Here is a 45,290-nt window from a genome sequence, read left to right on the forward strand (position 1 = left end):
GGTAGTTCGAACCATCGTTTGCGTTATGACAGGTCAGTCAATCCATCGGCTGCTGATTACGCGGATCGCGCGCATCCTCGCCGATCGGATGGATAAACGCTTTGTGCTGATCATGACAAACATTGCAGACCTGATGCCCCTGCTTGAGCATTACCACATCGTTACTGCCATGCAACTGGTGGCAGTCGGTACAAGTTTCCCAGTTGCCATGTTTATGCAGACTCTTTTCCTGGCGGGCAAAGGTATCAGCGTGACAGTCACGACAGGCGGTACCGACATTGTTCGGCAGCAGCCCCGATCGATCACCAACATGCGGATCGTGACAGGAGACACAGGGATTCCCTTCCCCTTGAATGCCAAGATGGTTGTGCGCATAGTTAAAGCTAGCAAGAGCAGAAGCATGGCATTGCAGGCAGGTGTCGATCCCCTGTGCTTCGGCATGGCAGACCTGACAGTTTTGCTCACTGAAAGGAGCATGGCTGACCACACGAAGCAAGCTCGGCTTCTCCCCGCCATGCGGGTTGTGACAGGACAGGCAATCCACAGTGGTCAACTCGCGATCCAAGTGCTTACCGCGTAATCGCGAATTATCTTCGTGGCAGTCCAGACAGAGTCCGCTGCCGGCATCTTTCAGCAATCGATGGTCATCACCGCCGTGCGCCGCATGACAACTGCTGCACTGCCCTTCCGCAAAAGGCGCATGGCTCGCCGGATACTCTTTACGGCTCTCCTGGTGACATTCAAAGCAGAGTTCTCCCCCAACTCGCTGCAAGAGATACTTCTGCTCAGCGGCATGCGGTTTGTGGCAACTGGAACAGCGACCGTCACGAAGCGGCGCATGGAGCACCTTTTTGCCTGCAATAGCGGCAGCAAGCTTTTCGTGGCAAGTGAAGCAAAGTTCCTGCTCCCGCTGTAGCAGCAGCTTTTCATGCCGTGAAACATGCGGCGCATGGCAGGCCAGACAGTTTTTCACTGCGATCGGTTCGTGAACCACTTGCCCCTGAAAGGCGGCCGGATCATGACAGGTGTAGCAATCGGCCGCCAATCCTGCAGTTGCCCCGAAAAGAATGATCACCAGCCCGAAAAGGGGAATTTTCAACCGTGAAAAGAACATCATCGATCTCCTCCCTGGTGGCAGGAGCGGCAATCACCGTCAGCGAACGGAGCATGCTTTACCGGCAAGGTCAATGACGCATCCGGCCCGCCATGCGGGTCATGGCAACTTAAGCAGCTGTTACTACCGGGTGCTATTCCATTGTGGCTCGCGGCTAAACGTTGCGCATCTACGACATGGCATGTACCGCAGAGATCGACCTCAGATTGCCGCTGCCGACTCAACTGTGGTGCATGCGGATCATGGCAAGCACCGCAATTCCCCTCCATGGCCGGCGCATGGCCGAAGCCATTGCCCCAAAAGCGATTTACGTCGTGACAGCCGAGGCACAGATCGGGCTGCGGTTTCAGCAGGTAGCTGTCCTCGTCGTTGCCATGCGAATAATGACAAACCGTGCAGTTCTGATGCCCGCCAGGGGTTTCATCAAGCGGTTTTTGCGCGGCATGGCAATCGACACACAAAGATTTCGACTCCCGCGCCAACAGGAACGGTTGCAAGCTACCATGGGATTGATGGCACAGTTCGCAGCGCCCCTCCTTAAAGGGTTGATGCCGCGCCGTCTGCCGCTCGGTTTCGATGGTCCCGTGACACTGACTGCAACCTTCAGCGCCACTGCTGAGCAGAAGGGTCTGCGTATCGTTACCATGCGGATTATGGCAAGCGGAACAGTTCCCCGCGACAAAAGGACGATGCAGGCTGGGCAACCCAAGGTCCTCACCGACCACCTGATGACATTCGCCACACAGGGGGCGCTGCTGTTTGACCAGCACACGAGGCTGTTCGCTCTCATGCGGACGATGGCAGAGAACACAATTGCCATCAGCAACCGGCGAATGCGGGACACTCTGCTTCTTCGCCTTATCGGCATGGCAATCGCGGCAGAGGCTGTCGGCATCCTTGCGTAACAGGGTGGTTTGGCCATTTCCCGGCAGATGCGGCGCATGACAGGAAAGGCACTCCCCTTCTCCTGCCGGAGTGTGTACAGAACCGTCGTTCCCCGACGGGCTACCCGGTCCGAAGTATTTAAAGCTATGGCAGGCAAAACAGAGTGTTTGCGGATCGGCCTTGACTATCCCGAAGAAATCGCTGGCGTGCGGGCTGTGGCAGGCAAAGCAATCGCCGTCCATCACCGGCGCGTGAACCTTGTCCGCCTGGAATGCCGCCTGCTGCTGAGTATGGCAGCGGTAGCAAAGTGCTGCCGAGGTATCGGCAACGGCAAACGGCTGCGCGCTTTCGGCAGCGCCATGGCAGGAGGAGCAGTTTTGCTGCGCGACCGGTTGATGGGCGAAGTTCTTCAACAGGGTCGGCCAGTCGGATGAATGGACGCTATGACAATCGGAGCAGCCCTGTTCGACCGGATATCCGCCATGCTTCTGAACGAAATCCTTTTTGCCGACGGCATGACAATCCCGGCACAGAGCGGTCTCTTCCTTGATCAGCAACTTCGCCACTTTGGAACCATGGGTTTCATGACAGGTCCGGCAACCTTCTTTTAGTGGCGCATGGATATACTGACGCTGGAATCCCTTCTGGTCATGACAGGTAAAACAAAGCTGCTCCTCCGGCTGCTTGAGCAAATTGGCATTCGGCCCGTTATGTGGCAGGTGGCAGGCATCGCAGCGCCCCTCACCGACCGGTGCGTGATGGCGGGAGTTTTCCGTCAACTGCTTTGCCAAAGGCTGATGACAGGGGAAACAGAGGCGCGCATCCTCCTGTTTGAGGTAGGCACCACCGATCAACCCGTGACTTCGGTGGCAACCGGCACAATCGCCCGTTTTCACCGGCTTGTGAACGACATTCTGGCTATAGAGCTGCTGGTACTCGCTGTGGCAATCGAGACAGGACTTGCCACCTTTTTTCGGAGCCGCCCCGGGGGTGCAAGCTTGAAGCAAGGCGACCAGCAAGAGCCACAGAATGACACCCTGCCCTTTTAGCACGACTCTCTGGTTCATGTTGCGCTCTCCTCCAGGAGTTGCTTGCGTAACGATTTCCAGTTTTGATCATTAACCTTGATCGAAGAGCGCTCCCGCAGCAGCCGCACGAGGTTCGCACGGATATCATTGAAAAACTGCTGCTCAAGTGATTTGATTATCATCTCACGGACCTGTTCTAAAGGCATCAATTTTGTCTCTGCTGCGCGGACCACTTTAATGAAGTAGGTATTGGGGCCATCAACGACAGTCGTAATCTGACCGGAAGAAAGCTTTTTTACCGCTTCCTGTATGACGGGCTTCAAACGGGCCAACGGCTCTTTCTTGATCGGCACACCGGATGGCGAGATCGGCTCCATAACACTGAAGAACTCCGCGCCATTTTTCATTTTCATGGAGATCCGTTCGGCCAACTCGCGCTCATTGGTCGTGACCTGGGCATATTCAAGCAACCCCGCCTGCGAAAACTGCTCGCTGTTTTCCCGGTAAAAGGCTTCGATATCGGCATCGGTCACTTTGACCTGGGGACGGATCACCGTATCTTCGAACTCCTTGATCAAACGATACTTCCGGTAAAAATCGTAGGTATATTTCAGTGGCGGAATCTGTTCATAATGTCGATCCAACGACGCCTTCTCCGTCAGCACCTGGACGAGAATATCGTTGACCACCCGATTTTTCGAATTTTCTAAAGCTTCCGCTTCGCGCTGGGCATGACCTCTGCTTTTCTGGGTCTTCTTTATTGAAGCGAACACGAAGCTCGCCGGGATCTTCAGGTCGCCGATCGTAATGGCTATTTTTTCCGCATCTTCCTTCCCCGGGCCCTCAGGACCGATACCATCAATCAACGCCTGATCGACGCTGACCTGATATTCACTTTTCAGCCGATCAAGCAATTCCTGGGTCAACTCGTTCTCCTGCTGCTTCAGGCTAGAACGGATCAGGTTCTGCTTCAAGCTTTCGAAATCCTCATCACTGCCATCCTGCCGTTGTTTCACCTTGAGAAAATACCAGGCATGCCCGTAACGAACCGGCCCGCCTGCTTCCCCCGGTTTGAGCTGCAAGGCAACCGCACGTAGTTCTTCAGGAATTCGCGTGTAACGCATCGGCCCGGTCGAATCCAGCTGCTCTGCTATATCGGCCAGTCCGGCAGCATCCGCCAACTGATCAAAGGCCTCCCCCTGCGCCATGAACTTTTCAATGGCGGTTGCCTGCTCCTGCTCCTGAACAGCAATCATCTGCATATCGAGGATCGGGGTATATTCCTGCAGATAAGCTTGCCAGAGCTCTTCGCGCGACGGGATCACCTTGTGCGCGTCAACCTCCTCGGCTTTCAACTGCATCAACGCGCGGACCTTGAGAAAGACATCCAGTTTTTTCTTGTAGCGCGGATTCTCGAACAGCTGCATATCGCTCGCCTCTTGGGCCAGCAATATAAAATCGATAAAAGGGTCTACCGATTCGTGAACCGCCATCCCCGGATCTTGCCATTCCTGCCACCAGTGGCGATAATCCTGTTCAGTAAATTCTTGCCCGTTGATCTGAACCAGATATTCGCCCCCCCAGAAGGCCGTTGCATCGGCAACCGGAAGGCCAAGCAACAAAATGCTCAATAAAGCAAGGTAACTTTTAATACAACTCAGCGACATGTAACTCCCTTACTGAACCAATCGTTGATAATTTCCCGTGACATTTTTTCGATTAGCCCACTGTTGGTCGTCACCACCCCGAAGTGCATCACCTTGCGATACTCATCGCCGCGGCGTTGATGGACACTGTTCAGCAGCAATTTACCACTGCGGGCATCATACATATCGATGTAGAGCGAAAGCAGAGGGATCCTACGCCCACCTCGCTGGCTGTACGACCCGGCCTCAACGATACGCCCCTGGATAACGGCGTCAATGTCGAGCTGATTTTCCAGTGCCGCGTAATGTTCCTTGTACAACAAATTGCCGGGCAACAACCGCTGCCGCAACAGAAACATGCCAACATCCCCTTCCTGCACGGTATTGAACGCTTTACTCTGAATCAACTGGGAAGCGAACATTCGACCGGCCAGCAACGTCAGTTCGCTCTTTTGCGTCCAGTTTTCAAATGGCAACACTGCCACATTGCAGATGTTGGTATCGGCATCGGACATCAGTCGAGTCTGCAGCCGCTGATTTCCGGCGCAACCGACCAAGAGCAGGAGCACGCCAGCCCAAAGGATATGCAATCGAGTCATCTTCAACATCAGAAGTCCGGCACCCAGGATTTCACCTTCTGCTCCTCGACCTGCTCATCAACTTCGACCAGACGGATTTTCTGCCGCGTGATCCGCAACCGGTTACCGAGCAGATCCTCGCCACTTACGCTCAGGTAGGCTTCAATCTCACCAGCAATCGGCGTAAATTCAAGTTGCGCCGGCAGCTGTTTCCCTTCCCCCCGGGTCAGCAATTGCCCTTTCATCGAGCGCAGATCGGCCTGCCAAGAGGTCAACGGGAACTCAAACAGCCCGCCAGCTGCCAGATTCAGGTGCGCCTTCCCGCCGGAATAGGTAATGCGTCCCTTGACTTTCGGAGTCGAACTCTGCAGCACCACGCGCTGGCTATCAGACGAGCGGTTGCCGGCTAAATCCCAAACCTCTAAAGTAAGATCGTAAACCCCGTTCGCCAGCTTGGCTCCGTCAGATCCGCGTCCTTCCCAGACCATCCGCTCCGGCAGATCCCCTTCGTGCTCTTCATAGACCTCGGGTTCACCGTCTGCTCTTTTGATTTCGAGCGCCCAGCCGGCCATTGGCCGCAGGTTATCGAGCCGCGGCAGAATCAGCAGGTGATCGCGAAACGCTAAGCGCTGACCGATTTTGACCCCCTTCTTGATCTCCATGGTCAAGCCGGGCGGACGATTAATGACCTCGAAGCTGGCGACCGACGTTATCCGCTCGACGGTCCGTTCCCGCCCCCACTCGAAGCGCAGGTCAACCTTGTAGGTCCCATTTTCCCGCGGAGCAAACCATTCGCCGACATAACTATCGGTCTGCCGGTCATATTGCAGGTAGCTTTTGCCCGCCTCGCTTTCGGCGGCAATCAGGGTCGGCCGCTGTCCGAGGAACTTCACCTTCAGATTTGCCCCGACCACCTGCCCGCCCTGCACATAGCCGGGCGACAAATGGAAGCCGAGTAGCTGATAATCACGGCTTTCCGAAGCCTCGGCCTGATACGCCAACTTCACCAATGGCTGCAAGGTTTCCTTCAACAACGGCCGGACCAGCTCAATGACCGTCTTCGGCTCACCGATGCCGAGCATGCGGACCTGTTCCTGGGCGCTGGTCGCGACCGAAGCGGCCCAGACCGGCGCGCCATCTGTGGTATCCAATGCGGTAAAGGTGATACCGATCGTCGGTTCCTCTTCCTGCAGTTCGGCGATGGTGCCGATGACAACCAGCGGCACTTCGAACTCGGCACCAATTTTCTTGACCAGATAGCTATCGAGATAACGATAGGTCCGTACCTTGTTGCGGGCCATGAACAATTTCACGTCACTACGCGAAACCAGCTCGACCCCCAACTGTTTAAGACTGGTCTCAACCGCCTTGGTGAAGCCGAGGTTGATACCGTTCTCCCCCTTGCTGAGGTCAGCCATAGGCATCAAAACGATTTTCTGCGCTGCTGCATTGCCTACGACAAACAGCAGAAAAAGCAGACAGCCAAAACCAATCGCGGCCGATTTATTCAGGATCCGACACGGAAGCAAACCATTATTCTCCAGACAGGGTCGCCAACAGTTTCTTCGCCAGTTTGAAGCTGACCTGGTTTACATCTTCACTGGCGAAACCGAACAGCCGATCGACAGTGCGATAGCCGGTCTCGCTACCGGTCGCCTGCCAAATGATCTGCCCGGTCTTCACATCGATCAGCCGCAAGGTCACGGCAATCACCGGGTAAGAATAACTGCCATTCTGCTCCTCGCTGAAATCTTCAATCGCCCCGGCAAGATAGGCCTGAACATTCAACTCCTGTCCGAGCCGCATGGCGGTGGCCTGGTCGAGCGTATCCTGCTCTTTCTGAATCAACTCTTCGCGCAGGAAACGTTGCGCCTCCCCTTTTTCCACCACTTCGAACAATCCCCGGCTGAGGATTTCCGTGGTCACCACATCGGAAAAACGCATTTCAGCATATTTGGTATCGGTATGATTGGCAAACGGCAGCACCACAACCCGTTTGACATAACCGAGCCCGAGACTTTCGGCGGCGTAGTAATTCGGCGGCGAAGCACAGCCACTCAACAGGCCAACACAGAGAGTCAGAACCACCAATCCGTATTTCAGCACGATAAACCTTCCCCTTTGTTCGTTTCCGGCAAGCCGGAAAAAGCCTCTGACAAGCGTCAGAAAATCATATTAAAAGATGCGTTGATGTTCCAGCCGTTTCCCTCGTCCGCAACCATGTAATTCGCGGAAGACTGCATCGACAGGCTGCGACTGATCAGCCAGCTAAGCAGCCCATTGTACTGCTGGCTGGTGTCATCGCCAAAATCAAACGAAAAACCGAACTGCGATTGCAGCTTGCGACTCCAGATCCAGTTCGAGCTGCCTGACAGCGAAGAGGTGTCCTCCTCCAGATCGCCATCGAAGCTCAGATTGAACAACAGCATGTCGGACGGCCGATAACCAAACGTGACACCGTAGGTTTCCGAACGGGACGTTTCCCCGTCACTTGAATCGGATTCTGTGTAGCTGAGACTGGTATTCAAATCGGTTTTCGGTGATAGATAGGCCGTGGTGTTAAAGGTCGCACCAAAATTGTTGGTCTCGCTCCCGGCCAGATTATCTTCACTCTGCGACCAGTTGGTCGACAGGCTGGCGGTCAGATCGGGATAAATTGCCGCGTTCAGGGTTGAATGAACGGCATCGGTAGTTTTATCCCGCCCATCATCGGAGCTGTTATCCGAATGCGTGTAGCCAAGGGAGAAGTTCACCGAGGATAAAGGCTGGGTGGCCATCGCCACCGAATAGGAACGATTGGTCTGATCTGCCGAATTGTCCGAGGAGTCAGTATTTTCAGAAACCCCGAAAGAAAAACCGACCTTTTCGTTTAACCGGTAACTGCTGATCAGCGACTGGTTCAGCTGCACCGTATCGCCCGAGTCGAGTTGGGTCTCAGCCCGGCGCAAGCTGTAACTGACCGTCCAATTGTCGGAGAGGCGGACAGAGCCGTTGAATTGCGTCTGCAGCGTGGTGGTATCGCGGCTCCGGCCCGGCTCGAAAGTACTCGCCTCGATCTCGGTCACATGAGCCGCCGCCGGGAAAGTCGAGTTGGTTTTGACCGCGACCATCAAATATTTCTGCTTGGCTCCGGTCGGGAGTTCAAACCGGACCAGCTGACGGTCATTAATATCGAGCGGAAACGTCGGGCTATTGGACAGATAGGACCAGTTCTCGCCATCATCACTTTGAAAGACCTTGAAGGTCAATTGTGTGTTGTCGCCATTCAGCTCCCGGTCGAGATAAAGCTCCAACCGCCGGATATCCTCCCGATCGACCTGAATTGCAATCTTCCTGACTTCGAAACGGTTATCAAAAACATCGACACCGGCCGAATTGCTTTTGTCCCCATCGATCAATGCCAGGTTTGTCGCCAGCAGGCCATCGACATCCGTCGTGTTCGTCAAAGCCCCGAACTCTGCCTGAGTACCGAACAGGCCGGATGTTGACGGATAAACGATGTAAATCGGCGCCACCGAGCTGACTTCATTTTCAGTTGTCTGATACTGCTGAGAGGCCGCAATGGTCACCCGCCCCTGCCAGAAGGTCTGTGCGTAGCTGACCTGCGCGGTCTGGTCAAGATTTTCGGTCTCGCTGTTCTGGATGTCATCCGTCGTCAGGGAGTGCCGCACATCGTAAAGGAAATCGAAGACGCTGTAACCGTACTCGATGCTGGCACCGCTGGTTTGCGTGTTGTTATCGATCTGCTTCGGTTGGCTGTCGTCGGTCGAGAAACTCTGATTGAAATAGAAGCGCACGCTCGGCCACCGCTCCATTTGACTACTGAGATTCACCCCCCAGGCATCGGTGACTCGTTCTGGGGTCCCTTCCTGCTCCGATCTGCTCTCGGACGCGTTCAAATTCAACGAGAACAGATCACTACGGGCATCAAACGAGAGACTCGGGTTCAAACTGCGGGTTTCGGTCCCCTCCGAGGGGAGGGTCTCGCTGTAGCGCACCGACCCGGAAAAGGCCATCGCCGCGCTCAGATCTTTCATGTAGGTCAAGCTGTAACTGTGGTTCAGTTGACTGGTGCTATCGACGGCATCGCCACCATTTTCGCGGTAATTCCAATTGCCGATAAAACCGAACGGATCGCCCGCATAACCCACGCCACCGCTGCCGAGCAGCAAACACAGCAGGCTACTCAGCAAGATCAGAGATTTTATGTATCGGTTAGCGGGCAACATAAATTCCAGTACATCACAAATCAGTTGATCAGCAGATGCGGCCCGCCGTGACAGGACACGCATTTCGGAAATTTCTCATGCATCCCGAGATCATGTGGCTTAAAGTGACAGGTCTCACAAGCTGGCACCCTTTTATGCTGACTTTTGTGGCAATAAACACAACGCAGCAAACCATGCTTGGTGGTCGTTTGCGCCAGACGTTCCGCGGGACTGGGATGACAGGCAGAACATTGCTCCGAACCCAGGTTGTTCAGGTAAACGACCTTAAGTGGCGAATGGGGCCGATGGCACTGTCGACAATCAGCATACGTCTGCCCCGCCAAATGCGCTGCATGGCACTCCAGACAGTTCAGGAACTGTCCGTGTTCCAGGTGACAGTCTTTACAGTCGAGAACGCTGTGATTACTCGGGTAAGCCAGCAATTCCCCCCCCTGCTTGGGGTGGCAACCGCTGCAGGCCGGCGCAACCCGCGCGGCGTGACTGAAATCGATTTGCTTCGGCCGGTGCGGATTGTGACACCCCAGACAGCCGCCGGCCTTGAAATGCTCATTTTCCGCCGGATCGTGACACAGCGAACAGGCCGGAATGGCATTGGCGCCACGCGGCGGATGTTCCCGATGACATTCGATGCAGGTCACCGCATCCCGGTGCTTGCCGCCAAACTCCTGCACCACCGCGATTACATCGGCATGGCACATCTGGCAGTCATCCGCCTCAAGTAGCGGGGCCTCCAGAGCTAGGGCCGAAACAACCCCGAACAACAGTAGGACCAGGATCAGCAAGCTGGTGATCGTTTTTTGCATCTCCATGACTTACCCCGCCGACCGTTCGCGGTTCCGCTGATCATCCGTTTCTCCCGGAACTTCTATATCGAGCGGCTCGCCACGCGTCTTCAGCATGGCAGGCAACAGCTCCTCTTTACGCAAGCGCTCGGCAACTTGATAAGCGTCCAGCGGGTCGCGGTAGGGACCAACCAACACCTGGAACCATTCACCGCTCTTCGCCCGTTCCACGCCACGAGTCATGGCCGGATAATCTTTCCGCAGCAGCTGCAACGCCAACAGATCCGTCTCTTGTCGATCTTTGGTCATGGCTGTCAGGATGACGAACTCGTCAGCGCTATCCAGAGCGATGGGATCTTTTAACTTCCTGATCCGCAAAAGGTTTTTCGGCGGAGCCGTCTCAGTGACGCTTTTAACCGGCACCTCCGGCTCGACCTCAGTCTGGCCTGCCGGCTGCTCCTCCCCGCCAAACCCTCTCCGACTGACAAATTCAAACACCTGCAGTCGGTGGTTGAAGGTATCGGCAACAACCACCCGTCCGTTCCCGTCAACGACGATATCGCTCGGATAATAAAACCAACCGCGCCCACCGCCGAGGCCGCCGACCTCAAAAAGATATTCTCCGGTTTGCGCGTAAATCGACAGGGTGTGCCGCTGGTAATCGACCAGATAAACCCGTTGCCGAAAATCATCGACGGCAATGCCGCGGGGCCGCGACAATTTTCCCGGTTCGCCACCTTTTTCGCCAAACTTGTAAAGGTAACGTTCGCGCTGGTCATAAACATAGACCCGCCCCATCGCCTCACTGAGCAGGTAGAGATTGCCATCGATGCCACGGTCGATCGCCAGAATCGGCGCTTTTTCATCGATCCCCAGGATCTCGTCGTGCGGTTCGATCCAGCGTAGGAATTCCCCCTCAGGACTGAGCACCATAACCCCGGTACCGTTGATACCGACGGCATAAATGGTTCCATCATCCGCGACAACCAGATCGAGGGGAGAAAAAAACTTATGATCGGGAAAATAAATTTCCCGCACCGGTAAAAAAGCCATATCGTAGATAGCGATATGCGGTCTCGGTTCTTCGGTGCTTGCCCCGACGCAGGCATAGAGAAGCCCGTTTTTGATATAGGTTTTGCTGATGCTACGGAGCCCGCGACCGGAACCGATCGACAGATAAGGGAAGTAGTCCGGAGTCAGGACCACCAGTTTGTTCTTCTGCGGGCTGGTGACATAAAGCTCATCCCCTTCCCGATCATAGCTGACTCCGGAAGGGAAGCGTAGCGGAGCGCCGCTTTCGTCTACCGCCAGAACCTCGACAGAGCGCATCGCCTGAATCGTTTCTGCGGCCCGAACGAACTGCGGTGCACATAGAATCACACCACAGATCAGCACCAGCCAAACAGCGACTGTTTTATATGTGTTCTCCCCGGTATACAACAAAAGCTCCACCAAATTACAATTTCCGACGGCTTCAGCAAATCAACCAACGCTCCATGGCGATCTGCCGAAAAACAACTAACCGGCGGCCTGTTTCCGTCCAGCCGCCCCAGAAACTCATGAAAATCCCAACAAAAGGAACATTTTTTAGATATGACCGATGATAATATCGGCAATAAACATTACATCCAGAACTTAGCGATGCTCCCAATTTATCCAGTTGAGCCTTCTTAATCGGCCAGATCGATAGCCAGGGCGTACTCATCGCAATCCGGAAATTTAACACATTTCAAACATGCGCCCCAGATCTTCTGCGGCAATTCTGATTTTTCAATATCAGAAAAACCGAGTTTCTTAAAAAAATCAGGTTGATAAGTCAACGCAAAAACCCGTTTCAAGCCCAGCTCCAAAGCTTCCTTCAAACAGGTGTCGACGATCTTACGGCCGATCCCTTTGCCACTTTGCCCTTTGGCCACCGCCAAAGACCGGATTTCTGCCAGATCCTCCCAGCAGATGACCAGTGCTCCGACCCCGAGCACCATGCCGCCCTCTTCGTAGACGTAGAACTCGCGAATATTCTCATAGATATCTGCCAGTGAACGCCCCAACAGCTGGCCAGTATTGGCATATTCAAGCAACAGCTGGTGAATGGCGCGAGCATCCTGAATTCGTGCGGGTCGCAGCATAAAAAGCTCCTGTCAGGCAATCCCCTTCGAACGCCCGATCAATTCGCGGGCATGCTCCAGGGTACGTTCTCCAATATGGGCACCGCCGAGCATCCGAGCCATCTCCTCGACCTGGGCCTCATCATCGAGCAGCTGCAGCCGGGTGCTGGTACGCCCACCTGCTTCACTTTTCGCCACCTGATAGTGCCGATCAGCAAATGCCGCCACCTGCGGCAGATGGGTGACGCAGAGTACCTGCAACTGCTCGCCGAGTCGACTGATCTTCTCACCAACCGCGGTCGCGGCCTCGCCGCCGATACCTGCATCAACCTCGTCGAAAATCAGCGTCCGTACTCCATCCCCTTCCGGAGCGCTGCGCTTGAGCGCCAGCATGATCCGTGACAGCTCGCCACCGGAGGCGATTTTCGCCAGCGGCTGGGCAGGCTCCCCTGGGTTGGCGGCCAGATAAAATTCGCCATGCTCCAGCCCGTCGGCAGCCGGTTCCGGCAAGTCAAACAGACGCATCTTAAAACGAGCTTTCGGCATCGCCAGATCGGCCAGCTCGGTTTCGACCGCAGCCGCCAACTGCTCGGCGGCTTGCCGGCGCTGCGCGCTTAGCTCCCGCCCAAATGCCAGCACCCTGCCGAGCGCCTTCTCAAGTTGTTTCTGCAGCAGATCACGATGCCCTTCTACGTCGCTTAGCGTTTCCAGCTCGGCTTCTATCTTCTCCTGATAGGCGACCAGCTCTTCCAGGGTTGGCGCGTATTTACGCTTCAGACCTGTGAGCAGCGAGAGCCGTTCTTCAACCTGTGCCTGCCGCTGCGGTTCGAAATCGAGCTTGTCGGCATAACCACGTAACTCTGCGGCAACATCCTCAATATTGAACAGGCTGCTGCGCAATGTCTCTGCCAAGGGAGCCAGCTGCGGGTCGATCGACTGCAACCTTTCCAGCTGCTCCGCGACACTCGACAGCTGGGCGCAGACCGCCTGCTGCCCGCCGTACAGGATGTCGTAGCCGCCCGAGGTGGCGGCAGTCAGCTTCTCAGCATGCTGGAGCAGGGACCGCTCCTGCTCCAGCTCGGCATCCTCGCCGACAATCAGCTTGGCACCGGCCAGCTCCTGCTGCTGAAAGCTGAGCATATCGAGCCGCTGCTGGCGTTCCCGCTCGGCCAAATTCAAATCGTCCAGCTGCTTGCGCAACCCCTGACAGGCCTGAAAAGCTTGCCGATAGTCGTTGAGGGGTTGCTGTAGACCGGCATAATCATCAAGTAGCATCAGGTGGGTTTCTGTGCGCTGCAGGTTCTGATGCTCATGCTGCCCGTAAATATTGACCAAGCGGCTGGTCAGGTTGCGCAACTGCCCGAGCGGCACCGCCGAGCCGTTGACAAACACTCGGTTTTTCCCAGATCGCGCGACGATCCGACGCACCAGCAGTTCATCGTCGTTCTCCAGCCCCTGTTCGGTCAACAGCTGGCGAACCGCCGTCTCGCCGCTCAGGTCAAAAACCGCTTCGACACTCGCCTCATCGCAACCAGCCCGAATCGCCTCACCCCGCGCCCGACCACCTAGCAGCAGGTTGACCGCGTCGATGATGATCGACTTGCCGGCCCCGGTCTCGCCAGTCAGGACGTTGAAGCCATGCCCGAACTGCACATGCAGATTTTCGATGATGGCGAAGTTCTTAACGATAAGGTCGGTAATCATGACATCCGCAGCAACGGGAATTTAGCGCTCGCCCCAACTCAGCTTGGTGCGCAGAATTTCAAAGTAATCCTTGCTCGGGCTGTTCACCAGACGGGTTCGGGCTTCAGAACGCCGCACTTCAACCACATCCCCCGGCAACAGCTTGCGCCCGACTTGGCCATCGGCGGTGAAAAACACCACGTCATCCTCGAAGTTGACCTTGATCTCAATCACTGAGTTACGCCAGACCACGATCGGCCGATTGGTCAGCATATGGGGACAGATCGGCGAGACAACCAGACAGTTGATCTCAGGGAAAACAATCGGCCCGCCGGCGGCCAGACTGTAACCGGTGGAACCGGTAGGCGTGGAAACGATCAACCCATCCGCCTTGAAGGAGCTCAAGTGCCGACCATCGACGCTGGTCTCCATATCGATAATCCGGGCCAGCGCCCCTTTGTTGATCACTACATCATTGAGCACCGTATATTTGCCGACCACCTCACCATTGCGATGAATCAGCGCATCGAGCATCATCCGATCGGAAACATTGAAATTGCCCTCAATCAGCAGATCAAGCATCGCCGGCAGCTCATCACGGGTCACCTCAGTGAGAAAGCCGAGACGCCCCAAGTTGACACCGAGGATCGGCACATTCCGTTCCCCAACCTGCCGCGCCACCGAAATCAGGGTACCGTCCCCGCCCAACACGATTACCAGATCAACCTGCGCCGGAATATCTTCTTCAGCAAAACCGACAATTTGCCCGACCTGCTCGGCCAGGCTGTCCTCAAGCAGGACCTCGATATTTTCGCGCTTGAACCGCTCGCAGATCATTAGCGCAAGCTGTTCGGCATCCGGATGATTTTTCTTGGCGTAAACCCCGACTTTTTTCAGCATGACAGTCATCCCGAAGAGAAATATGTCGTCGCCTCGCGGCCACAATCGTCCATCTAATGAAACCTCAGACAGATACCATATACGACCCTTTAAGTCTATCAGATTCAAAGACTTAGAGAGTTGTTATGATTGCCCGCTGCATGCTACATTGAGCCACCCTACTGACAACGGAAACGATAATGGACCTGTTTGAACAATCAGCACAAACAATCAGCAACACCCCACTAGCAGAGAGAATGCGTCCGCACTCCCTCGACGAGGTGGTCGGCCAGCAGCACCTGCTCGGTAAAGGCAAGCTGCTGCGCCGCCTGATCGACAACGACCAGCTCTCTTCGGTGATTTTCTGGGGACCACCCGGCACCGGCAAAACCACGCTGGGACAGGTAATCGCCGGTACTACCAAGAGCCGCTTTGTTTTCTTTTCCGCGGTACTTGGCAGTATAAAGGAGGTCCGCGAGATAGTCGCCGAAGCGAAACAGCAGCGCGCCTACCACGGCCACAAGACGATCCTGTTCGTTGATGAAATCCACCGCTTCAACAAGGCCCAGCAGGACGCCTTTCTCCCCTCGGTGGAAAAGGGTGAAGTGACGCTGATCGGCGCCACCACAGAAAATCCCAGCTTCGAGGTCAACTCGGCGCTGCTCTCCCGGTCGCGGGTGTTCGTCCTCGAACCGCTCTCCAGTGACGACCTGAAGACCCTGTTGCAGCGTGCCCTGACCGACCAGCGGGGGCTCGGCGAACGCAATCTCACGCTTGATGAAGACGCCCTCGAGTTTCTCGTTCAGCAGGCCGACGGCGACGCCCGCATCGCCCTCGGCGGTCTGGAGGTCGCTGCCTCGGCGACCAAGGAGCGGATCACGCTGGAAACGGTCCAAGAAGCGGTGCAGAAAAAAGCGCTGCTCTACGACAAGGGAGCCGAAGAACACTATAATGTCATCTCCGCCTTCATCAAAAGCATGCGCGGCTCGGACCCGGACGCCGCCCTCTATTGGCTGGCACGGATGCTGGAGGCGGGCGAAGACCCGCTGTTCATCGTCCGCCGGATGGTGATCTTCGCCTCCGAGGATGTCGGCAACGCCGATCCGCGCGCGCTGCAGATCGCCCTAGCGGTGCAGCAAGCAGTCCACTTCGTCGGTCTGCCGGAAGCGCGCATCAACCTGGCCCAGGGTGTCACCTACCTGACCACCGCGCCGAAGAGCAACGCCAGCTACGTCGGCCTCAACGAGGCGCAGTCCGAAGTGCGCAAGTCGGGTGCCCTGCCGGTACCGAAACATATCCGCAATGCGCCGACCAAATTGATGAAGGAACTTGATTACGGCAAGGGCTACAAGTACGCCCACGATTTTAAAGGGGGCGTCGCCGACCAACAACACCTACCAGAGCAACTCCTCGGCCGCAAGTTCTACCGCCCGACCGAACGTGGCTACGAAAAGATGATCGGTGAACGAATGGAGTATCTGGAAAGTTTAAAAAAGCCGCTTGAGGAAAAGGGCTGATGAAGCAGTTGCTGGCAGCGATTCTTATGCTGTTGCTTGCGAGCGGTGAGATGCTTGCCGACGATTGGGGGCCGTGGGAGATGCCGGCGCAATCAAAGAAACCGCAGGTAGCTAACCAAGGTCCTCTTCAGTTGGCAGTGAAATTTTTCCAGAGCCACCTCTCGCCCGTCGACGGGCCACGCTGCCCGATGTACCCGACCTGCTCGGCTTACGCGCTGCAGGCACTCCGCAAACACGGTCCGCTGTTTGGCACTTTCCAGACCGTCGACCGCCTTTACCGCGAAGGGGACGTCGAACACGAGCACACCCAACCGATTAACAAGTGGGGTTACGTCAGATTTCATGATCCGCTGCAGAACAACGATTTCTGGCTAAGATAGCTGTCAACCGTTCCCCCACAGACTGCTCCGGCGAAAAAAAGTCCCCCCCATACTCAGACCTCTCAAAGGGGATGAGCAAAGGTCAAGCCTTCCAGAAAATAAATTCGTCGGTCACAAACTGGCCATTGGTAGCAGCTTCAACTTCCAGCCGGTATTGCCCAGCCGGCAGGTTGCTAGTCGGAATTAAATAGCCCCCGACAAAAGGCCATGCTCTGGTCATGAGCTGCCTCCCGTTAGGCAAAACCAGCGTTGTAACTACCTGAGCATCCTTGATGACTTTCCCCCGAGAATCGCAGACAAACAGCATCTGTTGGTTTGGCACATGCTGAGACTGTCTTCGGCTTAACTCCCCTAAATCCATCTCCAACAAAGTAACCTGATAATCCTCACTCGACCTCACTTCCAGGCTTTCCTCTACATTGAGGTCGGTCGGATCTTCACTTGGAACGACCAAAGCATCAGCGGGGCAATAAATCGAGGTGGCAAAAAGCAATGAACATAAGAGCTGAATAATTTTTTTCATGACATCCTCTTCTCAGTTATGACTCATGTTTGTTGCCTTGAGCGACAACTCTGTGAATTTTATTGATGCAGTGAATTCTCTCCGAACATTCTTAACCTAACCTTAAGATGCTAAAATTTTCCGGCCAAAATTTAAGATAACGTTAAGTTTACAGGCAGAAACTGTTCTCATACCAGCTTGCGGCTAATTTAGGCGAATCCCCAGCAAAGCGGTTGACTCTATCACCGCTAAAATTATGTGGAAGGTATCTGACGCTGTTGAGAATAAAACAGCCGCCGGGAGAATCGGGGTTAAACATGATAGAATCAGCAGTAACAAAGAGGACGCAAACGATGAGAATTCTCCTGGTTGAAGATGACAGGATGATCGGTTCGGCCGTGCAACGAGGCTTGTCCATCGATGGTTATAGTGTCGATTGGGCCCAAAACGCCACCGATGCCGAACTGGCGCTCGGAACAACCAGCTATGACGCCGTCCTGCTTGACCTGGGACTGCCGGACAAGTCTGGGTTGGAGGTTCTCTCCGACCTGCGCCGCCAGGGCAGCCAGGCGACCGTGATCATCCTGACGGCACGGGATGCCGTAGCGGACAGGATTTCCGGACTTGATGGCGGTGCGGACGACTATCTGGTTAAACCCTTTGATCTGGACGAGTTGAGCGCCCGCCTGCGGGCAGTACAGCGGCGCCGGTTGGGCCGCGCCGAGCCGCTGCTAGTGCAGGGTGAGTTGGAGTTGAACCCGGCCTCTCACTGCTGCCGCTGGAAAGGCCAGAGTATCCCGCTTTCAGCTAGGGAATTCAGTCTGTTGCAGACTTTGGCGGAACAGCCCACATTGGTTTTTTCACGATCCCAGCTGGAGGACTCGCTTTACAGTTGGGACGGAGAAATCGAAAGCAACGCCGTCGAAGTTTATATTCATAACCTGCGCAAAAAACTCTCCGCCGAGCTGATCAGAACGATCCGAGGCGTCGGCTATACCTTAGGTTCGGTGCAATGACCTCGATCCGTCGCCAACTGCTGCGCTGGCTGCTGATCGGTCAGCTGGTCGCCGTTATTCTGTCTTCAGCGCTGACCTATTATTACGTTCGAGGTGAATTGGCCGGCCTGTTCGATGACCGACTCCGACAGCTCGCCTACAGCGTACCGATACTGGGAAGCTATCAGCTGCCGCCGATATCGAACAGCCTGAAAGACAGTGATGCCGATTTCGTCATTCAGGTTTGGCTAGCCGATGGGGAACAAATCTTATATCTCAACCGGAAAGAAGGTGCCCCGGTCAGAGCGACGGAAGGGTTCAGCACTCACTTTTCCGGAGGCATGCTGTGGCGAAGTTTCGGCCTGCAGCGCAATGACCGCTTTGTACAGACCAGCCAACCCTATTCCGACCGGGTCGAGATGACCACAGAGGTTGCGTTGGGAGCGATCACCCCGGTGCTGTTACTAATAATTGTTCTTGGCGTGCTGGTGTGGATCAGTATCGGCCGCGGGCTTAAACCGTTACACAAGATAACGGAAGCGATTCATCAGCGGCAGCCGAACGCTCTCGAGCCATTGCCGGAAGCAAGTATACCGGTTGAAATCTTCCCCCTGATCCATGCTCTCAACCAGTTACTTGGCCGGCTGGATGAGGCCTTGGGGAAACAACGCAAGTTCATTGCCGACGCGGCCCATGAACTGCGTACGCCATTGACGGCGATCCAATTACAGGCTCAACTGCTGGAGCGAACCCCCAATGGGCCAGAGCGGGAAAAGGTTCTCGACCAGATCAAGGCAGGGATCAAACGTGCTGGACGCCTGGTGCAGCAGCTTTTGACCCTAGCCCGCCTCGACCCAGAAGACCGGCAGCGCCCCTTTTCAGAAGTCAACCTGAGCGAGTTGAGCAAAAGCGTCATTCGCGATCTGACTCCGGCAGCGTTGCGCAAACGGATCGACCTCGGCTTCTGCGAAAAAAAGCCATTGAGCATCTGGGGCGATGCGGAAACCCTGCGGACCCTGTTGACCAACCTAATCGACAACGCGATCCGCTATACCCCGGCAAATGGGCAGGTCGATGTCAGCCTGATACATGCTGGAAACAGGGCCAAGATCGAAGTAAAAGATACCGGCCCCGGTATCCCCCCCGCGGAGCGGGATCGGGCCTTCTCCCGCTTCCACCGGCTGTCGACCAACGGAGAATTTGGCAGCGGCCTGGGGCTGGCGATCGCCAAAGAGATCGTCGAACAGCATCAGGGGCAGATTGCTTTGGATACCGGCAATGATGAGCGAGGACTGCGTATTGTGATTGAGCTACCAACACGGGATCAGCAACGATGAACTGGGCGCACCTATGGAGCGAAATTGTCGGCTGGGTCGGGTTGCACCCAATTGCCGCCTACCTGATGATCTTTCTGATTTCCCTGTCGGAGTCGTTGGCATTGGTCGGCCTTCTGGTACCGGGTACCGCCATGATGATCGGCATCGGCGCCCTCGCCGGTAGCGGTGCCTTGTCACTGTCGATCACGCTACTTGCGGCGATGGCTGGCGCGATCGCCGGCGACGGAATCAGCTACTGGCTAGGACGGCACTATCATCAGGAGATTAAAACTCTCTGGCCGTTTCGAACCCACCCCCAACTGATCTTTCGCGGGGAGGAGTTCTTTAACCGGCACGGGGGGAAAAGTATTTTTCTGGGCCGCTTTGTCGGGCCGGTACGACCGGTGATTCCCGTGATTGCCGGGATGCTCGACATGCCGGCGCGGCACTTTCTCGGTGTTAATGTCCTCTCCGCCGTCGGCTGGTCGTTCGCCTACCTGCTGCCGGGGGCGCTGCTCGGCGGCTCGCTCACGCTGGTCAACGCCGTCAGCGCCAGGCTCAGCCTGCTCCTTTTGCTACTGTTACTGCTTGGCTGGCTGACCTTCTGGCTCAGCAAAAAACTTTTCAACCTGCTTTCCCGGTTGGAACCCAAACGGGAGCAGCGGTTACTGCTCCTTTTTTCCCTTTTGTTTTTTCTGGCCGGGGGACTGTTTCTCGGGGTGCTGGAAGATGTCCTGACCCTCGACCCGCTGGTCCGGGCCGATCAGTCAATCTATCAGTTCCTCCAGTCGTTGCGGACTCCGTGGGGAAATCAGCTGCTGGTTGCCGTCACCGAACTGGGCGACAGCGTGATGAACCTGTTTATCCTTCTCGCTGTCCTGGCGGCGCTTCTGTTGCGCCGTCTTTTCCGTCCGGCAGCTTACTGGCTGCTCGCAGCCATCGGGGGTGGCGCGCTGGTCCAGATATTCAAGTGGCTGGTGCACAAACCCAGACCGATAGTGATCTATCAAGGGGTTTCCGGTTGGGGTTTCCCCAGCGGACATACCACCATGAGCGTAATCTTGTTCGGCTTCTTCGCCATTTTGCTACTGCGGGAGGCTCCCCAACGCTGGCGTTGGTTTCCTTTCGCGGTGGCAATCGGCAGCTCCCTGCTGATCGCTTTCTCGCGTCTTTACCTCGGCGCTCACTGGTTGTCCGACGTGCTCGGCGGACTCTCTTTGGGCTGGGCCTGGGTGGCGTTGCTCGGTATCTTTTACCTGCGGCAGGAAAATCGCCCGTTCCGCCCCCGATTGCTCCTCATCCCCTTGCTGCTGACGCTATTGCTCGCCGGTAGCTGGCACATTGGCCAGCGACACGAGCGCGACATGGCGCGTTACCAGCCCCGGCGTGAGCTACAGATCATCGGCTTTCAAAGTTGGCAAGATGGAGGCTGGCAGAAACTTCCAGCTTGGCGGATCGACCTAGCCGGAGAGCAGGAGCAGCCCCTGACCCTGCAATTTGCGGGTGATCCTCAGCAGTTGGCGATGTTTCTGCAAAAGCAGGGCTGGGAACGGGTTACCGCCATGCCCGCCAAAACCTTATTGAACGCGCTACTTCCTCAGCCAGATGTCCGACACCTTCCCCTGTTGCCACAATTGGCAGATGGGCAACGCGAACAGTTGCTGTTGGTACTAAATCAACGGATGCAAAGACTGATTCTGCGGCTCTGGCCAAGCGGCTTTCAATTGCAGGGAGGAACACCGTTGTGGCTCGGCAGCATAGAAACCCAGCAGGCAGTGGCAACCGCAGGATTGCTGACCCTGCCGCGCGGCCAAAAAGACTTCAACCGTGCACGAGGGCTGCTGCAGGATTCCCTCGCTGCTTGGTTCAACCTGCAAAGAGTAGTTCGTTTCCCAGAGCAGGATAGCCCTTACAATCATTGGGATGGTCAGATCCTACTGGTTTGGAATAGTGCGATTCAGTGAACTCTTCTGTGGATATTATCTGTTACAGTCAGCTCTGCGGATATTAAACGTTCACATCAAACACAGGATGTCTCGCTAGAACATGAACCGCCGCATGCTGACATTCATCAGCAGCCCGATACCAACCATCGTCGTCACCATACTGGTACCACCGTAGGAGAAAAGCGGCAGCGGCACCCCGACCACCGGCAGCAGACCGTTGACCATGCCAAGGTTGACGACGATGTGCCAGAAAATCATCGCCGTAACGCCGATAGCGAGAAACATCCCGAAGCGATCGGCGGCGTGGCGGGCAATATAGATCCCCCAAACAACCAGAAACAGGTACCCGAGCAGCAACAGGCTGCAGCCGACAAACCCCCATTCTTCGGCGAACACCGAAAATGCGAAATCCGTATGTCGCTCCGGCAAAAAGGAAAGCTGCGATTGCGTTCCCTGTAAAAAACCTTTACCGAAAAAACCGCCACTGCCAACCGCAATTTTCGATTGAATGATATGGTAGCCACTGCCAAGCGGGTCGGCTTCCGGATTAAGAAAGGTCTGGATACGCTCCCGCTGGTAATCGTGCAGTCCGAACCAGCCGAGAACAACCGCCACTCCTCCAAGAATGAAGAGTCCTAGCAGAGTTTTATTCTGCACCCCGGCAAATAGCAACATCGACATGGAGATAAAAATCAGCATCAAAGCAGTGCCCAAATCAGGCTGTTTCAAGATCAACCCGACCGGCAAAAGCAGCAACAGGGCAGGCCTCCAGAGATCAGCCATACTATATCCTTCCGGCAGCGCGGTGCGGCCGAAAGTTCTTGCCAACAGTAGGATCATAACGATTTTTATCACTTCACTCGGCTGCAGGTTGAAAAAGCCGAGATTCAACCAACGGGTTGCCCCCATCGAGGTTTTGCCTAACAAAAGAACAGACGACAGCATGCCGATGGTGATGATATAGGCAAGGATGGAAAAATGCTCCAAATGACGGTAATCGAAGCAGCAGATCAAAAGCACCAGTGCCAGACCGCCTCCAAGCCAGATCAGCTGCTTCATATAAATGGGAGTGGAGGCAAACTGCCAGTTGGCAGTTGCACTGTACAGGTTGAGAATGCCGATACCGGCTAGTGAGCATACCGTCAACAACAGAATCCAGTCGAAATTAACCACCAATCTTCGGTCAAACATCAATTGTTCTCCACCCGCTGCTGTTGCAGCGAAAAATACTTTTCCAGAATACTTCTCGCCACTGGCCCGGCAGCGCTACCACCATGCTGGCCATGTTCAACAACAACGGCTACTGCCACTTTAGGGTCATCCGCCGGGGCAAAAGCAATAAACAGGGCATGCGGACGGAACCGATAAGGGCTATCTCCCCCTTCATCCGACTCTTCTTCTTCATCCGTCTTCCGCCGCACCACCTGCGAGGTTCCGGTTTTGCCGGCAACAACCACCTGATCAAGCTGGGCAACCCGCCCGGTGCCCCGGGGCTCGTTGACCACCGCCACCATGCCACCTTTTATCGCTTGCCAGGCGGCTGCCGAGTAATCGACCTGACGCACGACCTCGACTTCTGGCTGCAGAAGAATATTCCCCTGCCAATCCTCGATCCGCTCAATCAGTTGTGGTGTCAAAACCTTGCCGCCATTGGCCATGGCAGCGGTCATCACCGCCAGCTGAATCGGCGTCGCAAGTACAAACCCCTGCCCGATCGACGCATTGACCGTCTCCCCGGCATACCAGGGAAGATTAAAACGTGCCCGTTTCCACTCACGCGTTGGGATGACCCCTCTTTTTTCACCAGGCAGTGGATATCCCACCGGCTCGCCGAGGCCAAATTCTTTCGCCGCAGCTGACAACTTATCAATCCCCAACTCCAATCCGACCTGATAAAACCAGACATCACAGCTTTCTCGAAGTGCTTTTTTCAGATCGGTTTTGCCATGTCCGGCTTTTTTCCAACAACGAAACCGCATCCCACCTATGACGAAATCCCCTTTGCAGTCTATTTCACGGAATCGGCTGGCAACCCCCTCGCGCATGGCCGCTAAAGCGACTACCATTTTAAAGGTCGATCCGGGTGGATACTGGCCAGCGATCACCTTGTTCTGAAGCGGATGGCGGGAATCTTTGAGCAGCGAGGCCCATTCTTCACTGGCTATCCCGCGCGCGAAAAGGGCTGGATCGAAGGTCGGCCGACTGACCATCGCCAGAATGTCACCGGATTTTATATCCAAGGCGATAGCGGCACCCGACTGGTCGCCAAAAGCAACATCGGCAGCCCGCTGCAGTTCTCGATCCAAGGTCAGATACACTTTATTGCCCGGCCGGGCGGCTTCGGTCTGCAACTGCCTAAGCAGCTTCCCTTTGACATCAACCTCAACCAGTCGTCGCCCCTTTTCACCGTGCAAGTAGGCTTCAAAGGTTTTTTCCAACGCGATTTTGCCGACGAAATCCCCAGCCTGATAACCTTCGTACTTTTCATCGACCAGTTCGTTCTCGGTAATTTCCCCCAGATAGCCAACCAGATGGGCAGCGGAGCCTTTTTCCAGGTAATCGCGAACTGGGCGGACCTCTGTCAGGACTCCGGGAAGTTCAACACCATGCTCCTGTACCCGTTCCATCACGTCCCGAGGGACATCAGTCGCCAGCGGCACGGGGCGATAGATCGGAAACCGCCGCCCATCTTTCCAGCGTTCTTCAAGAACTGGCAGTTCTATTTTCAGCAGTTCCGAAAGGTGCTGCAACAGCAACTGCTGATCCTCAACATCCTGGCGCATCACCGAAATCTGGAATGAGGGGCGATTGTCAACCAGCAACTGCCCGTAGCGGTCGTAAATCGGACCACGTGGAGCATCAAGCGACAACACGCGGGTGCGATTGCGCACCGACCGCTCCTGATATTCTCCATAACTGATCACCTGAAGGTACCAGAGCCGTAAACCAAGCAACAAGAACACAATCGCTGCAGCAGCGGAAAAGAACAGGAAGCGACGTTGTACAGACGGCAGTTCCGTCCATTTGGCATCAAATCCCATGTCGTTTACTCTGATAACCCAATCTGGCCAGTCCGGCCCGATTGCCAAACAGGAACTGAATTTTCAAAACCAGAAACAACAACAGGCTGGCAGAGATCAGGTTCGCCAGCATCTGCTCAGCCAGCGACGGCAGCAGGATCTGCACCACCGGCCCGGCATCGGCAAAAATCGTCAGGCAGCAAACCAGCAGAAAATTTTGCACGAAGGTTCCGCCAATCATCAGCAAAACCAACAGCGGCGGGCTCTCAAGGTTCAGCTGCTCAGACAGCAAACGCACCAGCAGCAATATAGCCAGATAGACGAAGATATAGAGGCCGAGAGTGGTGCTGCTGAAACTGTCCTGCATCCCCCCAAGCAGTAAGGTCACCAGCACGGCACGAAGCATATTTTCGCTGAGTCCGAGGTAGATTACCAAAACCAGCAACAGATCAGGGCAAAAACCGGGGGGAAGAAAAAGCGGGAAGACGCTGGTGCGCAACAGAAGCGCTAACAGACCGAACAACAGGTATCCAACAAAACCTTTCACTGGTCCTCTCCAACAATGACAAGAACCTCTTCAAGATGGGAAAAGTCAACCGCCGGGGAGACCTCGACCCACTGAAACAGGCCATACTGATCCCGTTCAACCCCTGAGACTTTGCCAAGCGGCAGCCCTTTGGGGAAAACGCCTCCCATCCCGGAGGAGACCAGCAGGTCATCTCGCTCGATATCAGCGCCGCGCAATGCGTAATCGAGCGACATCTTTGCCCCGAGTCCACGCACAACCCCCCGGGTCCGGGTTCGTTGTACCATCGCGGCGATCGCCGACGAAGCATCGGTAACCAGCAGCACGCGCGAACTGTTCGGCGCCGCCTTGATAATCCGACCGACCACGCCCTCGGCGGCAACCACTGGCAGACCAGCCCTTAATCCGGCCCGCGAGCCCTTATCAATGGTTACCGTTCGCGCCCAGCTACTGACATCTTCACCGATAACCTGTGCCGGCAGGGCGGGCCGGTCAAGATCATCGACAAATGCCAGCAATTTCCGCAGGCGCTCGTTCTGCAGACGGAATTCTTCCACCTGCTGCAAAGCAGAGTGAAGCTGACTATTTTCCTGTTCCAGTTGGTCGTTACGCTTTTCCGTATCGACTAGCCACAGATAATGCTGCCACCCGTCGGAGATTCCATCGGTAATATTATCGATAACTGACTGGAAGGGAGACGCCAAGGTCAACACCGCTCGTTCGAAAAAGGTGGTGGCATCTTTTTGGCGTAGATTGTAGGAATAGAGCAATAGAGTGGCTATCAGCAGGGCAGCGGCCAGCAGAAGATTACGATAGCGTTTGATCAGATCACGCATGCCCTACCTCTGACGGTATCGCCGACACCGATACCTGATGATTTAACTTTACAATTAAATAGGGAGGATCGTTTTAAGACCCTCCCTATGGTAGCAAACATTTATCCGGAGCGTGCAGAAATCAAGAAGCAACAGCAACCTGTCGCAGCAGGTCGAGCTGATCGAGCACCGCACCGGAGCCCAAAACGACACAGGAAAGCGGATCTTCGGCTGCAACCACCGGTAGACCGGTTTCCTGCCGGAGTAGAATATCGAGATTTTTCAGATAAGCTCCACCACCGGCCAGAACAATTCCCTTGTCGACGATATCTGCGGCCAACTCAGGTGGAGTCCGCTCCAAGGCGATCCGCACTGCCTCGACGATGGTATTGACCGGCTCCGACATCGCCTCCCGGATCTCGTCCGAATTGATCTCCAGGGTTTTCGGAATCCCGCTGACCAGGTCGCGACCTTTTACTTCCATCTTTTTTTGTTCGTCGTTGACAACGAAAACATTGCCGATACCTATCTTGACCGCCTCCGCGGTCCGCTCGCCGATCAACAGGTTGTACTTTCGCTTCATGTACTGGACGATCGCCTCGTCCAACTTATCGCCACCGATCCGAACGCTCTGCGAATAGACGATTCCGGCCAAGGAAATCACCGCCACCTCGGTGGTGCCACCACCGATGTCGACGATCATATTGCCGGAAGCTTCGGTGATCGGTAGACCGGCACCGATAGCTGCCGCCATCGGTTCTTCGATCAGGTAAACCTCACGCGCGCCAGCCGACTCGGCCGATTCGCGCACCGCACGTTTTTCCACCTGGGTGATCCCGGACGGAACACAGATGACAATCCGGGGTCGTACCAGATTCTTGCGATTGTGTACCTTGCGGATGAAATAGCGCAACATCTCCTCAGTGTAGTCGAAATCTGCGATCACACCGTCTTTCATCGGGCGGATCGCCACAATGCTCCCCGGAGTCCGTCCGAGCATCTCCTTGGCGTCCTTACCGACCGCCAGCACTTTGCGCTGGCCAGCTGCGCCGGTTTTGACAGCGACCACCGAGGGTTCGCTGACGACAATACCTTTCCCCTTCATATAGACAAGGGTATTGGCCGTTCCCAAGTCGATCGCCAAATCGTTGGAAAACATGCCCCAGATCGCGTTAAAGATATTGACCATATTCTATCCTGTCAAAATGTCGCCAAACGGCTTAAACATGTGGTTTTAATAAGCATGAGAAAAACTTGCACACTCTAGCAAACCGACCATCATTAAGCAAGGGCTTATCAGGGAAAAAATGATTGCTTTTGAGCGGATTGCTGGTCTAACATGCGATGCTGTTTTAAACCATCCACATCAAGAAATTCAAGGAGTTCCCGGCAATGCTTGACTTTGTAAGAACCAAGCAAAAATCGATCCTGATCAAGGTCGCCTTTGGCTTGATTATCCTCAGTTTTATCATCGGCTACACCATGCTGACCGCGCCGACCGACAACAGCGGCGGCCAACCGAGCGATGTTGCGGCTTTAGTGAACGGCAATGAGATCAGTTATGCCGCTTTCCAAAACAGCTATAGTGGCTTATACAATTTGTACCAAAGCATCTATCAGGGGAATTTCGATGCTGAGACAGAAAAGCAGCTAAATCTACCGAAGCAGGCGATGACCCAGCTGATCAATGAGGTCTTGCTGGTTCAGGAAGCGGATCGACTGGGGGTTGAGATCAGCAAGGAAGAACTGGTCGCCGCTATCGCTCAATATGATGCATTCAAAGAAAACGGCGCTTTCAACCGCAACCGCTATCTCCAGGTGCTCAATTACCAGCGGATGACCCCAGAGCAATTCGAAGCCGCCCAGAGGCGCCAACTGCTGACCCAGAAGGTTCGTGAACGGCTCCAGCAAGGCGTTACAGTCAGCGAAGAAGAACTGGAAGACGCCTTTCATAAAGAGAACGACAAGGTTGATCTCAACTATTGTTGGTTGACCCCTTCGCTGGTCGAGACAAAGGTCAAGTTGACCGACGCAGGACTGGCTGAATTTTTTGAGCAAAATAAGGAAAATTTTCGCCTGCCGGAGAAGATCTCGCTACGCTACCTGCAATTCGATCCGGCCCGTTATGAACAGGAAGCGTCCAGCTACACCGACGAGGAGTTGGAGCGTTACTATCGTCGGCATCTCGACCTGTTTGAAACTCAGGAGCAGGTCAAGGCCTCGCACATCTTGCTGCGTGTCAGCAAAGATGCGGATGAAGAAACCCGCAACAAGCGCCACGAGTTGGCAGCTGAACTGCTAAAGCAGTTGAAAGAAGGGGCCGACTTTGCACAACTGGCTAAAACATACTCCGACGACAAGGGTAGCATTGAAGCAGGCGGTGACCTTGGCTACTTCGGTCGCGGAATCATGGTCCCGGAATTCGAAAACGCCGCTTTCAGCCTAAAGCCAGGGCAGCTGAGCGATATCATAGAAACCCCATTCGGTTACCACATCATCAAGGTAGAAGCAGTAGTCGAAGCAGGTGTCAAACCGCTGGTTGATGTTATCGATGAAGTCAAAGCCGGACTGATGGTGGAAAAATCCCGTCAACTAGCCTACGAGAAGGCGATGGACGCTTACAACATCAACCGCAAGAGCGGCGACCTGAACGCGGCGGCAAAAGCGAATGATCTGGGGGTAAAAGAAACCGGCTTATTCGACCGCAACGGTGCGATCGACGGTATCGGCAAAGACCCAACCATCCTCCAAACCGCCTTTACTTTGAAGGAAAATGAGCTGTCCCGGCCAGTGCAGACCACTCAGGGAATTTTCATCATCACCCTGAAAGAGCGCCAAGAAAGCCGCCTGCCAGAATTGGCAGAAGTTAAGGTCAAGGTCGAAAAAGCCTACCGCACCAACCAGGCACAACACTTTGCCAAAGAATTAGCCGACCAGCTGCTGAGCAAAGCACAAGAGCTGAAAAGCCTGCGCAAGGCCGCCACGGAGTTGAATGTAAACGTCGAGGAAACAGGCCAATTTCCAACTAGTTACGGAAGCTTCGTGCCGAAAGTAGGCCAAGCTGAAGAATTGGCGAAAGAAGCCTTTACCCTAAGTGAAGAAGCGCCGATCGCCTCCAAAGTCTTTACCGTCGACGGTAAATATCTGGTTGCCAGCCTCAAAGAGTTCAAACTGGCGGATTTCTCCACAATGGATGAAATTGCAAAATCCCAACTGCGGGAGCAGCTGCTGGCCGGCAAAAAAGAGGACGCGGTCAAAGAAAAGCTGAACGCTTTAATGGAACAGGCCAGGATTGAGGTGCTGGTTCCGGAACTCATCAACGCTTTTAACGGGAGCAAACAATAAAATGACACCGCTCATCACCCAGACCGATTGTCCTGAACTGAAGCTGGTTAACCGAGGCAAAGTTCGAGACATCTACGATCTTGGCGAACACCTGCTGATCGTTACCAGTGACCGTATTTCGGCCTTCGACGTCATTATGGATGAAGGGATTCCGCAGAAAGGTTACGTCCTGACCCAGATTTCCAAATTCTGGTTCGAGCAGATGAGCGACCTGATTCCGCATCATCTGATCGCCACCGAGGTTAATGACTTCCCGGCGATCTGTCACCAGTATCGCGACCAACTGGAAGGCCGCAGCATGCTAACCAAGAAAGCGAACCCACTGGCAATAGAGTGTATCGTCCGCGGCTACATTTCCGGCAGCGGCTGGAAGGAATACCAGCAAAAGGGCTCTGTCTGCGGTATTTCCTTGCCCGCAGGCCTCAAGCAAAGCGACAAGCTACCGCAAACCCTGTTCACGCCATCGACCAAAGCGGAACTTGGCGAACATGACGAAAACATCTCCTTCGAACAAGCGGCGGAAATCTGCGGCCTTGAACTGACTCAGCAGGTCAGCGACATCAGTATCGCCATTTACGAACGCGCGCACGAACTTGCCGATGCCAAGGGAATCATCATCGCCGACACCAAGTTCGAGTTCGGCACCATGGGCGATCAGCTGATCTGGATTGACGAAGCCCTGACGCCCGACTCATCCCGCTTCTGGCCGAAAGACCTGTACAGCCCGGGCAGCGCCCAGCCGAGCTTCGACAAGCAATTCTTGCGAGACTACTTGGAAACCCTAGACTGGAATAAGCAGGCACCGCCGCCGAAACTACCGGAAGAGATCGTTCGCAAAACCGGGGAGAAATATCTGGAGGCACTGCAACTCCTTACAGCGTAAACGAACTACCAAGGGCTGCCAACGACAAGTCGTGCAGCCCATTCTTTTTCTTCTTCCCTTTGCTTATGTCTCTCCTTATGGCAAGATATTAATATCCTATATTATATAATTATACTTTTGTACGCTGTTTCAGGGGTTTGACTTGCTCAGTTCATCCGCACCACAAAGGCTCTGCCAGTGTCATTTTTGTTTCGGCCTGCTGCAGGTGTCTGCCTGCACCCACAACGTCACCGGCCAACAGCAACAACAACAAGCAGATGAATATCGCCAGCAGAAATACCGCGCAGCCCTGAACAGATACCAAATAGGACTTAAACTGAATGTCGAGCAAGAAATCAACCAGACACTCAAATTCTATTGGTCTACACTCGAAGCGCTGGAGTTAGACAATCCAGCTAAACTGCAGGAGCTATCAAAACATTTGTTTGAAAACTCAGCCGCGGCACGCAACCTGAAATTCTTACAGGCAATCGCGAATCAGCATTTCGACAGTGCCCTCAGCTTGAGAGGGCGGGTCACCGCAGAACCAGCAGACCAGGAGATGAAGGGGTGGGTCTACTTTATCGCCGCCCGAGCATGGGACGCGGTGGGCAACTGGGACAAAGCGTTCGAAACCCTGTTTTTTGCTAACAACCACGCCCGGTGTCACGGGCTAGTAAGCCGCATCACGCGCTTTTGGGAGGATCTGAAGAGTTTCTCCCAGCCAGGATAAAAGGGACCTTCAACGGATGAGACCGAGCATTAAATACTGGATCTTCCTGAGTGCCATCATCTTTACAGTTTTCAGCATCATCTCGCTCTGCTTTGCAGGGGCATGGAACAGCCTGACACCGGAAGAGCAGGCTTACGTCGCTGCCATGTCGGATAAATTGCTCCCCTTCCCGTTTGTCGGTGCCCTGATTCTGTGCGGCATCCTCAGCCTGATGGTCAGCTTTCTGTTTCACAACTACGTCATCCCGATCCTCAAACTATCCGAAAGCACGCAGCTAATCTCAGCCGTCAACCCAGAACACCGAATTGAATTGAAACAAGCAGGAAAAGAAGTCCACCATCTGACCAACATCATCAACCAATCGGGTGAAGCCTTTGCCGAATTGCGCCGCGATGTCGGCGAACAGATCGCCGAAGCCAAAAGCCAACTCGACGAAGAGCGGACCCGCCTGGCAGCGCTGATGTCGGAACTGCCGCATGGTGTTGTCGTCTGCAACACGGATGGTCAGGTTCTGCTCTACAACCAGCAGGCACAGCGGATGTTCAAGGCGGATCAGAAGCAGGACAACGCGGCAGTACAGGGGATTCTCGGTCTAGGTCGGTCGATCTTCAGCATTCTCGATCGCGACCCGATCGTTCATGCCCTGGAAATGCTCTACCAGTCGCACCAGTCCGGACATAAGCAACTGGTCAACAACTTCATGATGACGCTTCATAATGGCCTCTGTCTGCGGGTCAACATGGCCCCCTTCTTTGCCCTGCAAGAGGGAAAGCAGACGATCTCCGGTTTCGTACTCACTCTGGAGGACATGACCAGCCAGATCGAATCCGACGCGCGCCGTGACATGCTGATCCAGGCCCTGACCGACGACCAGCAGAGCGCTTTGCAGGAAATCCGCTCCTCAATCACCATAATCCTCAATCAGCCGAATCTGGATGCAGAGCAGCTGAGCAGCTACCGCCAATCGATCGATAAAGCTTCCCATCGTTTGCTGGAGAACATCGATCGCGCGCGTACGAACTACGTCAGGCATCTGCACTCGTTACAGCGCACAGAAAATGTTCTCGGAAGCAACCTGCTCGACGTTATCAGCAAAAATATCTACGACCGCTTCTTCATCGGCGTCACTACGCAGGCCGAGGAGACGATCTGGTTGCAGCTCGACAGCTATTCGGTCGTCCAATCGATTTCGCAATTGGTAAGTATGTTGCTTTTGCGCTGCGAGGTTCAGGAGATGCTGTTGACCTTGACCCTCAACGAAAAGGGAAAAGTCGAACTGGCCATCGCATGGCCGGAAACATACGTTTCTCCACAGCTGCTGATCGAATGGAAACAAGTACCCTTTAGCAGCGATGCCAAGGGCAACCCATTGACCGTCAGCGACCTGATCAAGCAGATGGAGGGGAGCATCAGACCACTGGCTCATACCAGCGATGCCTGCAACGGTGTGCTGTTCGAATTCCCCCAATTCAAGGAGCAGCGCATTGCCATGCAGGTTGGGCTGGAACATCGTCCGGTCTCTTACGAATTCGACCTGTTCAAGCAGGAGGACTTGCAGGAGTTGGGCGATGTGCCTCTCGACAAGCTGACCTATGTTGTCTTCGATACGGAGACCACCGGACTCAATCCCTCCGAAGGAGATGAGATCATCCAGCTTGGGGCGATCCGCGTGGTTAACGGAAGAATGCTCTACCACGAGGCGATCGACCAATTAGTCGACCCATTAAGACCTGTGCCCCCGACATCAGTTGAGATTCATGGCATTCAGCCAGAACTACTGCCAGGACAGCCGACCATCGACAAGGTGCTGCCACACTTCCACAAGTTTGCAGAAAACTCGGTCCTGGTTGCCCACAACGCTGCTTTCGATATGCGTTTTTTGCAGTTGAAGGAGGAAAGCACCGGCATCAGGTTCGAAAACCCGGTACTCGATACACTGCTCCTCTCCTCGATCATTCACCCGAATCAGGACAGCCACTCTCTGGAAGGGCTAGCCGAACGACTCAATGTCACCATTGTCGGCCGGCATACAGCCCTCGGCGATGCTATCGTCACCGCCGAAGTGCTCTTGAAAATGCTGCCGCTGCTTAAAGCCAACGGCATCAATACCCTCGCAGAGGCCTTGGCTGCTTCGGCCAAATCACCCTTTGCTAAATACACCTATTGAGTAACACCCAGCAAAAAACCCCTAGGTTCAAAGAATCCAGAGACTTTTCAGCTACAGGTGGCTCTCACCTTCTAAGGCTAGTCAGCTCCATCAACCTTTATCGTATGGGCTGAGTGGCATGCGGCCGTGTTGGGCACAAAACAGGATCGCTTGCTGTACACCTGCTCTTTTTTGAACTGACGCAGGACCGGAAACGTCGCCCCGGTAGAAACGGTGATTTTATACGGTTCCGGCAGCGTATCGTAACCGATCAGACGACTTACCGCACTGCCATGGGGAATCGGAATGTGACATGCGACACAGGAAAAGCTGCTATCATAGGTCGTATAGGGCTCAGCACCATAATTGCTCGTATGCCCAGTTTTAAGGTGCGGATGCTCATCGGACATATCATTGAAGTTGAGGCTATGGCATTTAGCGCATAGCAGCCTGCTGTTCCAACTGTTGATGTTGCTCCGGACATCGTTCAAGGTCCACAGTTTGCCGTCAATCGGCCGGTACGGCCAGGTCCAAGAGCCCTGCAACAAAAACCGATTGGCCGAAGCATGCGGTCCCGCCACAGTAGAGCTGTCAGTGTCGTGACAATCGGAACAATACATGGTTTGTTCACCGATCGTAAGATTCCACGGCGCTTTCATTTTATCCCTGCTCAGGCTACGCGTGCCGTATGACCCAGTCTGGTAATTCATGCCAATTCTCACCGGATGTGCCGAACGGTTCGCCTTACTGAACTCCATCGCCTGATCGGTAATCAACACTCCGGAAGGGCCGGTAAAATTGGCGATACCATCGACTTCCCACAAGGCATAACCGGAATGGCATTTAAAACAGAGCTGATATTCCTTGGTAGCCGGTGACTCTTCTCTGAAACTCAACGCCGGCTGCCAACGCAGGTCGGAATTCGGTTCAACACCCCAGACACCGAGCAACATCCCGGAAACGTCATTACCCGGTGCAATATGAAGAGCCCCCTGGGCTGTATGCGGCTCATGGCAATCGGAACATTCGGCATGCCGGTTCAAGCCTCTAAAGGGAGCTCCGTTCTGGCCTTTTTCGTCAAGCGAGAGAGTGTGCCGATCGGCATAATCTGTGACCGGGTGGCGATACTGCTTGTTAAACTCACTGGCGATATTCTTACTGACCGGGCTGCCGTCGTGACAAATATTGCAGAGATGTTCTTCAGGAGCAAAACGTAACGCGGGATTGTGCGCCGACCCGACAGGAAGCGGCTCACTACCGCCTAGGCTGGAGTGCTGCTCGTGGCAATGGGAACAGTTCCCCTTGATAAATGTTGAATACCGTGCATCAATACTTGAGCGATCAACCCCGGTCGTTGTATTGCCATGGGCGGAATCGGTATAAGGACCGGCGGTTGCCAGACATGACAGCGCAAGCAGAAGCGTAACTACGAGTAACCAAACCCTTCTCCATGCCGGCATAATTGCCTCCCTAAACAAAACAGCACCAAACAAAATCATCAAACTACCCACAATTCCTACAACAAACTCTATTGGCTGTAAAATGCCGAACCGCTCTCTGCCGGCCTCTGTTTTTAGCCTAACGTTCGACAGGCTGTAAAATCAGCAGAGCAGTTGCAAACGACCTCGTTTTTCCCTAACAATTTCCCCAACGCGACAGACCTGAACATGTTCTTCTGTCAGGCGGGAAACCAGCAACTCGAGCTTCTCAGGAGCGACTGCCATCAGCAGGCCACCCGAAGTTTGCGGATCACTGAGCAAATCGAGAGAGAACTGGTCGCAGCCCTGCAGTCCATCGACCCGACCGAAATAAAAATCGCGGTTGCGGTAAGAACCTTCCGGCACCAAGCCGATCTCGGCCATCTCCGCAGCATGCGGATAGGCCGGCAGGTGCGACATAGCGATGCACACCCCCACCTCGCTTGCCTCAGCCAGTTCCAACGCATGGCCGACCAGACCGAATCCGGTGATATCGGTGCAGGCGCTGACCCCGACCTCCAGCATCACCTCTGCAGCTGTCCGGTTCAGCATGATCATCCCGTTGATGGCCACGCTCAGGGCAGACTCGTCAAGCAACTCCCCCTTGAGGGCGGTGGCAAGGATCCCGGTTCCAAGCCGCTTGGTCAGAACCAGCTGATCTCCGGGGCGGCAACCACAGGTCGAAAGCATCTTCTGCGGATCGACAATACCGGTAACGCTCAGCCCGTATTTAGGCTCGTCATCCTCAATTGAATGACCACCGACAATCAGTGCCCCAGCCGCCTGAACCCTTTCCGCCCCTCCCTGAAGAATCTGCACCAACACCTCTGGACCCAGTTGGCAGAGGGGGTAGCAGACAATGTTCATCGCGGTGAGCGGCTTGGCCCCAACGGCGAAAATATCGGAGAGCGAATTGGCCGCGGCAATCTGGCCGTACTTGTACGGGTCATCCACCACCGGAGTGAAGAAATCAACCGACTGTACCAGCGCTTGCTCGTCGCTCAAACGATAAACGGCCGCATCGGCAAACGGGATCTCCTGCGATAACAAATCGGGATGATCCACCTTGGGGAGCTGACCCAGCACCTGGGTCAGGGTCTCAGGACCGATCTTGGCCGCTCAACCGGAGCTGCGCGACAAGGCGGTCAGACGGAGACTCCTGTCCGACATTCCAAACCTCCTGATATGGGGAAATATGTGCCCTTAACCCGTTTCTGGTAAATTCCAGGCAACCCTTTCTTCACCGGTGCGCCGGGTATACTTGCAACTGTCAAAATATTCCAATAGTGCTTGAACCAACTTGCGATTGCTGTTGAGCCGGTCTCGAAACTGAGCCAGGGTAAAGGCTGGCTGCTGCTGGAGAATTTCCGTTAACGCTGTTAGCGCCTGCTTATAGCTATCGGCGTGCAAATAACTCTCCGGGCCCAGGCGTACCAAGCGCCCTTCCAACACTAGGTAAGAGAAATAGGGTTCGGTATCGCTTTCTGTCAAACCGAGTTGTGAAAGCACCTCATTCTGGTTTTTCACCTGGAAAGCCTGTTGCTTGAAATGCTGCTCGAGTCTGGCTAGGATCTGCTTCTCCTGTTCAGTCGGCTGCGGTTGCCAACCGGGAGAGAACACTAGCTCCTCGCGCACTTCCAGTTCCCCCTCCTCGACTGCTCTTTGCAGCAGAACTTCAAATCCCTTCGGCGTCAGTTTTTCAGCGATCTTCGCTTGCAAAGTCGCCCTGGGGACTCCATGACGCAAATGGTTCCGTTGCAGATAATCGATCACCAGCAGTGGCAATTGCTGCTTCCAGCTGCGGACCCGCTCGGTGGCAACCCATTGATCGGCCAACTCTTCTGTCTGACCCATCTCGGCTAGTTTTTCCAGCCCCTGGCGCAATTCTTCGCGCCCAGTACCGGTCAGCTTTTCCAGATCACGCAACCGGGCGACTTCCAGTTCATCCAGCTTCTGCAACCAGAAACCGAGGTTGCCGGCAGAAAGCTCACTCAACCGCTGAATCACCTCTGGACGGAAGCGCCGATGCTTGCGCGGTTCGACATCAATAACGATCCCTCCACCAATAGTCAGCATGGGCGAGTAGGAACGAACGATAAAACGATCACCGCGATGAGACAGCAGCGGTTTGTCGAAGGTCAGCTGGACGAAGGCTTCCTCGCCGGGAACCAGCTCATCACGATCAAGCAGAACCGCCTGAGCAACGGTCCGCGCCGTGCCAAGATGAAAATGCAGCGGGTCACGGAACTTAACCGGCCGCGGGGCTTCTTTGAGCAACTTTAGCTTGACATCTATCCGCTGACTGGCTCGGAACAATCCGGCAGTGCCGATCACCGATCCGTGCGGCACCTGCTCACGGGACACCCCGGAGAGATTCAGTGCCACCCGCTGTCCGGCCAACGCCTCCGGTGCCTGAACACCATGGACCTGAACTTCCCGGATGCGGGTCTGCACGCCGGCCGGCAACAGTTCCAAGTAGTCGCCCGGCATGATGCGGCCGCTGTTGAGTGTGCCGGTAATCACGGTGCCGAAACCGCTGATCGAGAAACAACGATCGATCGGCAAACGGACCGCCCCGGATGTTTCACGCGGCTGGACCCGGTTCAACTGCACGCGGATCGTTTCACGCAAATCATCGAGCCCCTCGCCTGTCAGCGCAGAAACCCGGCAACAGGGCGCGCCGGCGAGGAACGTTCCGGCGACCTGCTCGCGGATTTCTTCTTCAACAATATCGAGCCAGTCCGTTTCGACCAAATCACATTTGGAGAGCACCAGGATGCCGCGCCCCACCTGCAATAGTTCCATGATCTGCAGGTGCTCGCGAGTTTGCGGCATCACCCCTTCATTGGCGTCGACCACCAGCAGCACCAGATCGATCCCAGCAATGCCACTAAGCATCTGCGGGATGAATTTTTCGTGTCCTGGGACATCGACCACACCGGCAACCTGTCCGTTGCCCAGGTCAAGCTTGGCAAAGCCGAGCTCAATGGAGATGCCGCGTTTCTTTTCTTCGGCCAGCCGATCGGTTTCGATCCCTGTCAGAGCACCGATTAGCGCCGTTTTGCCATGATCAACATGTCCAGCGGTACCAACAATGAAATGTCCTTTTGCCACCACCTAACTATCCTTCTCCACCGATCGCGGTAATCAACAATTGCGCTAGTAAAATTTCTTCCTCTGGGGCAACCGCACGCAAATTAACAATCAGGGAGTCGTTCTGCACCCGTGGCACAACCGCAGGTATAAAACCGCGCAGACGTCGCGCCAAGGCATCGACCGACCCCTCCGGCAGCTTGATTTCCAACGCCCAACCGGGCAGCTGCACCTGCGGCATCGAACCGCCGCCGACTTGGGTAAAATCCTCGATCAGGGTCAGCTCGATCGGCAGACGTTCGACCTGCAACCGGGCCATCAGCTTTCCGCAGCGTAGCTTCTGCTGCTGCGGCTGGGCGCTGAACATTTGAAAAATCGGCAATCGCTCAATCAGCTGTTCCGGTTGCAGATAGATTTGCAAAGTGCTTTCCAGCGCCGCTAGTGTCAGTTTGTCGATGCGCAGCGCTCGCGCCAACGGATGCCTGCCGATCTTCTGAAGATATTGTTTTTTACCGACCACGATGCCTGCCTGCGGCCCACCAAGCAGTTTGTCCCCGCTGAAAGTGACCACATCGACCCCGGCCTTGACCGTCTCGGCGACGGTCGGCTCATAGGGTAAGCCGAAATGGGTCAGATCGATCAGCATGCCACTGCCCAGATCTTCCATCAAGATCAAGTTTTTCGCTACCGCCAGCGGCTTCAACTCGGCAGCGGACACATCACTGGTAAAACCGATGATCCGATAGTTGCTGGTATGCACCTTGAGCAGGATTTTGGTTTCATCGCTGATAGCATTTTCATAGTCACGCAGGTGGGTGCGGTTGGAAGCCCCTACTTCACGCAGCTTCACCCCCCCCGCCTCCATCACCTCCGGAATTCGGAAAGCACCACCGATCTCGACCAGCTCGCCGCGTGAAACGATCGCTTCAGAACCTTTACCGAGAGCGGTCAGCACCAGCAGAACCGCCCCAGCATTGTTGTTAACCACCAGCGCATCCTCGGCGCCGGTCAACTGGGTCAACCAACGGGTGACATGGCTGTAACGGTGACCACGCTGACCGCTCTTCATATCTATTTCTAGGGTCGAATAACCTTCCGCCACCGTCTGAATGCCCTGCAGTGCTTCTTTTGCCAGCGGTGCCCGCCCAAGATTGGTATGCAAAAGGGTTCCAGTCGCGTTGATCACTTTTCGCAATGATGGCTGCAGATACGGTTGACAATAATCGGCCGCGTCTGCCGCCACCTGGGCTGGATCCAACGCCTTTTCCGGCACACACTCCCCAGCCAGCAGCTTGCAACGCAGATCGGCTACAGCCTGCTGCACCGCCTCCGTCAGCATCTTTTGAGGTAAGCGGCCTGTAAGCTTTTGTAATGGCTCTTCACGCAAAACACGATCAACGGCAGGCAGTGATCGCAATAGTCCTTGTTGATCACTCATAAAAACCCTCTCCGTCAGCAATGACTAGCAAGTGTAAATTCAGCGCAGAAGTGTAACATGACCTTTTGGAAAAGACCATTTTTTGATACAGATGGCGGGACTACTTTTAACCTGGTTTGTCGGCCACGATCCTCACATCCACGATCCTCGGCTCTTCCAGTTTGTGCGACACAAAAGCCATTCCATACAACATGGCGGCCAGTAGTAAAATAACCGGGATGACATCAACCAACAGATGTTGCATCAGTGTACCCAGTGAAGAGTTGCAAGTCTGCTCTACCGACTTTCCGACCCAGATTGTGTCCATAGAGGCACTCCATCGAATTGGGGAAATAAGCATCTTATCGGCGCCCAAAGGTAAAATCATTAGTTTCAGCCGCACTACAAGAAACGGGGTACTTTTCCTGTTGACACCCGGAAGTCGAGTTTGTTATAAATCGCCCACCTGAACGGGGCTATAGCTCAGCTGGGAGAGCGCTTGAATGGCATTCAAGAGGTCAGGAGTTCGATCCTCCTTAGCTCCACCAAACAAATCAAGGGGTTAGCTGAATACAGCTGACCCCTTTTTGTTTCCCGGTAACAGCATCGATGAGAATAAACACCCTCAGTTTTACACTTTCGCAGTTTGACCCGCTGGCTCTCTACCTCTACTGTTCACCAGCAGGACCCGGCCTGCTGGAATCACTCAACCCGCTGTCAAAAACCGGGCGCTATTCGATTGTTCCTTTGCGCTGGCAAGAAAGATACTTCCTTAACAACGGAGCCCTCTACCTCGACCAGCAAGGGCAACAGACCATGCTCGACGGTGAACCGCTCGGTCAACTGGCAGAGATCCTCCAAAAGCGAAGCGTCCCCGTAAATGACGCCTCCCCTTTTCCCGGTGGCTATTTCGGTTATTTCGGCTACGATCTTGCGAGCCAGATTGAAGAACTGCCCAAATTAGCCAAACGCGACCTGCCGATTCCCGACCTTGATCTCTACTGGGTCGACCTGACGGCAAGCTACAATCATGCTAGTCGGCAACTGACCCTGGCCACTCTTGATCCACTGGTCAACCTGAAAACTCTGGCAGTGCAGGTGTGCGCCTCACAGCGGCAACTTCCCCCAAACCAGAAATTACAGCTCACCAACCTGCCACAGCCGGTTATCGAACGACAACAGTTTGAAACAATGGTCCAGCGTGGCAAAGAATACATCGCCGCTGGCGATATCTACCAGGTCAACCTCTCCTGCCGCTTTGACGGCACAATCGAAGGAGAATCGAGCGAACTCTACCGCAGGCTGCGAGAACTCAACCCCTCCCCCTTTGCCTGTCTATTGCACTTTCCCGGGCTGGACATCATCTCCAGTTCGCCGGAACGACTCGTCTCCCTCACCCAAGGACTAGCCGAAACCCGGCCCATCGCCGGAACCCGACCGCGCGGATACACCCTTCCGGAAGACCAACGACTCGGCGAAGAACTGCTCGGCCACCCCAAGGAGCGGGCCGAACATATCATGCTGCTGGACCTGGAACGCAATGACCTCGGCAAAGTCTGCCAAGCCGGCAGTGTCGAAGTAGACGAGCTGATGGTCCTAGAACGCTACTCTCACGTCACTCATATCGTATCCAACGTGCGCGGCGAACTGCGCCCCGAATGCGGTCCGATCGACCTACTGCGAGCGACCTTCCCCGGCGGAACCATCACAGGGGTACCGAAAAAACGCTGCATGGAAATCATCGACGAACTGGAACCGGTCGGCCGCTGCTGCTACACTGGCAGCGCCGGATACCTCAGCGCCTGCGGCACCATGGACCTGAATATCCTGATCCGCAGCTTCCAACGTATCGGTAACCATTTGAGCTATCAAACTGGCGCTGGAATTGTAGCCGATTCTATTCCTGAAGAGGAATGGATAGAATGTATGGCCAAAGGGGCAGCGCTGCGCAAAGTACTACAAGAGGCAATGAACTAAGATGCTGGTCTGTCTAAACGGAACTTTTATACCACACGAAGTTGCGCAACTGCCGATCACCGACGGCGGCTTTCTGTTCGGCGACACCCTGTTCGAAACCCTCAAGGCATTTGACCAGAAGATCCTGCTGGTCAAAGAGCATCTCGACCGCCTGCAGCTCTCCGCTGAACTGATCGATTTCCCCTGCGACCGCAAACGCATTGAAACATCACTGCATCAGATGGCCAACTCCTTGAGCGCTCCGGTCAGCCGCGTCCGCCTGACACTGACCCGCGGCACCTTCCAAGGACTAACCTTCCCCACACCGGAAACCGGCAGCTACCTACTGACTGCTATAAAGATGGAAGAAATCAGCGAACCAGAACGAGAAATCGGTGCCGCTTGCGTGACCGCTCCAAACCAACGGATCAACCCACTTAGCCACCTACCACAGATGAAACGTGGCAATTACAGCGACTGTCTTTACGCAGCCAACTACGCCCGAACGAAAGGTGCACACGAAGCGCTGTTCGTCGACCCGAACGGCAACCTGCTTGAGGGCAGCACCAGCAACCTGTTTGCCCTAATCGATGACAAACTGCTCACTCCTCCACTCGGTCAAACCGTACTGGCAGGGGTGATGAGGCGGCAGATCATCGATGCCGCAGCAGAACTTGGGATATTAGTGTGCGAAAAAGAGATCACCAAAAAAGAGTTACTTGAAGCCGAGGAAGCCTTTCTCTGCAACTCCTTGATCGACATCCTTCCACTCGCCTCGCTCGATGGAAAACCATTAAAAAGAGGCTGCACATGGAAAACGATCTTGAAAACTTTGAAGATGAGGATAGATACTTGACAAACGGTTGGAGATTACTATAATCGTCAAGCTCGTGCCGAAGTGGTGGAATTGGTAGACACGTCGGTCTCAAAAACCGATGCCCTCCGGGCGTGCCGGTTCGATTCCGGCCTTCGGTACCACAAAAGAGAAATAGCCTCCGATTCGTCGGGGGCTTTTTCTTTTTCCACCGCAATCCATCAACGTCCAAAACAATCAATTTTTTCTATTGTTTCGGCACCTTAGACATGCTCAGCGTTTTACAAAATACATATTTACGCTATATAAAATTGTCCAACGCTGCACAACATTGCCCAGTCCAACACATTGACATCCATCGTTTTTGACGGTATTTTTGAAGGTATCTAACAAATACCGCCAAACAGGATACCGTCAAAAACAAAGGGCCCGTCATGCCAAAACGCACACTACCTCTTTCGGATACCCAAGTTAAGAACTCGAAACCAAAAGAGAAAAACTACAAGCTTGCCGATGGCGGCGGCATGTATTTACTCGTAACGGCATCTGGGGGAAAATTATGGCGACTTGACTACCGCTTCAAAGACAAGCGCAAGACCCTGGCCATGGGATCATATCCGGAAATCACTCTTGGCGAAGCCCGCCAACGCAGGCACGAAGCCCGCCAGCTACTAGCGAACAACGTCGACCCTGGTGAACTCAAGAAGACCATCAAAGTCGAAGAGATGGATGAACGTAACAACACCTTCGAAAAGCTCGCTCGCGACTGGCTTGATCGACAAACAACTGAGCTGGCAGCAACAACTCAAAAAATGATCCGCAGTCGCCTAGATAAAGACATCTACCCGACTATTGGCGACACTCCACTCACAGAACTATCGGCACAACTTATCCTGGAGAAAGTATTGCGCCCCATCGAAGCACGGGGCGCTATTGAATCTGCTCATCGTGTACGGGGCACAATATCCCAGATACTACGATATGGCGTAGCCTGCGGAGTGTGCGACCGCGACCTTACAGCAGACATGCGCGGCGCCTTAAAGCCAATCCCCCGCAAACACCACGCAGCACTTGATTCTACTGGAGGAACGACAGACCCCCTAAAAGTGGGAGAACTTCTGCGTACCATAGACACATACGATGGCTCCCTTGTTGTTAAACACGCCCTCCAGCTCCATCCTTACATTGCAACCCGGCCAGGAGAATTACGACATGCCGAATGGGGCGAGATAGACTTCGATACGGCAACATGGTCTATCCCAGCAGGCCGAATGAAAATGAAAAATCCACATGTCGTCCCGCTGAGCCCACAAGCTGTAGACATTCTTCAAAGCCTTTTAAAGCTAACAGGAACTGGAAAATACCTTTTCCCATCAGTTCGTTCAGTAGCACGACCAATAAGTGACAACACAATGAATGCGGCTCTAAGACGGCTTGGATACAGCAAGGATGAAATTGTCAGCCATGGTTGGCGAGCAATCTTTCGAACACTTGCTGACGAGGTACTCCAGGAAAGAGTAGACATAATAGAGGCGCAGCTTGCCCACCAGGTAAACGATGTCCTTGGAAGAGCCTACAACAGAACCTCATTCCTTGCTGAACGTAGAGAACTGATGAACCGTTGGGGTAAATACCTCAATTGGCTGAAGGAGAAAAAAAAGAAACCCTCTGACACACACAGTATATTTTCCGAAATTCGGAGTCACCGGATCCAATAGTACACCCCCAATCTATCTCGATCCGATCATCCAATATCATGCGCTGGCGTTACGTGTCCGGGTTCAGCGTGCATAAGGGCGATCAACTGGCCCGTGACGACGGTGACGGCCAGGAAGCCTTGGCACAGTACATCATCCGCAATCCCTTCTCGGTCGAGAAGATTCACTATCAACAACAGAGCGGCCAGGTCATCTACAAATCGAAGATGACCCACGGCAAGAACAAGAAGAATTTTGAGGTCTTCAGCGCCGAGGAATTCATCGCTTCCATCACCCAGCATATTCCAGAGAAGAACTTTCAACTGGTGCGCTACTACGGATGGTATTCCAACCGTTCGCGGGGTGATCGGCAGAAGCGCGGCCAGCTAAACCTGCATGGCGATGCAGAGGAAATAGCCGAAACCATCGAAGTGCTGGATATATGCGAACAGCAGCCGAAGAAAATACCCTCCAGAACCTGGCGTGAGTGCATCAAGAAAGTCTGGGAAGTTGATCCCCTCGAATGCCCCAACTGTGTTACAGAGATGAAGATCGTCAGCTTCATCAAAGATACGCCGGTCATAGAAAAAATCCTCAAGCACCTGCAGCTCTGGCGGACCGAACACCCCGGCAAACCGCCACCGGATGAACTTTACGAAGAAATGATCGAGTACCAGCCGTTCGATGATGGCTGGAGCGATTATGAAGAGCCGAGCATTACGCTGAATTGATTATTCCCTCCGTCGGTTACAGGAAAGGTGCGCATTGAAACGGCAAAATGATCGGAATTTAAGAGGGTTTTGTCTTGTCAGCCGGAGTTTTTGATTGACAGCGGATTGCCGCATCCCTTACAACGAAAACAGGTCGGTTTTCGAACGAGAATCGGCGGGGGAGGGGCGGTTCACAGCGCCGCAGGCGCGATCCCCGAAAAAGCAATTTCCTATCAGCTTTCCTATCAGCTCAGCTCTCCTATCAGCTCAGCTCTCCTATCAGCTCAGCTCTCCTATCAGCCTATCAGGTAATATTTTGACAAGATCATTTATCTCTAAGATACTGATGAAATCCATTTTCTCGGAGAAAAAACATGCCCGATAAGATCATCATCTACCAATCTGCCGATGGCAAAGCTGCTCTTGAAGTACGACTGGAGCAGGAATCGCTATGGTTAACTCAGGCTCAACTTTCTGAGCTTTTCGATGTTAAGATCCCTGCAATTTCCAAACACGTTAGCAATATTCTCAACTCTGGTGAATTGGATGCTTCGGCAACTGTTTCCAAAATGGAAAAAGTTCAAATTGAGGGGGGGCGAAAAGTTAAACGGAAGAACGTTGCTTACAACCTCGACATGATTATTTCTGTCGGTTATCGGGTTAATTCCGCGAAAGCAACACGATTTAGAGTCTGGGCAACCCAGGTTTTACGCGACCACCTGGTGCAAGGTTATACCCTCAACCGGCAACGCCTTGAAGAGCAGACCCGCAATCTGACGGAGATGCGCCAGGCAATTGAGCTGCTTTCCCGAACCTTGGACCAGCAGCGGCTTGTCAACGACCTGGGCAAGGATGTATTACAGGTCATTACCGACTATGCTTATGCTTTGAATCTTCTTGATCGTTATGATCACGGAACCCTGAGTATTGAAAAAACCAGTGGTCAGAGCGACTTCATTCTCGACTACGACAAAGCCAGAAGTATTGTCGAATCGATGAAGGATGATTTTGACGGCCTGTTCGGTATCGAAAAAGATCAGGGCTTTAAGAGCGCCCTCGGCACTATTTATCAGACCTTTGACGGGAAGGAGTT

General features: G+C 54.4%; 37 protein-coding genes and 2 tRNA genes. 16 read left to right on the top strand and 23 right to left on the bottom strand.

The annotated features are described in order from the left end of the window. Nucleotides 1-37: 37 nt before the first annotated feature. The 12 genes from Q7J88_RS03655 to Q7J88_RS03710 form a co-directional block, all read right to left on the bottom strand. Complete coding sequence (locus Q7J88_RS03655) at nt 38-1,117, bottom strand: cytochrome c3 family protein (RefSeq protein ID WP_303720799.1); 1,080 nt, start codon at nt 1,115-1,117, stop codon at nt 38-40. Beyond that, a complete protein-coding gene (locus Q7J88_RS03660) occupies nt 1,114-3,066 on the bottom strand; it encodes a cytochrome c3 family protein (protein WP_303720800.1) in 1,953 nt (650 codons plus the stop codon). Before Q7J88_RS03660 ends, Q7J88_RS03655 begins: the two co-directional genes overlap by 4 nt. Next, the gene (locus Q7J88_RS03665) at nt 3,063-4,694 is read right to left on the bottom strand and encodes a peptidylprolyl isomerase (RefSeq protein WP_303720801.1); all 1,632 of its coding nucleotides are present in this window, start codon (nt 4,692-4,694) and stop codon (nt 3,063-3,065) included. The genes Q7J88_RS03660 and Q7J88_RS03665 overlap by 4 nt, the downstream gene beginning before the upstream one ends. Beyond that, nucleotides 4,685-5,281, bottom strand: a complete 597-nt coding sequence (locus tag Q7J88_RS03670; RefSeq protein WP_303720802.1) for a hypothetical protein — start codon at nt 5,279-5,281, stop codon at nt 4,685-4,687. Before Q7J88_RS03670 ends, Q7J88_RS03665 begins: the two co-directional genes overlap by 10 nt. Next, nucleotides 5,281-6,780: a hypothetical protein gene (locus Q7J88_RS03675; protein WP_303720803.1), complete on the bottom strand. Its 1,500-nt coding sequence runs from the start codon at nt 6,778-6,780 to the stop codon at nt 5,281-5,283. Before Q7J88_RS03675 ends, Q7J88_RS03670 begins: the two co-directional genes overlap by 1 nt. A gap of 4 nt (nt 6,781-6,784) precedes the next feature. Continuing rightward, nucleotides 6,785-7,357 carry a CsgG/HfaB family protein gene (locus Q7J88_RS03680; protein WP_303720804.1) on the bottom strand — a complete coding sequence of 191 codons (573 nt, stop codon included), beginning with the start codon at nt 7,355-7,357 and terminating at the stop codon, nt 6,785-6,787. A 56-nt stretch (nt 7,358-7,413) separates the two neighbouring features. Then, nucleotides 7,414-9,543, bottom strand: coding sequence for a hypothetical protein (locus Q7J88_RS03685; protein ID WP_303720805.1), 2,130 nt, complete (start codon nt 9,541-9,543; stop codon nt 7,414-7,416). After that, complete coding sequence (locus tag Q7J88_RS03690; protein WP_303720806.1) at nt 9,501-10,289, bottom strand: cytochrome c3 family protein; 789 nt, start codon at nt 10,287-10,289, stop codon at nt 9,501-9,503. The genes Q7J88_RS03685 and Q7J88_RS03690 overlap by 43 nt, the downstream gene beginning before the upstream one ends. A 3-nt stretch (nt 10,290-10,292) precedes the next feature. Continuing rightward, complete coding sequence (locus Q7J88_RS03695; RefSeq protein ID WP_303720807.1) at nt 10,293-11,702, bottom strand: hypothetical protein; 1,410 nt, start codon at nt 11,700-11,702, stop codon at nt 10,293-10,295. 230 nt (nt 11,703-11,932) lie between these two features. Further along, nucleotides 11,933-12,388, bottom strand: coding sequence for an N-acetyltransferase (locus Q7J88_RS03700; protein ID WP_303720808.1), 456 nt, complete (start codon nt 12,386-12,388; stop codon nt 11,933-11,935). Between the two features lie 12 nt (nt 12,389-12,400). Continuing rightward, nucleotides 12,401-14,071, bottom strand: a complete 1,671-nt coding sequence (gene recN, locus Q7J88_RS03705; protein ID WP_303720809.1) for a DNA repair protein RecN — start codon at nt 14,069-14,071, stop codon at nt 12,401-12,403. Nucleotides 14,072-14,092: 21 nt separating this feature from the next. Then, nucleotides 14,093-14,947, bottom strand: coding sequence for an NAD(+)/NADH kinase (locus tag Q7J88_RS03710; protein ID WP_369681964.1), 855 nt, complete (start codon nt 14,945-14,947; stop codon nt 14,093-14,095). A 182-nt stretch (nt 14,948-15,129) separates the two neighbouring features. Here Q7J88_RS03710 and Q7J88_RS03715 point away from each other — a divergent pair, with 182 nt between their 5' ends. Together Q7J88_RS03715 and yidD are read left to right on the top strand one after the other, a co-directional pair. Next, a complete protein-coding gene (locus tag Q7J88_RS03715) occupies nt 15,130-16,446 on the top strand; it encodes a replication-associated recombination protein A (RefSeq protein WP_369681961.1) in 1,317 nt (438 codons plus the stop codon). Next, a complete protein-coding gene (gene yidD, locus Q7J88_RS03720; RefSeq protein ID WP_303720812.1) occupies nt 16,446-16,826 on the top strand; it encodes a membrane protein insertion efficiency factor YidD in 381 nt (126 codons plus the stop codon). Before Q7J88_RS03715 ends, yidD begins: the two co-directional genes overlap by 1 nt. An 82-nt stretch (nt 16,827-16,908) precedes the next feature. Here the strand turns inward: yidD and Q7J88_RS03725 are convergent, their stop codons facing one another. Next, a complete protein-coding gene (locus tag Q7J88_RS03725) occupies nt 16,909-17,349 on the bottom strand; it encodes a hypothetical protein (RefSeq protein WP_303720813.1) in 441 nt (146 codons plus the stop codon). Nucleotides 17,350-17,681: 332 nt separating this feature from the next. Here Q7J88_RS03725 and Q7J88_RS03730 point away from each other — a divergent pair, with 332 nt between their 5' ends. The 3 genes from Q7J88_RS03730 to Q7J88_RS03740 are packed head-to-tail and all read left to right on the top strand — an operon-like array spanning nt 17,682 to nt 21,603. Beyond that, the gene (locus Q7J88_RS03730) at nt 17,682-18,344 is read left to right on the top strand and encodes a response regulator transcription factor (protein WP_303720814.1); all 663 of its coding nucleotides are present in this window, start codon (nt 17,682-17,684) and stop codon (nt 18,342-18,344) included. Further along, a complete protein-coding gene (locus Q7J88_RS03735) occupies nt 18,341-19,660 on the top strand; it encodes a HAMP domain-containing sensor histidine kinase (protein WP_303720815.1) in 1,320 nt (439 codons plus the stop codon). The genes Q7J88_RS03730 and Q7J88_RS03735 overlap by 4 nt, the downstream gene beginning before the upstream one ends. Continuing rightward, nucleotides 19,657-21,603: a bifunctional DedA family/phosphatase PAP2 family protein gene (locus Q7J88_RS03740; protein WP_303720816.1), complete on the top strand. Its 1,947-nt coding sequence runs from the start codon at nt 19,657-19,659 to the stop codon at nt 21,601-21,603. Before Q7J88_RS03735 ends, Q7J88_RS03740 begins: the two co-directional genes overlap by 4 nt. A gap of 75 nt (nt 21,604-21,678) precedes the next feature. Here Q7J88_RS03740 and rodA read toward each other — a convergent pair whose 3' ends face one another. The 5 genes from rodA to Q7J88_RS03765 all read right to left on the bottom strand — a co-directional run bounded on the left by rodA (nt 21,679) and on the right by Q7J88_RS03765 (nt 27,135). Beyond that, entirely contained in the window at nt 21,679-22,776 is a 1,098-nt protein-coding gene (gene rodA / locus Q7J88_RS03745) for a rod shape-determining protein RodA (protein WP_303720817.1), read from the bottom strand. Then, nucleotides 22,776-24,626, bottom strand: coding sequence for a penicillin-binding protein 2 (gene mrdA, locus Q7J88_RS03750; protein WP_303720818.1), 1,851 nt, complete (start codon nt 24,624-24,626; stop codon nt 22,776-22,778). Before mrdA ends, rodA begins: the two co-directional genes overlap by 1 nt. Continuing rightward, nucleotides 24,616-25,152, bottom strand: a complete 537-nt coding sequence (gene mreD, locus Q7J88_RS03755) for a rod shape-determining protein MreD (protein WP_303720819.1) — start codon at nt 25,150-25,152, stop codon at nt 24,616-24,618. The genes mrdA and mreD overlap by 11 nt, the downstream gene beginning before the upstream one ends. Further along, nucleotides 25,149-25,967: a rod shape-determining protein MreC gene (gene mreC / locus Q7J88_RS03760; RefSeq protein WP_303720820.1), complete on the bottom strand. Its 819-nt coding sequence runs from the start codon at nt 25,965-25,967 to the stop codon at nt 25,149-25,151. The genes mreD and mreC overlap by 4 nt, the downstream gene beginning before the upstream one ends. Nucleotides 25,968-26,088: 121 nt before the next feature. Next, nucleotides 26,089-27,135, bottom strand: coding sequence for a rod shape-determining protein (locus Q7J88_RS03765; RefSeq protein ID WP_369681962.1), 1,047 nt, complete (start codon nt 27,133-27,135; stop codon nt 26,089-26,091). A gap of 203 nt (nt 27,136-27,338) precedes the next feature. Here Q7J88_RS03765 and Q7J88_RS15335 point away from each other — a divergent pair, with 203 nt between their 5' ends. The 4 genes from Q7J88_RS15335 (at nt 27,339) to Q7J88_RS03795 (ending at nt 33,053) form a co-directional block, all read left to right on the top strand. Continuing rightward, nucleotides 27,339-29,291, top strand: coding sequence for a SurA N-terminal domain-containing protein (locus tag Q7J88_RS15335; protein ID WP_369681963.1), 1,953 nt, complete (start codon nt 27,339-27,341; stop codon nt 29,289-29,291). A 1-nt stretch (nt 29,292) separates the two neighbouring features. Continuing rightward, nucleotides 29,293-30,174, top strand: a complete 882-nt coding sequence (locus tag Q7J88_RS03785) for a phosphoribosylaminoimidazolesuccinocarboxamide synthase (protein ID WP_303720821.1) — start codon at nt 29,293-29,295, stop codon at nt 30,172-30,174. A 142-nt stretch (nt 30,175-30,316) separates the two neighbouring features. Further along, nucleotides 30,317-30,886 carry a hypothetical protein gene (locus Q7J88_RS03790; protein ID WP_303720822.1) on the top strand — a complete coding sequence of 190 codons (570 nt, stop codon included), beginning with the start codon at nt 30,317-30,319 and terminating at the stop codon, nt 30,884-30,886. A gap of 16 nt (nt 30,887-30,902) precedes the next feature. Continuing rightward, nucleotides 30,903-33,053, top strand: coding sequence for an exonuclease domain-containing protein (locus tag Q7J88_RS03795; RefSeq protein ID WP_303720823.1), 2,151 nt, complete (start codon nt 30,903-30,905; stop codon nt 33,051-33,053). A gap of 77 nt (nt 33,054-33,130) precedes the next feature. On the opposite strand, the gene Q7J88_RS03800 is transcribed toward Q7J88_RS03795, so the two are convergent. The 5 genes from Q7J88_RS03800 to Q7J88_RS03820 form a co-directional block, all read right to left on the bottom strand. After that, a complete protein-coding gene (locus tag Q7J88_RS03800) occupies nt 33,131-34,492 on the bottom strand; it encodes a hypothetical protein (protein ID WP_303720824.1) in 1,362 nt (453 codons plus the stop codon). A 141-nt stretch (nt 34,493-34,633) separates the two neighbouring features. Continuing rightward, a complete protein-coding gene (gene selD, locus Q7J88_RS03805; RefSeq protein WP_303720835.1) occupies nt 34,634-35,620 on the bottom strand; it encodes a selenide, water dikinase SelD in 987 nt (328 codons plus the stop codon). A gap of 93 nt (nt 35,621-35,713) precedes the next feature. Continuing rightward, nucleotides 35,714-37,627, bottom strand: coding sequence for a selenocysteine-specific translation elongation factor (selB, locus tag Q7J88_RS03810; RefSeq protein ID WP_303720825.1), 1,914 nt, complete (start codon nt 37,625-37,627; stop codon nt 35,714-35,716). A gap of 4 nt (nt 37,628-37,631) precedes the next feature. Next, the gene (gene selA / locus Q7J88_RS03815; RefSeq protein WP_303720826.1) at nt 37,632-39,041 is read right to left on the bottom strand and encodes an L-seryl-tRNA(Sec) selenium transferase; all 1,410 of its coding nucleotides are present in this window, start codon (nt 39,039-39,041) and stop codon (nt 37,632-37,634) included. 106 nt (nt 39,042-39,147) lie between these two features. Further along, nucleotides 39,148-39,348 (bottom strand): hypothetical protein, encoded by a 201-nt coding sequence (locus tag Q7J88_RS03820; protein ID WP_303720827.1) that lies wholly within the window; start codon nt 39,346-39,348, stop codon nt 39,148-39,150. Between the two features lie 144 nt (nt 39,349-39,492). On the opposite strand from Q7J88_RS03820, the gene Q7J88_RS03825 reads away from it, so the two are divergent. The 7 genes from Q7J88_RS03825 to Q7J88_RS03855 form a co-directional block, all read left to right on the top strand. Then, nucleotides 39,493-39,568 (top strand) — tRNA-Ala (locus tag Q7J88_RS03825). A 61-nt stretch (nt 39,569-39,629) separates the two neighbouring features. After that, entirely contained in the window at nt 39,630-40,997 is a 1,368-nt protein-coding gene (locus Q7J88_RS03830; RefSeq protein ID WP_303720828.1) for an anthranilate synthase component I family protein, read from the top strand. 1 nt (nt 40,998) lies between these two features. Next, nucleotides 40,999-41,832 (top strand): aminotransferase class IV, encoded by an 834-nt coding sequence (locus tag Q7J88_RS03835; protein ID WP_303720829.1) that lies wholly within the window; start codon nt 40,999-41,001, stop codon nt 41,830-41,832. Nucleotides 41,833-41,868: 36 nt separating this feature from the next. Then, nucleotides 41,869-41,954, top strand: a tRNA-Leu gene (locus Q7J88_RS03840). Nucleotides 41,955-42,224: 270 nt separating this feature from the next. Further along, nucleotides 42,225-43,508: an integrase arm-type DNA-binding domain-containing protein gene (locus Q7J88_RS03845; RefSeq protein WP_303720830.1), complete on the top strand. Its 1,284-nt coding sequence runs from the start codon at nt 42,225-42,227 to the stop codon at nt 43,506-43,508. 38 nt (nt 43,509-43,546) lie between these two features. Continuing rightward, entirely contained in the window at nt 43,547-44,218 is a 672-nt protein-coding gene (locus tag Q7J88_RS03850; RefSeq protein WP_303720831.1) for a transposase, read from the top strand. A gap of 353 nt (nt 44,219-44,571) precedes the next feature. Beyond that, nucleotides 44,572-45,290: virulence RhuM family protein (locus Q7J88_RS03855; RefSeq protein WP_303720832.1), on the top strand; the 719-nt coding region annotated here is incomplete at its 3' end.

Origin of the sequence: Malonomonas rubra (genome assembly GCF_003247215.1) — a bacterium.
Classification (GTDB): domain Bacteria; phylum Desulfobacterota; class Desulfuromonadia; order Desulfuromonadales; family Geopsychrobacteraceae; genus Malonomonas; species Malonomonas rubra_A.

Excerpts from the sequence above, each read along its gene's own strand:
- recN (WP_303720809.1), bottom strand. The coding sequence starts at position 14,071 with ATGATTACCGACCTTATCGTTAAGAACTTCGCCATCATCGAAAATCTG.
- Q7J88_RS03800 (WP_303720824.1), bottom strand. The coding sequence starts at position 34,492 with ATGCCGGCATGGAGAAGGGTTTGGTTACTCGTAGTTACGCTTCTGCTT.
- Q7J88_RS03690 (WP_303720806.1), bottom strand. The coding sequence starts at position 10,289 with ATGGAGATGCAAAAAACGATCACCAGCTTGCTGATCCTGGTCCTACTG.
- Q7J88_RS03685 (WP_303720805.1), bottom strand. The coding sequence starts at position 9,543 with ATGCGTGTCCTGTCACGGCGGGCCGCATCTGCTGATCAACTGATTTGT.
- Q7J88_RS03740 (WP_303720816.1), top strand. The coding sequence starts at position 19,657 with ATGAACTGGGCGCACCTATGGAGCGAAATTGTCGGCTGGGTCGGGTTG.
- Q7J88_RS03655 (WP_303720799.1), bottom strand. The coding sequence starts at position 1,117 with ATGATGTTCTTTTCACGGTTGAAAATTCCCCTTTTCGGGCTGGTGATC.
- Q7J88_RS03665 (WP_303720801.1), bottom strand. The coding sequence starts at position 4,694 with ATGTCGCTGAGTTGTATTAAAAGTTACCTTGCTTTATTGAGCATTTTG.
- Q7J88_RS03735 (WP_303720815.1), top strand. The coding sequence starts at position 18,341 with ATGACCTCGATCCGTCGCCAACTGCTGCGCTGGCTGCTGATCGGTCAG.
- Q7J88_RS03730 (WP_303720814.1), top strand. The coding sequence starts at position 17,682 with ATGAGAATTCTCCTGGTTGAAGATGACAGGATGATCGGTTCGGCCGTG.
- Q7J88_RS03820 (WP_303720827.1), bottom strand. The coding sequence starts at position 39,348 with ATGGACACAATCTGGGTCGGAAAGTCGGTAGAGCAGACTTGCAACTCT.
- Q7J88_RS03835 (WP_303720829.1), top strand. The coding sequence starts at position 40,999 with ATGCTGGTCTGTCTAAACGGAACTTTTATACCACACGAAGTTGCGCAA.
- yidD (WP_303720812.1), top strand. The coding sequence starts at position 16,446 with ATGAAGCAGTTGCTGGCAGCGATTCTTATGCTGTTGCTTGCGAGCGGT.
- mrdA (WP_303720818.1), bottom strand. The coding sequence starts at position 24,626 with ATGGGATTTGATGCCAAATGGACGGAACTGCCGTCTGTACAACGTCGC.
- Q7J88_RS15335 (WP_369681963.1), top strand. The coding sequence starts at position 27,339 with ATGCTTGACTTTGTAAGAACCAAGCAAAAATCGATCCTGATCAAGGTC.
- selA (WP_303720826.1), bottom strand. The coding sequence starts at position 39,041 with ATGAGTGATCAACAAGGACTATTGCGATCACTGCCTGCCGTTGATCGT.
- Q7J88_RS03785 (WP_303720821.1), top strand. The coding sequence starts at position 29,293 with ATGACACCGCTCATCACCCAGACCGATTGTCCTGAACTGAAGCTGGTT.
- mreC (WP_303720820.1), bottom strand. The coding sequence starts at position 25,967 with ATGCGTGATCTGATCAAACGCTATCGTAATCTTCTGCTGGCCGCTGCC.
- Q7J88_RS03670 (WP_303720802.1), bottom strand. The coding sequence starts at position 5,281 with ATGTTGAAGATGACTCGATTGCATATCCTTTGGGCTGGCGTGCTCCTG.
- Q7J88_RS03765 (WP_369681962.1), bottom strand. The coding sequence starts at position 27,135 with ATGGTCAATATCTTTAACGCGATCTGGGGCATGTTTTCCAACGATTTG.
- Q7J88_RS03715 (WP_369681961.1), top strand. The coding sequence starts at position 15,130 with ATGGACCTGTTTGAACAATCAGCACAAACAATCAGCAACACCCCACTA.
- Q7J88_RS03845 (WP_303720830.1), top strand. The coding sequence starts at position 42,225 with ATGCCAAAACGCACACTACCTCTTTCGGATACCCAAGTTAAGAACTCG.
- Q7J88_RS03850 (WP_303720831.1), top strand. The coding sequence starts at position 43,547 with ATGCGCTGGCGTTACGTGTCCGGGTTCAGCGTGCATAAGGGCGATCAA.
- Q7J88_RS03830 (WP_303720828.1), top strand. The coding sequence starts at position 39,630 with ATGAGAATAAACACCCTCAGTTTTACACTTTCGCAGTTTGACCCGCTG.
- Q7J88_RS03795 (WP_303720823.1), top strand. The coding sequence starts at position 30,903 with ATGAGACCGAGCATTAAATACTGGATCTTCCTGAGTGCCATCATCTTT.
- Q7J88_RS03700 (WP_303720808.1), bottom strand. The coding sequence starts at position 12,388 with ATGCTGCGACCCGCACGAATTCAGGATGCTCGCGCCATTCACCAGCTG.
- Q7J88_RS03660 (WP_303720800.1), bottom strand. The coding sequence starts at position 3,066 with ATGAACCAGAGAGTCGTGCTAAAAGGGCAGGGTGTCATTCTGTGGCTC.
- rodA (WP_303720817.1), bottom strand. The coding sequence starts at position 22,776 with ATGTTTGACCGAAGATTGGTGGTTAATTTCGACTGGATTCTGTTGTTG.
- Q7J88_RS03725 (WP_303720813.1), bottom strand. The coding sequence starts at position 17,349 with ATGAAAAAAATTATTCAGCTCTTATGTTCATTGCTTTTTGCCACCTCG.